Source organism: Sorangiineae bacterium MSr11367, assembly GCA_037157805.1.
Taxonomy (GTDB): domain Bacteria; phylum Myxococcota_A; class Polyangia; order Polyangiales; family Polyangiaceae; genus Pendulispora; species Pendulispora rubella.
In genome coordinates this window covers 1,902,241-1,959,911 of sequence record CP089983.1, presented here as the reverse complement: position 1 = coordinate 1,959,911, position 57,671 = coordinate 1,902,241, and the positions used below count along the sequence as shown (strand labels likewise).

At 63.5% G+C, this 57,671-nt stretch carries 45 protein-coding genes (2 of these 45 only partly in view); 18 read left to right on the top strand and 27 right to left on the bottom strand.

Translation table 11 applies throughout. The features are described from left to right. Together LVJ94_07655 and LVJ94_07650 are read left to right on the top strand one after the other, a co-directional pair. On the top strand, nucleotides 1-993 hold the final stretch of the coding sequence (locus LVJ94_07655; protein ID WXB07108.1) for a beta-galactosidase trimerization domain-containing protein. 1,203 nt of this gene lie to the left of the window's left edge; the window shows 993 of its 2,196 coding nt (coding positions 1,204-2,196); its start codon lies beyond the left edge, outside the window; it ends in the stop codon at nucleotides 991-993. Nucleotides 994-1,006: 13 nt separating this feature from the next. Further along, the gene (locus LVJ94_07650) at nucleotides 1,007-2,314 is read left to right on the top strand and encodes a hypothetical protein (GenBank protein ID WXB07107.1); all 1,308 of its coding nucleotides are present in this window, start codon (nucleotides 1,007-1,009) and stop codon (nucleotides 2,312-2,314) included. Between the two features lie 13 nt (nucleotides 2,315-2,327). Here LVJ94_07650 and LVJ94_07645 read toward each other — a convergent pair whose 3' ends face one another. The 10 genes from LVJ94_07645 to LVJ94_07600 all read right to left on the bottom strand — a co-directional run bounded on the left by LVJ94_07645 (nucleotide 2,328) and on the right by LVJ94_07600 (nucleotide 13,936). Then, nucleotides 2,328-3,737 carry a hypothetical protein gene (locus LVJ94_07645; protein ID WXB07106.1) on the bottom strand — a complete coding sequence of 470 codons (1,410 nt, stop codon included), beginning with the start codon at nucleotides 3,735-3,737 and terminating at the stop codon, nucleotides 2,328-2,330. 61 nt (nucleotides 3,738-3,798) lie between these two features. Next, on the bottom strand, nucleotides 3,799-5,160 hold the full coding sequence (locus tag LVJ94_07640; GenBank protein WXB07105.1) for a hypothetical protein: 1,362 nt from the start codon (nucleotides 5,158-5,160) through the stop codon (nucleotides 3,799-3,801). A 4-nt stretch (nucleotides 5,161-5,164) separates the two neighbouring features. Further along, a complete protein-coding gene (locus LVJ94_07635; protein ID WXB07104.1) occupies nucleotides 5,165-5,872 on the bottom strand; it encodes a hypothetical protein in 708 nt (235 codons plus the stop codon). Nucleotides 5,873-5,889: 17 nt separating this feature from the next. Next, the gene (locus LVJ94_07630) at nucleotides 5,890-7,818 is read right to left on the bottom strand and encodes a hypothetical protein (protein WXB07103.1); all 1,929 of its coding nucleotides are present in this window, start codon (nucleotides 7,816-7,818) and stop codon (nucleotides 5,890-5,892) included. Nucleotides 7,819-7,851: 33 nt separating this feature from the next. After that, nucleotides 7,852-9,384, bottom strand: coding sequence for a DUF1501 domain-containing protein (locus tag LVJ94_07625; GenBank protein WXB07102.1), 1,533 nt, complete (start codon nucleotides 9,382-9,384; stop codon nucleotides 7,852-7,854). Nucleotides 9,385-9,556: 172 nt separating this feature from the next. Beyond that, entirely contained in the window at nucleotides 9,557-10,315 is a 759-nt protein-coding gene (locus LVJ94_07620; GenBank protein WXB07101.1) for a MerR family transcriptional regulator, read from the bottom strand. Further along, a complete protein-coding gene (locus LVJ94_07615; protein ID WXB07100.1) occupies nucleotides 10,269-11,432 on the bottom strand; it encodes an acyl-CoA desaturase in 1,164 nt (387 codons plus the stop codon). The genes LVJ94_07620 and LVJ94_07615 overlap by 47 nt, the downstream gene beginning before the upstream one ends. Then, nucleotides 11,429-12,496 carry a ferredoxin reductase gene (locus LVJ94_07610; protein WXB07099.1) on the bottom strand — a complete coding sequence of 356 codons (1,068 nt, stop codon included), beginning with the start codon at nucleotides 12,494-12,496 and terminating at the stop codon, nucleotides 11,429-11,431. The genes LVJ94_07615 and LVJ94_07610 overlap by 4 nt, the downstream gene beginning before the upstream one ends. 84 nt (nucleotides 12,497-12,580) lie before the next feature. Then, on the bottom strand, nucleotides 12,581-13,063 hold the full coding sequence (gene smpB / locus LVJ94_07605) for an SsrA-binding protein SmpB (GenBank protein ID WXB07098.1): 483 nt from the start codon (nucleotides 13,061-13,063) through the stop codon (nucleotides 12,581-12,583). A 9-nt stretch (nucleotides 13,064-13,072) separates the two neighbouring features. After that, a complete protein-coding gene (locus tag LVJ94_07600) occupies nucleotides 13,073-13,936 on the bottom strand; it encodes a DMT family transporter (protein WXB07097.1) in 864 nt (287 codons plus the stop codon). Between the two features lie 71 nt (nucleotides 13,937-14,007). Between LVJ94_07600 and LVJ94_07595 the strand changes: the two genes are divergently transcribed. Both LVJ94_07595 and LVJ94_07590 read left to right on the top strand, forming a co-directional pair. Then, nucleotides 14,008-15,417: a PLP-dependent aminotransferase family protein gene (locus tag LVJ94_07595; protein WXB07096.1), complete on the top strand. Its 1,410-nt coding sequence runs from the start codon at nucleotides 14,008-14,010 to the stop codon at nucleotides 15,415-15,417. A 279-nt stretch (nucleotides 15,418-15,696) separates the two neighbouring features. Next, complete coding sequence (locus LVJ94_07590; GenBank protein ID WXB10691.1) at nucleotides 15,697-17,703, top strand: hypothetical protein; 2,007 nt, start codon at nucleotides 15,697-15,699, stop codon at nucleotides 17,701-17,703. A gap of 3 nt (nucleotides 17,704-17,706) precedes the next feature. Here LVJ94_07590 and LVJ94_07585 read toward each other — a convergent pair whose 3' ends face one another. The 4 genes from LVJ94_07585 to LVJ94_07570 are packed head-to-tail and all read right to left on the bottom strand — an operon-like array spanning nucleotide 17,707 to nucleotide 23,774. Further along, nucleotides 17,707-19,329, bottom strand: a complete 1,623-nt coding sequence (locus LVJ94_07585) for a DUF1565 domain-containing protein (GenBank protein ID WXB07095.1) — start codon at nucleotides 19,327-19,329, stop codon at nucleotides 17,707-17,709. A 36-nt stretch (nucleotides 19,330-19,365) separates the two neighbouring features. Next, nucleotides 19,366-20,376 (bottom strand): hypothetical protein, encoded by a 1,011-nt coding sequence (locus LVJ94_07580; GenBank protein ID WXB07094.1) that lies wholly within the window; start codon nucleotides 20,374-20,376, stop codon nucleotides 19,366-19,368. Continuing rightward, the gene (locus LVJ94_07575) at nucleotides 20,373-21,755 is read right to left on the bottom strand and encodes a serine/threonine protein kinase (GenBank protein ID WXB07093.1); all 1,383 of its coding nucleotides are present in this window, start codon (nucleotides 21,753-21,755) and stop codon (nucleotides 20,373-20,375) included. Before LVJ94_07575 ends, LVJ94_07580 begins: the two co-directional genes overlap by 4 nt. 48 nt (nucleotides 21,756-21,803) lie before the next feature. Then, nucleotides 21,804-23,774 carry a M48 family metallopeptidase gene (locus LVJ94_07570; protein ID WXB07092.1) on the bottom strand — a complete coding sequence of 657 codons (1,971 nt, stop codon included), beginning with the start codon at nucleotides 23,772-23,774 and terminating at the stop codon, nucleotides 21,804-21,806. A 296-nt stretch (nucleotides 23,775-24,070) separates the two neighbouring features. Here LVJ94_07570 and LVJ94_07565 point away from each other — a divergent pair, with 296 nt between their 5' ends. The 4 genes from LVJ94_07565 (at nucleotide 24,071) to LVJ94_07550 (ending at nucleotide 27,536) form a co-directional block, all read left to right on the top strand. Next, the gene (locus tag LVJ94_07565) at nucleotides 24,071-24,232 is read left to right on the top strand and encodes a Flp family type IVb pilin (protein WXB07091.1); all 162 of its coding nucleotides are present in this window, start codon (nucleotides 24,071-24,073) and stop codon (nucleotides 24,230-24,232) included. A 333-nt stretch (nucleotides 24,233-24,565) separates the two neighbouring features. Next, entirely contained in the window at nucleotides 24,566-25,048 is a 483-nt protein-coding gene (locus LVJ94_07560; protein ID WXB07090.1) for an RlpA-like double-psi beta-barrel domain-containing protein, read from the top strand. Nucleotides 25,049-25,059: 11 nt separating this feature from the next. Next, on the top strand, nucleotides 25,060-26,949 hold the full coding sequence (locus LVJ94_07555) for a thioredoxin domain-containing protein (protein WXB07089.1): 1,890 nt from the start codon (nucleotides 25,060-25,062) through the stop codon (nucleotides 26,947-26,949). Next, nucleotides 26,946-27,536 (top strand): hypothetical protein, encoded by a 591-nt coding sequence (locus LVJ94_07550; GenBank protein WXB07088.1) that lies wholly within the window; start codon nucleotides 26,946-26,948, stop codon nucleotides 27,534-27,536. The genes LVJ94_07555 and LVJ94_07550 overlap by 4 nt, the downstream gene beginning before the upstream one ends. 2 nt (nucleotides 27,537-27,538) lie before the next feature. On the opposite strand, the gene LVJ94_07545 is transcribed toward LVJ94_07550, so the two are convergent. Then, complete coding sequence (locus LVJ94_07545; GenBank protein ID WXB07087.1) at nucleotides 27,539-28,387, bottom strand: LysR family transcriptional regulator ArgP; 849 nt, start codon at nucleotides 28,385-28,387, stop codon at nucleotides 27,539-27,541. Nucleotides 28,388-28,459: 72 nt separating this feature from the next. Here LVJ94_07545 and LVJ94_07540 point away from each other — a divergent pair, with 72 nt between their 5' ends. Then, nucleotides 28,460-29,056, top strand: coding sequence for a LysE/ArgO family amino acid transporter (locus LVJ94_07540; protein WXB07086.1), 597 nt, complete (start codon nucleotides 28,460-28,462; stop codon nucleotides 29,054-29,056). Between the two features lie 8 nt (nucleotides 29,057-29,064). On the opposite strand, the gene LVJ94_07535 is transcribed toward LVJ94_07540, so the two are convergent. Beyond that, nucleotides 29,065-29,346: a hypothetical protein gene (locus LVJ94_07535; GenBank protein WXB07085.1), complete on the bottom strand. Its 282-nt coding sequence runs from the start codon at nucleotides 29,344-29,346 to the stop codon at nucleotides 29,065-29,067. Between the two features lie 166 nt (nucleotides 29,347-29,512). Beyond that, nucleotides 29,513-32,047: a serine/threonine-protein kinase gene (locus LVJ94_07530; protein WXB07084.1), complete on the bottom strand. Its 2,535-nt coding sequence runs from the start codon at nucleotides 32,045-32,047 to the stop codon at nucleotides 29,513-29,515. Between the two features lie 263 nt (nucleotides 32,048-32,310). On the opposite strand from LVJ94_07530, the gene LVJ94_07525 reads away from it, so the two are divergent. Beyond that, nucleotides 32,311-33,159, top strand: a complete 849-nt coding sequence (locus LVJ94_07525; protein WXB07083.1) for a hypothetical protein — start codon at nucleotides 32,311-32,313, stop codon at nucleotides 33,157-33,159. Between the two features lie 329 nt (nucleotides 33,160-33,488). Then, nucleotides 33,489-33,650 (top strand): Flp family type IVb pilin, encoded by a 162-nt coding sequence (locus LVJ94_07520; GenBank protein WXB07082.1) that lies wholly within the window; start codon nucleotides 33,489-33,491, stop codon nucleotides 33,648-33,650. 76 nt (nucleotides 33,651-33,726) lie between these two features. Here the strand turns inward: LVJ94_07520 and LVJ94_07515 are convergent, their stop codons facing one another. The 9 genes from LVJ94_07515 to LVJ94_07475 all read right to left on the bottom strand — a co-directional run bounded on the left by LVJ94_07515 (nucleotide 33,727) and on the right by LVJ94_07475 (nucleotide 48,161). Next, nucleotides 33,727-34,911 (bottom strand): aminotransferase class I/II-fold pyridoxal phosphate-dependent enzyme, encoded by a 1,185-nt coding sequence (locus LVJ94_07515; protein ID WXB07081.1) that lies wholly within the window; start codon nucleotides 34,909-34,911, stop codon nucleotides 33,727-33,729. Between the two features lie 181 nt (nucleotides 34,912-35,092). Next, nucleotides 35,093-36,463 (bottom strand): exopolysaccharide Pel transporter PelG, encoded by a 1,371-nt coding sequence (gene pelG / locus LVJ94_07510; GenBank protein WXB07080.1) that lies wholly within the window; start codon nucleotides 36,461-36,463, stop codon nucleotides 35,093-35,095. A 4-nt stretch (nucleotides 36,464-36,467) separates the two neighbouring features. Continuing rightward, on the bottom strand, nucleotides 36,468-38,165 hold the full coding sequence (gene pelF / locus LVJ94_07505) for a GT4 family glycosyltransferase PelF (protein ID WXB07079.1): 1,698 nt from the start codon (nucleotides 38,163-38,165) through the stop codon (nucleotides 36,468-36,470). Next, entirely contained in the window at nucleotides 38,162-39,181 is a 1,020-nt protein-coding gene (locus tag LVJ94_07500; protein WXB07078.1) for a hypothetical protein, read from the bottom strand. Before LVJ94_07500 ends, pelF begins: the two co-directional genes overlap by 4 nt. Next, on the bottom strand, nucleotides 39,150-40,745 hold the full coding sequence (locus tag LVJ94_07495; GenBank protein ID WXB07077.1) for a PelD GGDEF domain-containing protein: 1,596 nt from the start codon (nucleotides 40,743-40,745) through the stop codon (nucleotides 39,150-39,152). Before LVJ94_07495 ends, LVJ94_07500 begins: the two co-directional genes overlap by 32 nt. Next, nucleotides 40,742-41,344, bottom strand: coding sequence for a hypothetical protein (locus LVJ94_07490; GenBank protein ID WXB07076.1), 603 nt, complete (start codon nucleotides 41,342-41,344; stop codon nucleotides 40,742-40,744). Before LVJ94_07490 ends, LVJ94_07495 begins: the two co-directional genes overlap by 4 nt. A 64-nt stretch (nucleotides 41,345-41,408) precedes the next feature. Next, entirely contained in the window at nucleotides 41,409-44,174 is a 2,766-nt protein-coding gene (locus LVJ94_07485) for a tetratricopeptide repeat protein (GenBank protein ID WXB07075.1), read from the bottom strand. Beyond that, on the bottom strand, nucleotides 44,174-45,292 hold the full coding sequence (locus LVJ94_07480; GenBank protein ID WXB07074.1) for a hypothetical protein: 1,119 nt from the start codon (nucleotides 45,290-45,292) through the stop codon (nucleotides 44,174-44,176). Before LVJ94_07480 ends, LVJ94_07485 begins: the two co-directional genes overlap by 1 nt. Continuing rightward, nucleotides 45,279-48,161, bottom strand: a complete 2,883-nt coding sequence (locus LVJ94_07475; protein ID WXB07073.1) for an endo alpha-1,4 polygalactosaminidase — start codon at nucleotides 48,159-48,161, stop codon at nucleotides 45,279-45,281. Before LVJ94_07475 ends, LVJ94_07480 begins: the two co-directional genes overlap by 14 nt. 226 nt (nucleotides 48,162-48,387) lie before the next feature. On the opposite strand from LVJ94_07475, the gene LVJ94_07470 reads away from it, so the two are divergent. The 7 genes from LVJ94_07470 to LVJ94_07440 all read left to right on the top strand — a co-directional run bounded on the left by LVJ94_07470 (nucleotide 48,388) and on the right by LVJ94_07440 (nucleotide 57,394). After that, nucleotides 48,388-49,467, top strand: coding sequence for an endo alpha-1,4 polygalactosaminidase (locus tag LVJ94_07470; GenBank protein ID WXB07072.1), 1,080 nt, complete (start codon nucleotides 48,388-48,390; stop codon nucleotides 49,465-49,467). A 216-nt stretch (nucleotides 49,468-49,683) separates the two neighbouring features. Beyond that, nucleotides 49,684-50,364 carry a GntR family transcriptional regulator gene (locus LVJ94_07465; GenBank protein WXB07071.1) on the top strand — a complete coding sequence of 227 codons (681 nt, stop codon included), beginning with the start codon at nucleotides 49,684-49,686 and terminating at the stop codon, nucleotides 50,362-50,364. Next, nucleotides 50,361-51,386, top strand: coding sequence for a 1-aminocyclopropane-1-carboxylate deaminase (locus LVJ94_07460; protein WXB07070.1), 1,026 nt, complete (start codon nucleotides 50,361-50,363; stop codon nucleotides 51,384-51,386). The genes LVJ94_07465 and LVJ94_07460 overlap by 4 nt, the downstream gene beginning before the upstream one ends. A gap of 16 nt (nucleotides 51,387-51,402) precedes the next feature. Continuing rightward, a complete protein-coding gene (locus LVJ94_07455) occupies nucleotides 51,403-52,665 on the top strand; it encodes a diaminopimelate decarboxylase (protein WXB07069.1) in 1,263 nt (420 codons plus the stop codon). A gap of 54 nt (nucleotides 52,666-52,719) precedes the next feature. Beyond that, nucleotides 52,720-54,510 carry an FAD-dependent oxidoreductase gene (locus LVJ94_07450; GenBank protein WXB07068.1) on the top strand — a complete coding sequence of 597 codons (1,791 nt, stop codon included), beginning with the start codon at nucleotides 52,720-52,722 and terminating at the stop codon, nucleotides 54,508-54,510. Beyond that, nucleotides 54,492-56,339, top strand: a complete 1,848-nt coding sequence (locus LVJ94_07445) for a 2-oxoacid:acceptor oxidoreductase subunit alpha (protein ID WXB07067.1) — start codon at nucleotides 54,492-54,494, stop codon at nucleotides 56,337-56,339. The genes LVJ94_07450 and LVJ94_07445 overlap by 19 nt, the downstream gene beginning before the upstream one ends. After that, complete coding sequence (locus LVJ94_07440; protein WXB07066.1) at nucleotides 56,336-57,394, top strand: 2-oxoacid:ferredoxin oxidoreductase subunit beta; 1,059 nt, start codon at nucleotides 56,336-56,338, stop codon at nucleotides 57,392-57,394. Before LVJ94_07445 ends, LVJ94_07440 begins: the two co-directional genes overlap by 4 nt. A 228-nt stretch (nucleotides 57,395-57,622) precedes the next feature. Here LVJ94_07440 and LVJ94_07435 read toward each other — a convergent pair whose 3' ends face one another. Then, nucleotides 57,623-57,671 carry the end of a hypothetical protein gene (locus LVJ94_07435; protein ID WXB07065.1) on the bottom strand. Its footprint extends 632 nt past the window's final position, so 49 of the gene's 681 nt are visible here — the last part of the coding sequence; the start codon falls outside the window, past its right edge; its stop codon occupies nucleotides 57,623-57,625.

Here is a 57,671-nt window from a genome sequence, read left to right as displayed (position 1 = left end):
AACCCGTACGAGACGAAGATCCCGCTGATGTGCACCACCGTCGGCAACGGCTTTCGCCAGCGCATGTACGACTGGATGGCGCGGCAGCAAGATCTCTACGTGCTGCCGGGCGCCAACCGCGCCGCGGTGCTCTTTTCCTCGGCCAGCCGCGACTTTCTCGATCGCAACTCGGGCGTCGGCCTCTACACGTCGCTCAACTCCGTCGATAGCCTATGGTGGTCCAGCGAAGATCAGGACTCCTCGCTCTCCACGCAGTATTTGGCCGACTACCGCGGCACGTGCAAAGCGCTCATCCATGCCCACGTGCCGTTCGACGTCCTGCCGGTGGTTGGCGTGTCCGCGCAAGCACTTGCAGGATACAAGCTTTTGGCCGTCCCCAGCGCCGTGGCGCTCTCGAACGACGTGCTTCAAGCGATCAAAGCCTTCGTGACCCAAGGCGGCACCGTGCTCGTGACGGGCAACGACGGCGGCTCCTACGACGAGAACGGCGCCCTTCGCAGCGAGCCCGCCCTGAGCTCGACCCTCGGGCTCCCTGCGGGCGAGGCTTCCTGGGTTTCCAATGCCATCGCGCAAGGCAAAGTGGTTTACGTCTCCTCGCGCGCGGGGCGTGATTATTTCCAATCGACGAATCCGGCGATCCTCACGCAATTCGGGAATGTCGCGGCGGCGGCGGGCGTGCAGGTGGCCACGACGGGTCCAAAGGAGCTGCTCATCGATCTGCGGCGGGCCCCCGATGGCCTCGTGCTGTTGTGCGCCAACATGTTCGGACTGGGGGCCACCAGCGGAACGAACGGCGGCGGGCCCTATACCGAGCAGAATGCCAACTTCCGCGTGTCGATTCCGGACGAGGGAAAGGTGCCCAACAAGGTTCGCTTTTCCGAGCCCACGGAGGGCGCGATCGATCGGGAGCTCGCGTTCGAGCACAAAGACGGCGCCGTCTCGTTCGACGTGTCGGTGCACGCCCTGGGTTTGGTGCGGGTGAGTTTCACATAGGATTTCGCACGGGATGAGGAGAGCGATCGTCGCAGCCGCCGTGGTCATCTCGGCGTGCTCGGGCCATCGGCCCCGGATTCCGCAGGCCGCCGTCGCCGACACGGTACCGATTCGGCCCGTGCCCCTCGCGGACGCGGGTCTGGGCTCGGCCGAGCAGATCCATGTATTCCGCAGCTATTTCACCCTCGAGCAGGTCGGCGTTCCCGCCCACCATTTCACGGTCTGGTACAACGAGGTCGAGGCCGGCCATTGCCGCGTCGTCGTTCTCGATGCGAACACCGCCAAGGCCACCGGGTGCATGTGGGGCGGCATGTCCGAGAGGCCCGCGTCGATTCCGGCGATCCCGCCGAACGTGCGCGCCTTGGCCGAGGCCGCGGAGGGCGCCGTGCGCGCGGAGCAGCCCGGCGCCAAAGACTTCGGCATTCGCTACGACGGGCTCTTTCGCGAGATCGTCGTCGGTGAGGCCATTCCCATGGTGGCGCGTCCCGATGGCCCGTCGGGCTGGTATGGCCGACTGCATTTGCGGGCCGACCCGGGCCTCACGCGGTTCATCGCCAAAGTTCGAGACGGCGAAACCGGATTTGGCGCCATCACCATTCCCGCATCGGCTGCGCGCCTCGACATCAAGCCTCCGGCCAACGAAGATGGCAAGTCCCTCATCACGCATGCCATGTTGGAGGCCGATCCCCAGTCCATCGTGACCGGCAGCGCGGGCACCCGGCGCGCCTACCTCGAGCGCGCGCTTTCCGTCGCCCGCGACATCGTCGGGGGCAAACCCGTGCCGACCATGGGGCCGCTGCTCGCGACGGGCATCGATTCCTCGCTGCCCGAAGGGTACACCACGCCCATCCACGTCAAACTCAGCGTCCTCGCGTGGATGCGAAAACCGGGGGCCAATCCGCGCCTCGAGCTCGATATCCCACTCCAGTGGCGCGATGCCGTCGAACCGGGCGGCCAAACGCGCGGCACGACCGAGGGCGACGTCGCCGGGCTGCACATTCGCGCGTCGGCCAGCCTCGGATCCATGGTGCCGGCCGCCCCCCTGCCCTACGCGCCCGCACCGCCATGGCGCAGCGTGGAAATGAACCTCACGGTGCGCGTCGAAGACGGCCGAGGCCACGTCTTCGAACGAAGCTACCCCGCGAGCGGCAACATCCTCGCCGAAGGCCGCTCCGCCGCCACCATCGGATTCGTCTTACCCGACTACGGCTCGTCCAATCACGACCGAGAGACCCTGAAGGTCACCTGGCCCGGCAACCCCCAAGCCGGCGCCTTCGACGTACAACTCGAGCGCCAACTCACCTTCGATCCGCGCCGCTGAAAGAAAGGCGAGTCTAGGGCCTCCCGCACGGCCTCGGTTGTGTCCCCGGAAGGCGACCCGGCGTTCGTGCACCGTCGAGGGTCTCTTTGAAGATCGCCCCCAGGTCCATTCCGCTTGGTGAGGTCACCCACGTGTAGTCTGCGGGGAAGGCGGCGCGAACGCGGCGGCGGGTGTTGTCGGGATACTGCGCTTCGTCGGCCAGGAGCCCCTGGACCGACAACTTGGTTCCTCCGTGCGCATGGCACCCCACGCAGTTCGTCGCGCCGTTTCGCGCATCTCGCTCGATGTACGGATTGCTGGCCCAAGTTCGAACGGAGCTCCCTTCGACAGGAGGCGTAGGCCGCGCGCTGCGGAGCGCATCCGCGAGTGTCGGAGCGGACTCGGTGTAGCTGCGACCCGGATCCGGATCGTCCTCGTCGTATGCGGTGGTCACCACCAGCTTGTAGTGGGACCACGGCGCGCCGAGTGCGCGTATCGACTCGGGCCGATCGGCACCAAAGTCGAGATCGGGTTTCTCGGACCAAAAGAGAGATATCCATACCCAATCGCGAAGCTCTTTGGTGAGAATATGCAGTGCAGCGAGACGCTTCGTTTCGGGGCGAGGCTGCCCCGTGGACGAGGTGAGCGCACGCATGGTGTAAATCGCATCGGGCCCCGGCGGCGTGATCGATCGCGGTGCGGGCCACGTTCCGGTCGCCAACAGCGATTGGATATCGGCGGCGGACGTGTCATAGGCCGGAAACGCCGGCCCATCGGGCTCCCAGCCGGCTTTGATCACGGCGGCATCCGCGGGAAATTCGGACGTCATGCAGAGCGTGTGATTGTCTGCGGAGAGAGGCGGTTGCGTGAGCGGCATGGTCTTGTTCACGCAACCGGCAAGGGTTCGATAGTTGCGAAGGAGATGGCCCACGAAGCCCGGGCTCATGAGCACCCGAGTGTTTCTCCCCAGTGAGTGGGCCCCTTCGATGTCGCGCAGTTCCGCGCGGCGGGCGTTGTACACGTCGCGGTTCCACGTGCTCAGGTTCCTCGGGCGTTCTTCGGCGTTCCAGCGAAAGACCGATTCCACTTCGCATGCTCGAAAATCACGAACCTGGCCCGGAGCTTCCGCCTTCATGCCGACCCAGAGTTGGTCGAACGCGGCGACGACGTCGGTCTTGCCGTACCATGTTTGAAAGCGAGGCAGGACGGCCGAGACGTCCGGATCGTCTGGATCGAGCTTGGGCGCCGCGATGGGCGCGGGGCTCAGGATCTTCGCCACCACGCGCCAGGCGAACTCCCGCCGCGCCTTCATGGATCCCGCAAATTCACTCGTTCGGGCCGATGCTTCGGGATCGCTCGGATACCGCTCGGCAACGCCGATCAACATGCGATCTTCCGGCGTCACGCTCTGCGCTCGATGGCCGATCTCTTCGTCAGTGCTCATTACCCCGCACGCAGCGGCGAGTATCGCGCCAAACGGGACGAGACGCCGGAGGATCACGCGGTCACCCGCCGCGCACGATGCGAGCGGCCAGGTCGCTCGCGAGGATCGACTCCGTGTCCGTGTTCGCGTCACGCACGAGGAAGTAGAGCCACCCGTCGTTGCGGAAGTGGGGATAGAGTGCCCGAACCTTTTGGGGCATCTTCGTCATTTGATAATGTGCCCCCGTCTTCAAATCGACGATGACGATGTCCGAGGCGTCGGCGTTGATCGAAAGATGTGGATCTGCCTGCTTTGCATAAGAGTGCACGGCGATGAAGCGCTCGTCGAACGAGAAGGCGGGCTTGCCGCCGAGCAGGTCGATCGTCGCCACTTTCCGCGTATTGAAGGCATAATTTGGTGACGTGGACGTGGGCCGCACGGTCTCGATGACACGGATCCGATAGCCAATTTGCTTCGTCCCGTTCGTCAGCTGGCTGGCGCACAGTCCACCGGTCGGAGAGAGCATGACGTCGCCTTCGAACGGATGCGCAACGGTGACCTTTGGCTTCGCATCGTAACTGCCCGTGCTGGAGAGCACCATCGGCACGAAGTCCGACCGTGCCGTTGCGCCGAACCGAGCTTCGAGGTCGCCGCTTCCCGGATCATTGGTGTGAGCGCTGGGACTATTGGCTACGACGTATTCCGAACCACCTTCGAGCGCTTGCCCGATGCTCTGGTACACGCCGATCGATACTTTTTTGCATCCCGCTTCGGCGAAGGTCACCTCACCAAACTCGTCCTCCGACATACCCACCAGAATGCTCTGCTTGCACGCGACGATGTCGCTGGTCGGGCCCGCCCCCGCATAACTGAAACCGTCGTTGCCTGGAAAGAAGTACGGATCGTACGGCGCACTGACCGGGATATCCGGATGGATGTACCCTTTCTCGACGGCGAACAAATCCGTGATGTGGCGGCTGGCACCGACATAGCGGCCATCGCTCGAGCTGCGAACCCAGAACATCGTCGGGTATGGAAGCTGTCGCACCAGCTTGAGGCTTTGAAGCGCCGGAAGGTTGTTCCGCGCATCGGTGATGGCCTCGTACCGTGGGGCCGAGAAACAGTCCGTGCCGTCCTGAGTTCCCTGGCAAGCAAACATGCTAATCCCCGAGTTGATGTTCGCCTTCTTCCAAGAAGGGCGCGGGGCACCGCCGTCGCGAGGCACCCCGGCGAGATCGCCGACGTAGTCGCGGAGCTCTCGGTCGTAGGTGTCGTTGGGACGGGGAAGCGAACCGCCGTCCGCCGTCTCTGCGTCTCGCAGGAATAGTGCGTTCGACCGTGACGCGGCGGGCTCCTCGCCCGGCGCGCTGCAGGCCGGGAAAAGGGCCATCGCGCTGGCCGAAACGAGAAGATGAATCCAAGCGCGACGAAGCGAAGCACGCATGGCGCTACCTCGTTAGAAGGAAATGGGGATGGAGGAGCATGGCGACGAACATCGCCTCCACGCGCTTTTTTCCGGGCGCCTGTGCATACTCGGGGCCGGCGAAGAAGTCGGCGAACGCCGCGTCTTCGTCCGGGAGCTCGTCGTCGACCACCGCATGGAACAGCGCCCGAGCCGCCTCCTTTTTGGCAGCGTCATCGCCCTGGAACGTGCACACCTTCGCAATCTTCGGCGCCACGTTGCGGTGGAGTTTGGCCGTGGTGGCCACAGGGGGCGAAGCATCGGCGGTCGAGACGCCCGGGAACGTCACATCGAGCGTCCCCGGCGTGTCGCAGACGCCCCCCATTCCCCTGGCGAAGGCGGCGATCGCCTGGTGCCAGAGCACGAGCCCGAACGGATTGGGCTCACCGCCCTGGAACTTGCTCTGTGTTCCCGCGGTCACCCACTGCCCGAGGAACGCACGAAGCTGCTCGACATCTCTCCCCGCGAGTTTCTCGATGGCGAAGCTCTGCGTGGTAGGGGCTTGCGGGTCGAAGAGGCGTCTTTGCAACGACTTGTTCACGAGCTCCGTCCCGCGAATGTCACCCACCGGAATGCCGGCCGCCGACTCCGAGGTTCCGAGGCTCTCGTCTGCGCCCTTCTGGCACCCGGCTACCGCCATACCGCTGCAGACGAAAACCGATAACCATACGCATTTCAGTTCAAGACGCGACATGATCGTGGCCCCTCGCATCACTCGGTGCTGTTTCGCTCGAGCCATTTGTAGAGAATGCTCTTCTCGCCCGAGTCCATTCCCCCGGGCGGCATCGTCCTCGTTCCTGGTGCGTCGGGATCTCCTTTCGTGATGAATTGCATGATCCTGCGGAAGCTTTGATTGCGCGTGAGCTTGTTCCCGTCGGGGCCCTCGTGGTCGAAACCGTACGTCCCGTCGGCGAGCCGCACCAACTTGGTCAACGTCACCCGCATATATCCCGGTCGATTCTCGGAATGGCAACTTCCGCAATGGGTTTGGACGATGTAATTGACCTCGCAAGGAAGCTTGTCGGGGCCCTCGGTGCACGTGCCGCCCAGGCAGTCGTAACATTTGCCGTGCTCGGGGTTGGACGTGGAGAACGTGCGGCTGGTCACGAGCTTTCGGATGATCCCCTTCACCTTCGCGCTCGAACCAGCACCGGGCTTCAAGTCGGCCTTCACCTCGGCGAGCCACGCGCCGTCGTAAACCTGGTTCGCACCGAGAAAGTACTCGGCCATGCGCCTCACGAGGCACGAACGAACCTCGGGCGCCCGCTTCATGAACCCCCACATGTCCGAGAGCTTGTTCTCGGTGGGTCTCCAGCTATCGTGCAATATGTTGGGCGCCTTGTGGACGCCGGCGATCCATTGGCCATCCTTGCGCCAGTTGTCGAGATATCCCTGGTACGCCGGGCCCGAGAGCGACGTGTCATCGTCGAAGACGAACCTCGTCCTCTCCTCGTAACTTCGCCCGCGCTTGCCATGGTAGCGAAAGAGGGCCGCCACCGGATCGAGCTTGTAATGGCACGCTGCACATTCGGGCGCGGAGCCGTGCTTCCCTTCGGAATGGCCACCATCCGGGGAAGGGATTGCGAGCGGCGTGAGATCGTCACAGAGGTACGTCTTCCAAATGTACGAGGCGCGCCGGCGGTTGAAGTTCGTCGACGAATTCTGCGCGCTGTCCCAGAAGCCGGGTTGCGTAAAGGGCGTCGAGGACGACAGCGGCGCGAGGCCGGGCACGTTGACGGACAAGGTTGCGATCTCGCCGACGTTGTTGGCCGTGGTCGGAAGCACCGCGGCCTGGGCCATGAGCACCTCCAACCCATTGCGGAGCAGGTCCAGCTTGCCCACGAGCTGCACAGCAGTGACATTCGGATCCGGGCAATCGTTGTCTTCCAGGGCGCCAAACCAGCTCTCGCGAACGGAGCGCCCAACGAGGGGGTCGAACCCTGCTCGGTCGAGGTATTCGCTGATGAGATATCCGTAACGGCTCTCGGCTTCAATATACATACAGGCCGACTTCTTCGCATCCGGCTCCGACGAAGCCGCCATCGCGCGCAGTTGCGCGATCCCCTCGCGTACCTTGTCGAAGTTTGCGGTCCGGGGATCGACGCTCGCGGAATCCGGTGCCGTGGCAGCACGCATTGGGGAAAGGAAGAACGGCTGCACGGCCGAATACATGTCGAAATAGTCGCCACCGGACACCATGGCCCGCGCACCGCGGATGGCCTGGGGCATGGTATGGACGGCGGCCGTGTACACGGTGCGCGTCGGATCCGTGGACGAGGATTCCTTCAGTTGGCTGACCGGACGACTCAGATAATAGAGATTGAACGCGAGCATCGTATCGCCGAAACGAGCATCGGCCATGAACCGATCGACGATGGCGTCCTCGCTCAGGGCCATCAGCTCGTCCATGTTGTCGTCAGGCCCGATTCCCTCGCCGTTGCGGAGAACCTCTGCGGCCTTCTTGATCCATGCACGCTTCGAGAGCTGGCCCTCGGCGACCACTTGGCTCGTCTGCGCCCCATTCGCCGGTGACGTCGCGTCCGACGGGGCGGTACACGCCTGCGCCCAAACGGCAACGCCGAGACACAAAGTCAATCCCAGGGATGCGCGCAGGGCGCGCGAAGCCAATCTAGCAATCATGATCTTCGTCTCTCTGGTTCCAGCGCGAGTCGTTTAGATCCGTTTTCGAAGCGGCTCGAGAATGGGCGCCGGATTACCGCCCACTCGGAACTTCTTCTGCGGGTCGATTCCGAAGAGATCCATCACCGTGTTCGCGACCGAGGAGAAGTTCAGATAGTCCGTTGCCTGGAAGGTCGCCGGACGATCGCTGCGTGCCTTCATCGTCGCAAAATCGAACGGTTTGCCCATGATCTTGCGGAGCTGCTTGTTGTCCGTCGTCCCCTCACGGGCGAAGTGGGCGCCGGAGACGTTCAGAATATTCCCGTTGTCGTCCACATCGGTGCAGTCACTCTCACCCAAGATGAGACCACCGCGGATCCCGTAGCCCGCCAGAATGACCGTATTCGACAGCGGATTGTGATCCGTTCCGGTGTATCCCACGTCGCCGGAGAACGAGAGGGACACCATCGTTCGGGTGAACTCGGTGTGAATGCACACCGTGGTCACATCGAAGAACGATGGGCTTCGTGGATCGTTGCGATCGAGCGGCGTAGCTTTGAGAATCTCGAATACGCGGGCAAGATTTTGCGTCACCCCGGGCGCGGTCGCACCGCTCCCCGTTCCGAGGCGGCCACCGAGCAGCGCCATTTGCGTCCCCGCAGCGTCACCTGCGCCGTGAACGTCGAGATCGGCCCCCCGATCGTGAACGACCGTCGCCGCCGAGGTAACCCCGGAGCGAAAGTACTCGAGCGCAATCGCGAGGCCCGCGAGGAAGTCGACCGTCGACGCGGGTTCCGTCCCGACGGCCCTTTGCAGCGCCGACGATAGCAAAGGGGCATTCTCGAGCGCCGAAAGGAGCTTTTTCGAGCCTTGGGAAAACATCCCCGCGCCCTGGGCATTGGCCGACTGGCGTTGCCGAATGTGACGAAAGAGTGCCGAGTCTTTCTCGATTTTGGGACCATGGGCGAGCGCACGACCGATTCCGTTCGCCTCGGTCCCCTGAAACTGGATGCTCTTGCTGAAGTTCGCTCCGGGCGACATCCCAGGCGGGAGGGCCCCGAAGAGGATCGATTCGATTGGCAATCCGGACGGCGCGCCCAGCATGGGGATGAACGAATCGAATCCCTCGTTCGACTGATTGGTCATCGCGTACCGCGCGCTGTTTTCGTGGCCTTCGCCGTCTTTGCTCATCAAGACGCCGTTCACGATCGAGAAGTCGGCCGCGTGCGCCATGAGAGGATTGACCAGCGAGGTGCGGAGCGTCTTCGTGCCGTTCGAGCCCACCATCTCGATGCGGGCAGCATCGACGCCCGCGGGAATGCCTTGCACGCTGTTCTTGTAGAGATAGTTCGCGTGACGTCCTTTGTCGGTCATCCGCAGCGGGCGCGCGTCGAATAGATAGCTTCCGTCGATTCCGCCCGAGATCAGGATGTGCAGGAAGAAATGCCGAGGTACGTCATTTTGCGCAATGGCCAATTTCGTGAAGGGCATCGCCAAAACGGAAAACGCCCCGAGCCGCACGACGCCTCGACGGGACATCTTGCGCAACGATGGTGCGGGCGGCCCTTTGGCGCCAATGTCGTTCATTTAGCCTCCTTGCGCTTACCGGTCGACCGGCGACGACACGGGGACGTCGCTCCGTTCCGATCATGGCCGGTCAGATTCGAGTGTTCATCGAAATGCGCAACGGGCTTCGCGTACACTGCAAGCAGTTACTGACACCAATACGCCGATCATGCCCACGGATGACCTCGTGGCGTTAGCCCTTCTTCCGCTTCTTGGCGCGAACCGAAAGCGTGGTGATCTTGCCCGACGCGAGCAACTTGCGCAGGGCCTGCTCCATTTCGCGCCCGAAGAGCAAACGCACCGACTCGATGCCGGTGACGCGGAATACCTCGAAGAGCTGCTCCGGGTTGGACGCATCGACGTGGCCGTCTTTGGCGCGCGATACGAAGTAGTCCACCAAGTCGGTGACGGCGCGGCCCAAGTGCTTGCGCAGGATGGCCGATGCGCCGCCGGCCGTGTCCAGATCGATGCCCACGGCCTCGAGGCGCATGGCCACGGAAAGGAGCGCGGGGCTGGCGACGAGGTACACGTCGCCTCGGCGCTCGACGATGCCCACGCGAATGAGATCGGCAATGAGGCCGGCGCGCTGCGAGCCCGTGAGCTCGTAAAGCTCCGACTCGGTCACGGTGCGCGGTTGGTCGTGGGCCCACGGCGCCTGCATCTGCCGCTCGATGCCGAGCCACTCGGCCAGATCGAGCTCGCCGCGCTCGATGGTCTTCACGAAGTCGCGAATGGCATCGACGCGCAATCCGCGGTCTTGAAGCTGCGCGATGAGCTTGAGTCTCTCGATGTGCGCGGCGCCGTAATAGGCCACGCGCCCGCGAATTTCCGGGGCCATGAGGGCGCCGCGCGATTGATAAAAGCGTATCGTACGACTCGGAACGCGGGTGAGCGCCGCAAGCTCGTCAATGGTGTACGCCGGCGGCTCGGTAGTCGGATTCGGATCGGTCATGGCTTCCAGGGAACGAGAGTCGCAGAATTTTGGCGGTGGTCGTACCGAATTGGCGCGTGAGCGAGCCCGTGTTGTACGGAATTCCGTACCGCGCGCAAAGGGCACGCACACGCGGCGCGGCCTCCGGGTAGCGATGGCTGGGCATGTCCGGGAAGAGATGGTGCTCGATCTGGTGGCTGAGATTGCCGCTCAGCACGTGGAACATCTTGCCACCCTCGATGTTGCACGAACCGAGAAGCTGCCGCACGTACCATCGGCCGCGGGTCTCATTCTCGATCTGCGCCTCGTGGAAGACGTGCACCCCTTCGGGAAAGTGCCCGCAAAAGATGATCATGTACGCCCACACGTTGCGCATCAAATTGGCCACGGCATTGGCGCCGAGCACGTAAAGGAAGAAGGGCCCCGCGAGCAGCGGCCACAACACGTAATCCTTCATGACCTGTCGTGCGACCTTCTTGCCAATGCCGGCGAGGGTCCGGCGGTCTTCCTCCACGAGGCCGCGACGGCGCCGCATGGCGTGGATATCCAAATCGTGAAGGGCCACGCCCCACTCGAAGAGAAGCGCGAGCAGCAGATTGAAAATCGGTTGAAGCAGGAACACGGGGTGCCACGGCTGCTCCGGCGTGACCCGCAAAATCTCGTAACCGACGTCGCGATCTTTGCCGAGGACGTTCGTCCACGTGTGATGAACCACGTTGTGCGAATGCTTCCACTGGTCCGCCGGGCAAACGTTGTCCCATTCCCACGTGCTCGAATGCACTTCGGGATCGTGCATCCAATCCCATTGGCCGTGGATCACGTTGTGGCCAATTTCCATGTTCTCGAGGATCTTCGCCAGGCCAAGTCCGAACGTGCCGATGGCCATGACGATGGCGAACGGCAGCCACCCGGACAGGGCATGCCCCCAACGCGGTAGGAACGCGAGGCTCGCGAAGATGACCAGGCGCGAGAGCAGCGCCAAGCTCCGTTGAAGCTTGATCAGGCGCAAAATGTAGCGTCGATCGCTTTCTCCGAGGCTCGATTTGATGTCGTGTTGAATGGCGTCGAGTTCGCGGCCCACCGCGTCGATGTCCGCATCGTCGAGGTTGACGGGGAGGCGCTTCGCGGCATCCTTCATAGCTCGATCTCCACGTTTCCAGCGGCTGCGCACACGCACAATTGGATGCGCGAGCCAGGTTCATCGACTTCCAAGCCCGTTCGCAGGTCGCGCACGCAGCCGGAGACCATCGTTGCATCGCACGTGTGGCAGACGCCCATCCGGCAGCCGTGCGGTGCAGGGATCGCGGCGTCTTCGGCGACGCGCAACAATGCCTTTTTCCCATCGGCGCGCACCTCGACGCCGCTTCGGCGAAAGTGCACCATTCCGCCGGTGAGGTTCGCGGGGAGCCGTGCGAGCGGCGCGGTGAATCGCTCGATATGGAGATAGCGCGCCCGCCCCGCGCGCTCGAAGCACGCGGTGACGTCGTCGAGCAAGCTTTGCGGGCCGCAGGCCCACACGTCGCGCTCGCGCCAATCGGGGCAGAGCTCCTCGAGCTGGGCCTCGGAGAAATGGCGCGGAGGCTGCGCACGCGTGTAAATTGGATGGAAGCGGTAATTCGGAAGCTTCGCGGCGATGCCCTCGAGCTCGCGGCCGAAGATGACGTCGAGCACATTCGGTGCATAGTGCACGTGGGAGGTGTCGGGCATGTGCCAGCGAAGGACGAAGGTGCGCAGCATGCTCATGACCGGGGTGATGCCGCTGCCGCCGGTGATGAACAGCGGCCGAACCGGCGCGGCATCGGGAAGGTGAAAATCGCCCTGCGGGAGACCGATGGAGAGCAGATCTCCCGGACGAACGTCACGCACGAGGAAGCCCGAAACGCGGCCTGCGTGTTTCGCGGTGATGGTGAAGCAGCCATCGCTGCGATCGGGCGACGACGAAATGGAGTACGTGCGCGTCATCTGCCTGCCGCCGATGGACACGCCCACGCGCACGTGCTGCCCCGCGCGATGACGGCGAAAGCCATGCCCCGGACGCAACGTGAGGGTGCGCGTGTCGCTCGTCTCGTCCCACACGCTCTCGACGCGCGCCTGCAGGCGATGCGTGCTCCAAAGCGGCTGAACGAGCTCCAGGTAATGAGAGGGGCGCAAGGGCGTGGCCATGAGCCCCACCACGTCGGAGATTCGCTGCAACACCGTCATGTGGAACAACGATAACTGTGACACCAAACAGTGTCAAGTTAACCCTGAGCGGATGGCGAGCCCATGAGCCGCCCCGAATCTCTCTTATTTCCGGGTGCCGTCGCGGCGTGCGCGGAGCTCTTCGAGGGCCTCGCGGGCCTCGGTCTTTTCGACGAGGACGGCCCGCTTGTCGTGCGCCTTCTTTCCGCGGCCGAGCCCCAAGGTGACCTTCACCCAGCCCTCTTTGAAATACAGATTGAGCGGCACGAGCGTGTAGCCTTCGCGCGAGACGGCGCGCTCCAGGTGGCGGATCTCCCGGGCGTGCAGGAGCAGTTTGCGGGCTCCCTTCTCCGCGTGGGGAAAGGCGCGGGCGGCAAAAAAAGATGCAACATGCATCTGCCGCAGCCACACTTCGCCATGTTCCACCGCGGCGTAGGCCTCGGTCAGGTTGGCGCGGCCTTCGCGGAGCGACTTCACCTCGCTACCGCGAAGAACGATGCCGGCCTCGAACCGCTCCGAGATGTCGTAATGGAACGTCGCCGCGCGATTCTGTGCGATGTACTTTTGCGCATCGTTGCGGCGGCCCATCGCTCTGTTTTATCCCGCGCCAATCCCGTAGACGACCCCTATCGCCACCAAGGCGGTGCCTGCAATCTCGGCAAGGCCGGGCCGGCCCGTCCCCAGCATCGCGGATGTGGCGGCCGCAGCCACGGGGGCGAGCCCGCAGAAAAGGCCCGTGCGTGCGGCACCGAGGCGTTCCAGGGCCGAGTACCAAATGAGGAATCCGAGCGCGCTGAGGATGAGCGTGAGGTACGCCAAGGCGAATAGCTCGGCACTCGTGGGCATGCGCAGCACGTTCGAACCATCCACGACGAACCCGAGGGTGGCAAACATGGGAACGGCCAGCACACACAGATAGGTCGAGAGGCGCAGGACCCCCAACTTGGGGAGCAGGCTCACCGCAAGAAGCGAGAAAAGCACCTCGCCCGCGAGCGCACCGGCGGAGAAGAGAAACCCGAGCGGGTGCCCACCGCCAAAGCCCTGCGCAATGCCAGCACCCAGCGACACCACGGCCCCGGCCCCGAGCAGACGCAGGCTCGGAGGCTTTCGCGCGAGCAGCGGTGTGAGCAACGCAAGAACCACCGGCGTGCATCCGATGATGGTCCCGAGCGTCGTCGGCGCCGTGTACCGAAGCGCGAGCTGGATGCAAACATTGAATCCAACGAGCCCCGTGCACGCCAAGAGCACGAGCCGCACGAGATCGAATCCGCGGAGCGGCACGAAGGAGAGCCCGCGCAGCCGGCAAAGGACCAACAAGATGATCGCCGCAAAGGTGTAGCGAATCGCCTGTCCTCCGAAGACCGGATAGGCCACGAGCAGCGCCGACACGGCCGCCGAGCTGCCCAAGATCCATTGCGCCGCCGATGCGGCCGCTACTCCCCGTGCGATGCCTCGATCCATGCCGCGAAGCTAGGTTCGGCGTGGTATGGAAATAAGGTCCAATTCCGGACAAAAATCGAGGACCACTTTCCATGGACCTTCCCATCATCCTCGACGAGCGCACGGGCCGTCTCGCGCTGCAAGTCACGGCTTCGTTGCGCGATGCCATTCGTCAGCGGCGGCTCGCGGTGGGCGCGCGCCTTCCCTCGACGCGCGCGCTCGCGACCGATCTCGGCGTGTCGCGCGGCGTGATCGTGGAAGCGTACGAACAGCTCACCGCGGAGGGCTACCTCGAAACGCGTCGAGGTTCGGGTACGAGGGTCGCGTGCAAGTCGTCGACCGAGTCGGTCGCGCCGCGTCGCAAGTTGGTACCCGACGTGGGCGGAGGTTGGGAGCCGGATCGTGCGATTCCTTTTCGTTACGATTTCCGATTCAGCACACCCGACTTGAGCACGTTTCCGCGCGGCCGATGGCTATGGGCCATTCGTCACGCGCTGGCGACCGTGGCGCATGCGGACCTCGGATACGTCAATCCCTGCGGCGTGGTTGCCCTGCGGGACGAGATCACAGCGTACCTCCGGCGGGTGAACGCGGCCGTGTGCAACGTCGAGGAGGTGGCCGTGGTGGCGGGCGTGGCGCAATCGTTCGTGGTGGCACTGCGCCTGTTGTCACGTCGAGGCTGCAAGCGACTCGCCGTGGAGGATCCGAGCGGCCATCGCTCGCGCGGCCTATTGGAGAATTGCGCCTATTCGCTCATTGGGGTGCCGGTCGACGAAGAGGGCATTCGGGTCGATATGCTGGAGCGTACCGACGCCGACGCGGTGCTCGTCACGCCCGCACACCAGTTTCCCACGGGTGTGGTGCTATCGCCGCGCCGTCGTGCGGAGCTCGTTCAATGGGCGCGCCGCCGCAACACGTTCATCCTCGAAGACAATTACGATGCGGAGTTCCGCTACGACCGCGAACCCGTCGGCTGCATCCAGGGGCTCGCCCCCGACCGCGTGTTTCTCGCGGGCTCGGTGAGCAAATCCCTAGCACCCGCCCTACGCCTCGGTTGGCTGGTCGTTCCAACGGGCCCCTTCTCCGACGAATGCTGCGCCGAGCGAAGCTTCCTCGATCTGGGCTCGCCGGTGCTCGATCAATACGCGCTCGCGCACTTGCTCGCCACGGGCACGTACGATCGCCATTTGCGCGCCGTGCGCCGTCGCTACCGGGCTCGGCGCGATGCCTTGGTCGGAGCCCTGCAGCAATACCTGCCATCGTGGCGCATTCACGGTGTTGCAGCTGGATTGCATTTGTATGTCGAGTTACCAAAAGGAACGGACGCACGCGCCATCGTCGATTGCGCCGCACACGCCAGCATTGGCCTCGAGTCCATTGACTCGATGCGTCTTGCACATCCAAGTCCGCCAGCGTTGGTCTTGGGATATGCGCGGCTGTCGGAGGAAGAACTCTCCACTGCGATAAAACTGTTGGCGCGCCACGTCGCAAAGACGAAATAGTCAGAAATGCGGTGAGCATTTCGCACAATCACGTTACAGAGAATGCAAATGCGATCGAACCGCTGGCGCAGTGGGTGGGCCGCTTTTGGCCTCGTTGCAGTTCCCTTCCTTGGCACCATGGCGTGCAGCTCGGAGGCTCCGGAAACATCGGATAAAGAATCGGATTCCCTTGGCGCAACGGGCCAAAAGGTGCAAGCCGCACCCCTGGCAGCCGCGCCGGATCCGACGGAAACAGGGCCTAATGCGGTGACCAGTGGCGAATACAAGTTCCCGGCGGCCATGGATCCCGATGTGGAGACGACCCAGGCTACCGAACTTTGGGCGCAGGTCTACCGACCGGAAAACCTGGGAGATAGCCCGCACCCGGTGCTTGTGTTTCTTCACGGAAACCATGGCACCTGCGGGACTGGGTCAAATCCGCGCCAGGACTACAATTGCGACTACACGCGTACGGGCACGTGTCCCAGTGGCTATGTGGTCACACCGAATCACTTGGGTTACGCGTACGTCGCGGAGCGACTCGCCTCCCATGGATACGTGGTTGTCTCCGTCAACGCGAATCGTGGAATCACTTGCCGCAACGACGGCCCCTCAAGCGACCCCTATCTAAATCTATCGCGCGGTCGACTCGTGTTGAAACATCTGCAGCGACTCAGCGAGTGGAACGCGAACGGAGGCACGCCTGCGTCGCTCGGCGTGGAGCTGCAGGGGAAGTTGGATTTTTCGCAGGTCGGCCTGATGGGCCACTCGCGTGGCGGCGAGGGTGTACGTGCAGCCTACAACTTCTACCGAGAGGCCAATAGCCCTTGGCCCGCCAAGATCCTGAGCCCGGTGTCCTTCCGTGCCCTCTTCGAAATCGGCCCGGTCGATGGGCAGTTGCCAAGCACGACCCCGCCCTTCCCGCGGCTCAATGCCGATGGCACCGCGTGGTCGGTGCTTCTACCTATGTGCGACGGCGATGTTTCTACGTTGGCCGGCATTTGGCCGTACGATCGCATGCTCCGTATTCCCACGGAGACACCAGGCAAGCAAAAGTCGACCTTCACCGTGTGGGGAGCGAATCACAACTTCTACAATACGGAGTGGCAGGAGACCGATTCCGGGGGGTGCGCTGGGCATGCGAAACTTTGGGAGAATGATGAGTCGGTCGGCTCCGAGAAGCAGCGCACGACGGGGCTCGCGAGCATGATGGGATTCTTCCGCGCCAACGTTGGCCCCAACGCGGAAGCCAAATACAATCAAATCTTCAATCCGATGTTCGAACTACCGGCCGTTCTGACGAACGTCACGCGGGTGGACCGGGGGTACACCGACTCGTCGAGTTCGAGCATCACCAATGTCATCGAGGACTTCAATCAACCGGTGGGCACCAACTCACATGGCACGCCGAACGATGCTGCTGGCATCACCATCACCCACAATACGGTACCAACTCATTATAACAAGGCAAATAACCCCGATCAAAAAGCCGGGCTAATTTCATGGCAGACCGCATCTACGGAAACGCTCTTCCAAACGAATTGGACCGTTGCCGGTGAGGGTCAAGATATCAGCAGCTACAAGACGCTCGACATTCGGCTCTCGCGTCAGAACAGTTCTCTCAACCCGGCTGAGGATACGGATCTATCGATACAGCTCGCGCTGGCCGACGGATCCCTTTCGAGCGCCGTATCGCTCAAGAACTACGCGAGCGTGCGGGGCCCCGTCGGGGGCGTGAACAACCTGCATCCCATTCTTCAATCCGCGCGCATACCGCTCTCGGATTTCGGGACCGTCGCCCTTACGAAAGTTCGCGGCGTCCGGTTCGTCTTCGACAAGACGGCGTCGGGAGCCATTTACCTGGGCAACGTTCGCCTTTCCAATGTGGTCACCTTGCCAGCCTCTTTCACACCAGCGCTTGCAACGACGACCTATCCCGTCAGCAGCGCGAACGGAGCGCCCGTGAACCAGATTCATACGAAGGGCAATGCCATCAAGGCCATCCGGAGAGCTGCGCCTCCAACGTCGGATGCTCGCGCCGCGGACGCTCCGCGCAGCATCGAAATCGAGCTCGAGACGGCAGTGAACTTCCCCGTCCGCGATGCCTTTCCCGTCCTACGCATTGGTGAGCGCGACTTCGGTATCAGTCACCATCCGAACGGAGATACACGTCGCATCGTTTTCACGGTGCCTGAAACCGACTTCGCATCGGCGCGGAACGGCGAGAAGGTCACGGTATACTACGAGGAATACGAGACCAGCGATCGTTGGGAATTCAGCAACCTCGACAAGCCGACCCTCCGGTAATCGTCAGTTAATCATTACGTTACCTTTGATTGGGGTACACGTACCTGGTGCGGCAATATGCCAGGTACGTGGTGGAGCAGTCTGGCCTCTTGGCTCGTCCGTCTCCCAGCAGCCAAAGGGTAGCGGAGTGTTGTGATCAGGGCCCTGATTCCACGTATTACCGCGCACAGTGATGGGATTCACGCCTTGGGCGGGGCGCAGATTGCTGATTACATCACAGTTATCGCATCGCGTGAACCGATTGCCACCTGGACTCTCTGGCGTTCCAAGGTCGAGATCAGCCGTCGAGTCAATGGCAATTATGTCGCCTTGATGATAACCAAATGACGAGTCACGAATCGTCGTCTTCCCGGGAGTACGGAGATAGATCGAGTTCGGCGAATTCGCAGCAAAGGTCCCTCTTGTGATGAGTAGTGGTCCCATCAGCTCGGCGTCCATCGTTATTCCAGCACATTGATTGTCGTGAATATTGACGTTCGTAAGTATGGCCGGGCCCTTCACGATAATGCCTCCGTCGATCCTGCTCATGCTTCCAGGACAATTATGATCGACTTCCGTTTCAGTCACGATGAGAGTCGCGTCTGAAACCTGCGCGTCAATGCCAGAGCGATTGCCATGGATGCGACTCTTGCTTACCGTAATCGTCCCCTCGGAGCCCAGGACATCAACAGCTATGATCGCGCCGGAAATGTCTACCGAATCCAGTACGATATTCGGGGGGGCGATAGCCTGGAAACTTCCGACGCTGATCCCCAAACCGACCCCCTCTACAGCAACCCTAACATTCTTGATCGTGACAATGCCGGTCTCCGCGCTGATCCCCGCATACCCGATGATCCCCAGGGATTCAATGCGGCCGTTTCCCGCCAGCACGAAACCTCCTGCGTTTGAGCTGTCGTCCCACTGGAGCAATGTGCCCTCCCTGCTTTCGCCTTGAACTGTAACGTCCACAGGGACTTTGGTTGCGACCTTGCCGATCTCTCCGTGCTTGACGTCGTAGGTCCCATCCTTGAGAAACACCGTATCGCCGGCCTGGGCAAACGTGATGGCCTTGGCCATGGATCGCAGGGGCTCCACATCCGTCCCTGCCGTCGCCGAGCCCCGCTCGAGAGAGTCGCTGCCGCTGGGGGAGGCCGTGACACGCGAAATGACGAAGACGGGGTCCGACGCCGCCGAGCCGGACGGGGTGACAATATTCACGGCTTGCGGCCCGAAAGGTGCCCCATGGACAACCTTCACCTTGAACGAGAGCGCTCTTGGTGTTTGCTCGGTAATGTCACCTTTCAAGGTATTCGCACCATTGCCGATCTTCACTTCGGTAACCTCGTCCAAGCGCTCGCCGGTTAGGTGCACCACCGTGATGCCGTTGGTCGGGTCGCCGCCAAAGCCTTGGCGTACCGTCCGCGACGGATTGCCCTCCACCACCACGCCGTCAATCTTCGGCAGATTGGGCGTGGAAGGAACATCGGGCCGCACGTCATCGCCGACTTCACTGCCGCCGTCATCCAGGCCGCACTCGTAGCCACGGCAAGGTTCGAAAAAGGTCGGGGGGCATCCTGCCAGCACGAGACAGACGACGGCGGAAGCCCCAAATCCAATCAGCGAAGAAGCGGTGACGGCACGCATGGGATTGCCCTCATGGGCGAGAGCTACCGTAGCACATTAGAAACTCCCTCGAAAATGTAGCCCCGCCGTCCCCGGTGAAACAAGGGGCGAGATGGTCGCGTCGCGACTCGCGGGGCTCTTCTTCGGTGCGAAATACCAAATGAGGCCGCCGGCTACTACTGCAGCGCCAGCCGTGCCGTATGCGATCCAAGCGACGGTGGAAGCGCGACTCCCAGAATCCCGAAGGTCCTCGATGCGAGCGCATTCCGGGCTATTGGGATTGGCGCATGCTTTTGGCGACTGATCGATTTCGTCCCGGTTCGATTTCGCGCTCAGTGAGAACGCGATCCCAGTTCCCAGCGCGGCTACGGCGACGCTGCCCATAATCCATGTTCCCAATGGCGGTGACGCGACCCCGCGCGATCGCTCATGAATCGGTGCAGGAACCGGCTTTGCCTGCGGCGGAGAAACGGGAGCGATCGGCGCCGGAGTCTCCACCGGCTCGTCCTGGCGCGGCACCTCGAATGCCACGAGGGTCGGATCGCCCGGAGCGACGTCCACCTCGCGACGCTGTACTTCATCCCCTATCGTCGCTTCGATGACGTGTTTTCCGGGAGCGACATCGACGCCGACGGTGCGCTGCTCGCTCGTCAACACGAGGCCGTCCACCCGCACCGCCACATTTTGGGGTGCGACGATGCTCAAATGGCCAACGAGCGACGAGAGCTCGGTGAGTAGACGCTGCGCTCGGTCATTCTTTTTCGGGTCGGCCGCGGGATCGGCCAAGTACGCGCGCAGATGCTTCATCGCATCGAGCGGGTGATTCGAATCGGCCTCGGCCACCAAAAGGTTCCACAGGGCCTTGGGCGATGGAACGAGCGCGTACGCCTGCAGGAACTCGACCCTCGCCGTTTCGGCGTCGGCGCGGCGCACGGCCTCGAAGGCTCGCTTGGTGTGGTCCGCAGCATCTTTCTGGGCGCGCGTCGGAGGCTCCGCGCCTGCAGCGAGCGAGCCGAGCAAGCTCACCGCGACCACGGCGCATGCGAGGGGGGAGCGAAACGGCTTCATTCCTCGTACAAGTCTCCGTAGCGCAGGCTCGACGCCGATGCTGCCGGCGCGGGCCGGTGCTTCTTGGTTCTAGTTCGAGCCGAAGATACACCGGCGTCGTCCGGCTCCGCCGACGGTGCACCGGTCGGCACGGGTGCCAACTCCGACGACGGCGACGGTGGCGGCGCCGAAAGCGACACCGCGACACTCGGCGCAGGTGCACCGGCGTCCTCCCGGTGTTGCTGCCGCTGCAGGAACGAGGTTCCCGCGACCATCGCCACGACGGCGACGGCGACCGCGAGCGCCGTCCGCACGAAGCGGGACGGCTTCGTCCGCGTCGACGACGCCGTGGGCAACGACGTCGATGCGTGCGGCAAGGTTCCGAGCAGCGCACGCGCGCGCGCTTCGCGGATCGAATTGCGCGCGGGCTTCTCGGTCGCGGCAAGCTCGTGGAGCTCCCGGCTCTCGGGGCTCGACTCCTCCACGAATTCCGCGCGCATCCGCTTGGCGAGCGCCGCGAATGGTTCGCCCAGCGAAGCCTCCACCGCCTGCAAAAGGTGCTCGCGCATCTCGCCCGCGTCGCGAAATCGCGCCTTCGGCTCGAAGGCCAGCGCCTTGTCCACCACCTCGACCATCGCGCGCGGCAGCTCCTTGGCCAGCTCGGCGATGGATCGCGCCTGCTTCGTCGCAGCGGCCATCAGCTGCGCATGCGCATTGTCGGCGCTGTGCACGAATTCACCGGTCAGCAAGGCAAACATGGTGGCGCCGACGGCCCAGCAATCGCTATGCGAACCAATGGCCTCGCGTTCGCCGCGGGCCTGCTCGGGCGGCATGAACCCAGGGGTCCCGAAGGCGCGACCCGTTGCCGTAACGCTGACATCGAGCTCGATGGCGCGCGCGATCCCGAAATCGAGCACGTGCACCTCGCCCTCCGTCGTCAAAAACAGATTGTCCGGCTTGATGTCGCGGTGGACGATACCTCGCGCGTGCGCGCTGGCCAGCACGTCGAGGGCATCGGCCATGAACACCGCGACCTCGGCCAAGGGCAAGCACCGCTTGGCGCGCTCCCAGCGTTTGCGCAGGGTTTCGCCCTCGAGCAGCGGCATGACGAGGAAGGGACAGCCCGCCTCGTCCACGTCGTTGTCGAGCACCGGAATGGCCCCCGGATGCTCCACCTTGTTCGCGACGTAGGCCTCGCGCCGGAAAAGATGCTGCATGTCGGCATCCCCGACATGACGCTCGAGGAGGAACTTCATCGCCACGCGGTGGCCGTTGAGGTGCGTGGCCTCGTACACGGCAGCCATGCCCCCCACCCCGATCAGGCGCCGGATGCGGTACTTTTGGACCGCGGTGCCCACTCGGACCAACGCGCGCTCCGATTCCCACGCCTGCGACGCCATTTACGTCACCGCATCATGCGGCGAGCCCTTTGGCGCCGTCAACCGCACCTAAGCGCGCTCAGGCACGGGTGGGAGCAGGATACCCTGGGCCGCGAGGCGCTCGCGGATGACACCGGTCATGCGCTCCTCGATGGCCGTGCGATCGCGGAACACGGCCCATGCGTCGCCTTGCTCTTCCTCGGGCTGCGCGGGCTCGCCGGCGGCAACCAAGGCGTTCACCCATGCGATCCGCTGGTGCGGTGGCGGGTGGCTGTCGTAGGGCGACGCGGGGCGCATGAAGGCTTCTTCCAGGTCGTCGGCCAGATCCATCTCCGAGACTGCGGCCTCCAGGGCGTAGGTGTAGAAATTCGCAAGGGGAACCTGCTTCTCGAGCACCTCCTTCAGCGCAAGGTCCGCGTAAACCTCGAAGCGCATCGAGCGCTCGATCATGTGGCGCAGTCCGCGCTCGAACGACGCGGAGCCATAGATCACGGCGGCCCAGCGGTCGGCGAGAATCTCCTGCAGGCGCGATGCGCCGTGCGAGATGCGCAAGAAGACGGAGTGGAAGCTGCGAACGAACCACCATGCGGGATTCACCGCTCTCGCCGCCCCGCCTTGCGCCAAGGCCGTGCCCATCGCGATCAACGAGCGCTGCATCGCCAAGGCAAAGCCGCCACCGGCCGTATCCTCATTTTTGAAGTGCCCATACTCGTGCGCAAGGGCTGCCTTGAAGGCGCGAAGGGGCATTCCTTCGAGCAACCCTGCGCCCAAAACAAGGCACCGCTCGGTCTTGCCTCCAAACCAACGGCCACCACGCTCGGTCACCGCCAAGTCGGTCCCGGTGGTCAGAAATAGGCGATCGACCATGCGTGTGCCCATCTTGTCGGCGACCTCTCGCAACAGTGCCCGCAACTTGGGCTCGCTCGCCAGATCGAGCGGCTCGCCAGGATCTTCGGGGTTGCGCGACGCCACCAAAGCCCACAATCCCTTCAGCACCGCAGCGAAGCTCACGAGGGCAATCGCCCCAATGATGATCGGAAAGTATCCAAACCCCAAGGCTGCATAGCAAAGCCCGCCGGCCATCACGAAGACGCCCACGAGCACGATGGGGAGCGAAACATAGAAGTACAAGCATGTAAGCCAAATCACTGCGCGATAGATGCGCCGGAGCCCGGAAGGCGCCTGGCCAGACCTATTCTCTGCGGCACGCAATACCGATTGGCTCAGAAATGAACCGATGCCCAAGAGGAGCCCGAATCCCACGGTCCAAAAACCGAACACCCAGGCCATGAGCACGAGGTAATAGGCCAGGCCGGAGTGCTCGTGTTCGTCGAGCATGCGACGCAGCTTCTCGTATCGAGCTTCCGGAAGGCCAAGAGCCCTGGCCTTTTCCAACTGAGCGCGCGCCCCCTCCATGTCCCGGTGCATCGCGCGTACTCCTACGATGGTCACACGGACCTCCGGATCCTCTGGGGCGACCTTCTCGAGCTGCCCGACGTAATACTCGACCTGCGCATCGTTCTCGGCGACGGTCTGCACTTCGAGCATGACCGCAATCGCGTCGGTATCGTCGGGGCGCCCCTTCAATCCGCGCGCGGCATGGTCGACGGCGCTGTCGATATCGCCCTTGGTGAGCGGGCCCGATTCGACGATGGCCCGTGCCAGCGCGGTGTGATTCTCCGGCGCATCGCGTAGATCCAGAGCGATACGGCAGTGGGCGAGCCCTGACGCGCGCTGCTCCGCCGCGAGTTCGACATCACAGAGTCGCCGGCGGGCGTGATCACTCTTGGGCGCCAGTTGCAGGTCGCGCTCGAACCCCGCGATGGCGGCGGTGAGCTCGTTCCGCTCGGCCGCCGCCATGGCCTCGGTGAACACGGGGACCGCGTCCGGATTTTCCGCCCGGAGATCGTTCAGCACCTTCTTCTCGAACGCCGCATCGCTCGCGGCACCGGCATGAGCGGGGGATACGACGCCCACGAGGGCCAACGTCAGTGCCGATGCCGCGACGGTCCACGACCCATGTCTGCGTTGCCCCTTCATGCGACTCCCCTCGCCTTTCCCAACCCCTATCGACCGCACAATCGCTACGGTTTCTTGCTTTCTTCGAACTGGACCGAGGTTCTCTCAATGAACGGCTCACGGTCCAGTCGCACCATGTAGCTTCCGCTCACGGCAGAATGCCCGCCGCGCGCGGATTCAGCGGTATTTCGCTAAGAACCGCGCGAACACACACCGAGGCACTCGTCCGCAAACGTGCGCATTTCGGGTGGCACGGAGCGTGTACTAGGGGCAAACGCAGCACCCCCCAAACAACGACGACAACCAGGAGAATTCCTATGAACAAAGACATCATGAAGCTCGTGAAGGATGAAAAAGGCGCGACCGCCATCGAATACGGTCTGCTCCTCGTTGCCATCCTCCTCATCGTTGCCGGCGCGTACAAGAAGCTCGGCAAGGCCGTCAAGGGCGCCGCGAACGACGCCAAGGGCGAGTTCTGATCGTCTACTGAATCTCGCCGGTGAGATACCGGCGTTCCCTTGCATCTAGGGCCGGAGGTAAGACCTCTGGCCCTTTTTGCATTTTTTGCATTTTTGCAGCTCATGGTCCGCACCTTGCTGATTCACACGTAGGCGATGGTTCACGTGACCGTCGTTTCGTATTCGAAGTAGCGAATACGCGATTGGGCCGCTGCGATCCGACTTACTTCGGTGCCGACCGAGAACCAAGCGATCCCCGTAGGTGGATCGTCGCTTAAACAATCCGCGATCCAACGGCCCCCAATCCTTATCGAATTTCACGCTGATTTCGAGTGTGTGAGAGGAGGCGATAGGATGAATACGTACGGCAAGGTGGCTTTTGCAACGATGCTTTGGGCACTGCTCGCAGGGTGTGCCGCCAACGATGGCAACACCGATATGGAGGAGGAGAGCCAAGCGAACGAAGGTGAGAATCAAGCCCCCCTCGCGGTCGCGGCCGCTCTAAAGAAAACCCTCTATTACGAAGGCGCATGCTGGTGGCTCAAATGCGCCAATGGCAACGATGCGAAAGGCGCGTGTGGATATGGCTGCTCCGACTCCAAAGCGCGTTTCGCACGCGACTATGAGTCACGGGCGAGCTGCGGAAAAGTGGTCAAAGTCACCGCTAACGGCAAAAGCGTGAATGCCAAAGTGTGGGATCAATCGTGCTGCGGTCGGATGGAGGGAACCGACAAAATGCTCGATGCATTGGCCATTCCTCACGGCGACGGCACCTGCAGGGGCAAAGGCGATTTCACCTACGGCCACGGTCAAGACTCCGCCAAATTCTACTTCTGAGGCAATAGCCCATGCTCGTCGCGCGATCTTGGTCCTCCGTAGCGAGGCTGCTCTTCGGCTGTTTCATCACTTGCACACTCGTCAATGCGAGCTGCAAAGCCAGGGCGCCGAGCCCCGCGGCAGGCGCGGTCGCGTCGGGTGAGCCACGCACCTGGGTTCCGCTCGACGAAACACCACTGCGTGGGCCCGCCACGGCGGCACTCACGTTGGTGGTGTTTTGCGACTACGAGTCCCCGTACTGCACCCGTGCTTTCGAGCATCTGCGTGGATTGCGGCGTGAGTACGGGGACGCACTTCGAATTCAATATCGGCACAACCCACTACCCATTTACGAGAATTCGCAATCGGCGGCCGAAGCCGTGGCGGCGGCGGCCGAACAGGGGAAGTTCTGGGCGTACCACGATCGCCTCACCGAGCATCGAAGCGCCCTGGACCGTGCATCGCTCGAGCGGTACGCCACAGAGCTCGGACTTGATATGGGCCGCTTTCGAGAGGCCATCGAGTCCGAACGGGCCCGGAAGAAGGTGGACGGCGACTCCATCTTGGCCGCGCAACTCGACGTGCGCGGCGCGCCGGTATTCTTCGTGAATGGCCGCGCCATTCGTGGACTTCGAGACGATGCGACCTACAAGCGCATCTTCGACGAGGAACGGGCCGCCGCCGATGCGCTGCTGAAAGCAGGTACGGAGCCGGCGGCGCTTTATCGCCGAATCGCGCGCGACGGAAAGGTCGAACGTGCGCCGGCTCCGGCGGTGCACGACCCGCCGCCGCCGGCGGATCCGAACGCCGTCTACAAGGTCGAGGTGGGGAGCTCGCCGACGAAAGGTTCGGCAAACGCGAAGGTCACCATCGTATTATGGTCGGACTTCGAGTGCGCGCGGTGTGGGGCATTCGAAAAGGAGCTCGACGCAGCGCTGGCACCGTACAAGCGCGACGTTCGTATGGTGTGGAAGTTCCGGCCGATTCCGGATCATCCGGCAGCGATGTTGGCCTCCGAGGCGGCGCTGGCCGCCGGCAAGGAGGGGAAGTTCTGGGAAATGCACGATTTGCTCTTTACGGGGCCGGTGGACGGGCGCGATCGCCTCGAGGGGTATGCGAAGAAGCTGAACCTCGACATGGCACAGTTTCGGGAGGCCATGGACGAGCGCCCGTATTCCAACTTGGTGGCGAACGACCTCACCCTCTCGGAAGCCTTGGTGATTCGAAATTTGCCGACGCTTTTCATCAATGGCAAACGCCTTGCCGATGCGACGGTGGATGCGGTTCGCTCGCGCGTGAAGGAGGAGGTCAAGGGAGCCGCCCGCCGCTACGAGGACATCATCGCAGAGGGTCGGAGTGGGCCCGGGTTACGCATGGAGGAGCGCCCACCGCTCCCCAAAGGGGATTACCCGGTGGAGGTGGGTACGTCGCCCTTACGCGGGCCACGCGATGCGCCGGTGACGATCGTCACGTTTTCCGATTTTCAATGCCCCTATTGTGCAAAACTGGAAAAGACGCTCGACCAGGTGCGGGCGCATTATGGCGACAAGGTTCGCATCGTGTGGAAGGACGCGCCGGGGACGGATATCCATCCGGACGCGATGGGGGCGCACGTTGCCGCGAGGGCGGCCGCCGAGCAGGGGCGTTTTTGGGAGATGCACGATGCCATCTTCAGCACGCCTTACGTGCTAGGCCCTGCCATGCTGGAGCGGCATGCCGAGCGACTCGGGCTGGAGATGGATCGATTCCGCCGCGATCGGGACAGCGGGACGTTCGAGGCGGCGATTCGCGAGGAGACGGAATACGGCGTGAGCCTGGCGGGGCCGAGCGGCACGCCGACGGTGTTCGTGAATGGGCGGTTGATGCCGGGGGCGTTTCCGTTCGAGACGTTTCGGCAGGTCATCGACGAGGCGTTGCGATGAGCGAACGTCGACCGCGCTTCCTCGGGTTGCTCGCGCTGCTCGTGCCAGTGATTGCGCTCGACGTGTGGCTTCATGTTGGCGAGAAACCCGACGTCCCCGCTGCTCCGCAGAAGGAAGCCGTGAAGGAGGAGCCTCCACAGGCCGCGCCTCCGGAGGCGGTCGCGATCGCGATCCCTCCGCCGGGTCCTCCGTCCGCACTGGCGCCGGTGCCCGTGCAAGCGCAGCACGCCCCGCCGCCCGTGGTGCTCGAGGAGCGCGGCGCGAATGGCGACGAGCCACCCGTCGTCACCTTGGCACAAGTGGGCGACATCGCGCTGGGCGTGCGGCAAGATCCGCAACTCCTGGAGATACGTGACGAGGCAAAGTTGAAACAGGTCTTGGAGCGCGTGGGCCATGCGCTCCAGGAACGCGTGCGGCAGCATCCCGAGGAAGGCAGCACGGAGCTCGTGGAGCGGCTGGCCGATTACCGCGAGGAGCTCGATCGCACCATGAGCGGCGACGTCCAGATCCGCGGCCCGGGCTGGACCATCGAAACCGAAACAGGCCCGGCCCTCCCGCAGGAGAAATGGTGGACCCCCAAACCGTAAACCTACGTCGATTGTGTACGAAGATAGGCCACGGCGGCGCTTTTGACGGCACGGGTGAGTGTTTGCAGCATGGGGGACTGCAAGCGCCAATATTGCCAATACAGCGGTACATCGAGGTGGTGCGACGGAGCGATACGCTTCCATCGCCCCGCCTGGATTTCCGTGTTGGCTTGGTGCTCGGGTGCCATGCCCCAACCAAGTCCGAGCCGCATCGCCTCGGTGAAGGCAATCACCGATGGGATGCAATGCGCGGGCGGATCGATGCGCCGTTTGGAGACGCTTCGCATGAAACGGTGCTGCAACTGGTCTTTGCGATTGAATACGACGACCGGTGTCGTTTCGAAGTCGAAGCTTCTGGCCAGTGCGGGTGCAGCCACCGCGAAGTACCGCATGTAGCCCAGGCGCTCGACCCGGCATCCTTGCACCGCAGTGTTTTGCGCGGTCACCGCGGCCATCGCCGAGCCGTCACGCAGCAGGTCGGCCGAATGGTCCTGATCGGCTTCCCGAATGTCGAACAAATACGGCAAACCTTTTAACGCGGGAAGGAACCACGTCGCCAGCGAATCCGAATTCACCACGATGGTGGCGCTCATCGCGGCCGCCGTGTGCTCCATGGCTTCCTGTTCGAGCAGGGCAATCTGACCGGCCAGGCGCAGCAAGGGTTTGCCGGCCTCGGTGGCCCGGCAAGGCTTGGCCCTCTTGACGAGAATCTGACCCGCCGTTTCTTCCAGCGCTTTGATCCGTTGACTGACCGCACTCGGCGTGATGCGCAGTGCACGTGCCGCCGCATCGAAGCTGCCTTCGTGGATCACCGCGGCAAAGGTCGCCAGTTGGTCCGAGTCGAATCTCATGTGAAGCAATTCTAATGGTACGTAAGAAACATTAGTTGGACTGTTTTCGTGGGCCTTCCTAGGTTGGTCCCCATGATCGCTTCGGCCGTCGCCGGTTTCAGTTCATCGTTCGGGCTCATCGTGGCCATTGGCGCCCAGAATGCGTTCGTCCTCAAGCAAGGGCTACGGCGAGAACACGTGCTGCCCATCGTCATGGTCTGCGCGTTCTCCGACGCCTTGCTGATCGCGGCGGGCATCGCCGGACTTGGTGCCCTGGTGCAGGCACACCCCGATGTGGTCACCGGAATCCGATGGGTAGGCGCGGCATTCCTCGGCGGATACGCATTCTTGGCGGCCAAGCGCGCCTGGCGCCCGGGCACCCTCACCGCGACGCAGGCTGGCCCTTCCCGTCTTGGCGCCACGTTGCTGACGTGTCTCGCGTTCACCTACCTCAATCCGCATGTGTACATCGACACCGTGCTGTTGCTCGGGGCCATCGCGAACCAGCAGACGCATCGATGGGTTTTCGGCGCCGGCGCAGCCACGGCCAGCGTGGTTTGGTTCACGATGCTCGGTCTGGGCGCTCACAAACTCGCCCCTGTCCTCGCACGCCCCGTGGCCTGGCGCGTGATCGACGCCGCCATCGCGACGATGATGTTGGGGATCGCCGTCGCCCTGGTGCGCGCCTAGGCCAGCCCTTATTGCGGCTCCTGCCCATCCCCGCAGCTCTCATCTGCGCTCGAGCGCGCGATGAGATGCCCCACCTCGGCGAGGCGCCCTTCTCCGTGGATCACTTCCGCCGGTGTCGTCGCCGTGAAGGTGCGAATGAACCAGGTCTCGAGCTGTATGGTATTGCTGCAGCCGCGAATCTGCCTGCGCACGTGGACAGGAATCGAAAAGCCACGCAATTCGAGTGCGAGAATGATGTCATGCTGCCTGGCCTCGATCCAGCCGCGTGCCCATCCATCTTGCCAAATCATCTTCGTCCTCCATTCGTGATGCGCACGGAACTGTCCCTTGGTCGGCCTACTGGTTGGCAAGCTCGCAAAGGGGTTTCGGCACGGCACGAAGCACTGACACTCCGGCGTCCGCGGCATCCCACGGCCGCCGCGATTTATTTTCTTTTTATAGCTGGGCTCGCGTCGTTCATCTCGTGGACAACCAGCCATCGATACGCGCCGTAAGCTCGGGATCGCGCGACGAGGCCACCGCGCGGGCGGCGTGTGCGAGATCTCCGGCCCGCTCTTGCGCCGCCGCGGGAAGGGCCCGAGCAAGGGTAAACTGGGCGAGGGCCGTGTCCAAAGGATCGAATTGAGATCCCTCGCGTGCCGCAAGAGCGGCTTCGGCCAAGGGGATGGCTTCGGGGGCACGCCCCAAGGCCATCAAGGCTTCGGCGTGCACCCGAAGCGGTTCGGCGCTCCGGTACGAAACGCCATAGACCGCGTTGGCGATCGTGGCGGCTTCCTCCGCCACCTCGGCGGCCTCGGAAAAGTGCCCGGTCTTCAAGTGGGCCTGGGCCAACAAGTTCAGCGGCAAGATCCGCCTCCACGCGTCGCCACTTCCGAGGCGTGCGAGAACGAATCTCGCGTCCGCCATCGACTCGGTGGTCTTTCCTTCGCGAAGGTGAAGCCATCCCTCCAAAGAGCGCGCGCGCGTTTCGTCCGACGCACCCGTGCCCCACTGGCGAGCCACCGCGAGCTCCGCCCTCGCCTCGTCGAACCGGCCGAGCATGATGAACGAATCGGCCAGATTGCGATGCGACATGGCGAGGTGGTTCGGATGGCCCGGGATCTGCGCGAACATCACGAGCGCGCGCTGTTGGATGGCGACGGAGCGCTCCTCGTCGCCCAGATCGCCATGGAGGGCGGCCAGGTGAACGAGGCACCGCGCGAAGACGGGATGCGGGGACCCAAACTCCTTCTCGACGATCGCGCACGCCTTTTCTTGCGGTTCCAAGGCATCGCGGTTCCTACCTTTTCCCGAGAGCACGCTGGCAAGCCCGTCGAGCGCTTCGCCATAGCGATGGTGCGAACGCCCCAGGCGAAGCTCCACGAGCGCGAGCTCCTCTTTCGAGACCGCAATCGCCTCGTCGTACCGCTTTTGGGCGAGCAGGAGCTGGCGTGTCCACGTCAGGCGCTCGGCATCGAGCTCGAAGGCCGAAGGCATCGATTCCAGCGCAGCCTTCGCGTACTGCGCGTAGCGATACCCGTCGTCGTAGCGACGGCCTTCGTAGCCGACGAACTGAACGAGGGCGACCCACGCGCGAATGGCCACCAGCGGTGCGCGACCTGCACTCGCGGATGACGCGGCATGCTCGAGCGCCTGGGCGGATTCCTCGACGTGCCCCAAGCGACCGTGGGCCGCGCCGAGGTGGAAATAGGCTTCGGCCACGAGGGGGAGATACTCCGTCGCGTTGGCCACCTTCCACGCGTCCTCGGACAAGGACAGGGCTTCCTCGTATCGCCCCGCCGTGAGCGTCGTCGAGGCTTGTGCGATCTTCGCCTTCGCCTGATCGACCGAGGCCGCCTTTTCCTTGGGAGGGGGCGGCACCATTTCGGAAGCCTTCACCGCATCTTTGCACGCCCCCACGGGCGGCAGGAGGCGGAGCATGGCGGGTACCTCCTCCAGCATGGGCGCGTCGGCACGTTCGAGCTTGCCCGCGAGGGCGCGAAAGGTCTCGAGCCCCTCGGAGGCGCAGGCCATCCTCTGCTCCACCAAGGCCGGAGCCTCGCTCGCAGCTGCCTCGCACATCTGGTGGGTGACGTCTCGATACGAGTTCGCATAGCGCTCGAGTGCGTCGTGCGTCTTGCGCCAGGCCCCCTCCCAGAGAGCGCTGTTGGTCGCGCGGAACGCCTGCTCGATGCGGGCCTGAACTTCGGGGCTCCACGTCGCCGCCACCAGGGCGTCACCGCGTTCGCAGAGCTCCGGTGCCTTTCCATGCTTGCCGAGTCGAAAGGCGAATGCCATGAGCCCCAAAGCCAAAATTCCGCCGAACGCCAACGCGAATCTTCGAGGCCGTGCCTGCAATCGATGCTGCGCGATGCGGATGGCCGCGATGAGGGCGGCCATCGAGGGGAAGCGGCTGTCCGCATCGGGTTCGGTCCCCCGCGCGAGCATGGGCGACAACCAACGGGGAATCGTGCCGGTGGCTTGGTGCAGCGTCTCGCCGAGTGCGACGCAGAAGCTGTATTGATCGGAGCGCGCGTCGACCCTTTTTCCAGCGCGCTGTTCGGGGGCCATGTACGCGGGCGACCCCGCCACCGGGTGGGCTTCCGAAAGAGAGGATACGGCCAAACCGAAATCGCCAAGCATGACCCTACCGCGGGTCGAAACGAAAACATTGTCGGGCTTGAAATCCCGATGAACCAACCCCGCGTCGTGCGCCGCACGAAGCCCCTCCGCGGCCTGGAGAAAGACACTCAAGACGTCGTCTTCCGAGCGCGACTCGGCGCCCCCCCAGCAGCGCAAGGAGCTACCCTCGACGTACTCCATCGCAATGAATGCGCATTCGGCCGAACGGCCAAACTCGTAAATGGTGACGACGTTGGGGTGCGCGAGCTTGGCCATGGCCTCCGCCTCGGCGAGCAGGCGCACTTGCGCAACACCCGGATCGGCTCGCAACACCTTCAGGGCGACGACCCGATGGATCTCGGGATCGACGGCCTCGTACACGACCCCCATTCCGCCTCTTCCGAGGACCCGTCGCAGGATGTATCGGCCTACTTTCCCGCTGGAGCCGGACGCCTCTAGAGCTACCGGTTGGACCGCAGCCACCACGGCACGGCAGTCCGGGCAACCGTCGAGATGGTTCGATAGTGCCGCAATGTCCGCCAGCGAGAGCTCGCCATCCACGAACGCTTGCAATCTTGATTCGGAAGGACAGAGCAATTCGACACAAGTATACTTTCAAGTGGATGACTGGGGAGGAGCTCGCCCGAGGATTCGTGGATAACGTCACTGGCGACTTCACGATTGGTCGGGATGCGACCGAACTCCCGGTGAAGCTTGCAGCCCTGCTCGACGAGGGGCGACGTACGTGGCCGAAGGTAACGCTCGCCCCCGATATCTTCGTTGCTCATTTGGCGCGTCACGCGGCAACTTCGGATTGCCCGATTGCGTTTCTGGACACGGTTCGTGCGGCGGACCTCTACCTTGCGTGCGGAGTGGGCCGGGGCGATCGGGCGGCCATCGCCTATTTCGAAGAGCATTTCATGGGGCACGTCCCCGAATACATTCTTCGCATCGAGACCGGGCGGGATGCCGTCGAGGAGATCCGGCAGCGGCTGCGTGAACGTCTTTATCTCGGTAGGCCGGATTCGACACCGGCTCCCAAAATCGCCGACTACTCTGGAAAGGGCGCACTGGGCGGGTGGCTGCGCGTGGTGGCAACGCGCGCCGCGCTGAACCATGTGCGCGAGAAGGCGCCCAAGTCGGGCCGGCTTCGCGACGAGCTCGCGGCTGGGAGCGATCCCGAGCTCGCCTACGTGCATGCGTGCGCGCAGGACCTTTTCTGCGATGCATTCAAGCGAGCCTTGATGGATCTCGCTTCGAACGAGCGCGCCATGCTTCGACTTCACTACATCGACGGGCTCACGATGGACCAGTTGTCGCACTTGTACAAAACGCCGCGCTCGACCATCGCGCGACGGGTGGCCGAGGTTCGCCGTCGCATCCTCGAGACGACGGAAAGGCTCCTTCGGGACGAGCGCCGGATGTCGCCGTCGGCGGCGGCCAGTGTGATCCGGCAGGCGCAAAGCCAGTTCGAAATCACGATGACGAAGATGCTGGCGTGACGCGAGCACGTCGGGCCGCTGGATCGTGGATGACCAGTCGATGAACGAGGCAACGTCCGGCCCTGGCCCTGTTCTTCGCCCCTGAACATACCCAATAATTACGAACACTTAGTCGCCGCACACCACGTTCTGCCTCCCTGCAAAACGCTGGCACGGAGCGTGTACTAGTGTCCTCCCGAAGCCGGCGACGCTCGGTGACAGACGAGAATCGCGCAGGCGCAACGTTTCGGTAAGGTCCAACAGAACGTCTCGTTGCACGTAGCACCCGCAGTACGCAGTACGCAGTACCCAATCCCCCCAAACTACGAAATCAATCCAGGAGAATTCCTATGAACAAAGACATCATGAAGCTCGTCAAGGATGAAAAAGGCGCGACCGCGATCGAGTACGGCTTGCTCCTCGTTGCCATCCTCCTGATCGTTGCCGGCGCGTACAAGAAGCTCGGCAAGGCCGTCAAGGGCGCCGCGAACGACGCCAAGGGCGAGTTCTGATCGTCGTCTAGGGTTTGCGTTAGCTTCAAAGGGTCGGAGGTTCGTCGCCTCCGGCCCTTTCTTCATTTCGCCCTTCTCACTTGCCCGAAAGTCGAGCCAGCAGCTTCTCGCGCGCGGAAAGCAGCGTCTCGTCGCGCTTGCAGAAGGCGAAGCGGGCGAGGTGGCTTCCGTGGATGCGATGGTGCTCCGCGTAGAAGGCGGTCGGCGGGATCGCGGCCACGCCGATGTCGCGCGTGAGGTAGCGGCAGAACTCGAAGTCGTCGGGAAAGCCCAAATGGCCGATCCGGGCCATGACGAAGTACGCGCCATCGGGTGCGATGGGCCGCAGACCGACCGCATCGAGAGCGTCCACCAAGAGATCGCGCTTCGTGCGGTAGCTTCGAGCAAGCTCGACGAAGTAGGCGTCGGGCAGCCGCAACGCCGCCGCAATCGCGTGCTGCAGTGGACCTGCGACGGCGAAGGTCACGAACTGGTGCGTCTTCTGAACGGCGCCGCACAGGGCGGGGCTGCCGATGACCCAGCCCACCTTCCACCCCGTGAAGCTGAACGACTTTCCGCCGCTGCTGATGGTGAGCGTGCGCTCGGCCATGCCGGGAATGGTCGCAAGGCGAAGGTGGCGCGCCGGCTCGAAGGTAATGTGCTCGTACACTTCGTCGGCGATGGCCAGCACGTCGTGGCGAATGCACAGCGAGGCAATGTGCTCGAGTTCCGCGCGGTCGAAGACTTTGCCCGTGGGGTTGTGCGGCGTGTTGAGCAAGATGAACTTCGTCCGGCTCGTGAACTGCGCCTCGAGCTCGGCGGAGTCGTACCACCAGCGCGTATGCTGGGCATCCGGCGGGCGCAAAAGGACGTAGCGAGGGACGCCGCCCGCCATGGTGACGTTGGCCACGTACGAGTCGTAGTACGGCTCGAACACGATGACCTCGTCGCCCGGATTCACGAAGGCCAAGGTCGCATCGAACAACGCCTCGGTGGCGCCGTTCGTCACGATGACCTCCGTCGCAGGGTCCACCTTCTGGCCGTAGAAGCGCAGGGCGTGCTCGGCGACGGCCTCCTTCAGCACCACCGCCCCCGACGAGACCGCATACTGGTTCACCCCGCCGCGAACCGCGCGCACGGCCGCCTCACGAATCTCCTCGGGCCCGTCGAAGTCCGGAAACCCCTGCCCAAGGTTCACCGCCTGGTGCTTCTGCGCCAGCGCACTGAACTCCGTGAAAACCGTCGTCGGAAAATCGCGAATCCGCGCAGCGATAGGGTCCATGGCTGCGCCCCACACTAACCCAACCCGGAGAAATTCACAGGAAGACGGGAAGACGGGAAGGTTTTGAGGTTTCCAATCAGCCCAGTTGGCCAACCGGAAACCCTCAAAAAAGCCTTCTGCGCCGTGCGCGCCGTCAGCCCTTCCCGTCTTCCCGTCTTCCTGTGAATTCTCTTCAGCCGTTTCAACGCATGAAGGTTTCGTAGTCGAGGCGATCGAGCTTGCGCGACAACAGGCCCAGGGTGAGTACGCTGGTGAGGGCCACGGCGACGGCGAATCCGAAGCCGTAAAAGCGCGGGCCGAGTTGTAGGCTCACCAGGGAGAGCACGACGTTGGCCACCAGGAAGAAAGCACACATGTACAAGACGAGCTTTCGATAATCGAGGTAGAACAAAATCGTGAACAGGCCGAGGAGCACCACCTGAAAGCCTACGCCCACCACGTCGATGCGAAACAGGTACAGATAGAACGGCGGAATGCGAAACAGGTTCAGCACCTTCGAACCGATGAGCAGGAGCACCGCCACCGCCAGACCCTGGATGCGGAAAATGTCGTAGATGCCTGCACGCGCGGCCTCCACCAGCCCATTGCGAAGGCGGCGAAGCTCGTTCAGCGTCTCGCCTTGGCGCACGGCCGTGTAATACAAGTCGTAGCTCTCGGCGAAGTCCGTCTCGATGCGCACGAAGAAGACGGCCATCCCCGGAATGATGGATAGGTAGGCGACGAAAATCGGTATGTCGTAAACGACGGAATACCGAATGGGGCCGATGAGCGACTCCGAGGTCACCGGGTTCCACCAGAAGATGAACTTGTCGGCCCAGACCGCGGCGTTGAACAAGCAGCCGGTAATGGCCAGCTCGGGGAAGACGCGCTTCTTGTCGAGGAAGTCGAACGCGATGAAGCGCTGGCTCGGATATTGGCGCAGCACCATCACGAGCATGCAGAAGAACATGAGGCCGTGGCCCAGGCAGAAGCCCGCGAGGTAGCCGCCCGCCCCATAGGCCGCCAAGGCCAGCGAGGCGGCCACGGTCACCGCGTAGCCGCCGAGAAAGATGACGACGACGGTACGGTAGGCCTTCATGCCGCTAAAGAGCACGGTGAGGACCCACGTGTTGCAAAGCAGCACGAAGCCCGTCACCAAGAGCGCGCGGAACGCGAGATGGCCTCCCTCGGGAAAGAGGAGGAGCGACACCATCGAGCCCAAGGTGCCCGTGCCGATGACCGTGAGGAGCAGCACCCCGAACAAGTTCGGGACGATGGCGTCGGCGTTCTTCTGAAAAATGCGGTCGGCGACGTACCTCGTAAAAAGCAGCTGCACGAGGCCCGAAACGACGAGCGACGTGGCCATGAGATGGGTAACCGTCGCCGAGAACTGCGTGATCGCCTCGGGGTCACGCGAGTGGGAATGCCCCCAGAAATTGATGAGCAACAGCGAGCAGATCGAGATGAGCCACGGCCCGGAGCCGACGACACCTGCGACCAGGTACGCGCGAAAGAGGTCGGTGTACGACTCCTTCTGCAGGTGCTGCCGAAGCTCGAAGCCAATGCCTGCCATCGCTCTATCCGTTGCTCCCCAACGCGCCCTGATAGACCGCGCGGTAGCGGTCGATCATTTGGGCCTGCGTGTAATAGCGTTCGACGCGGGTGATGCCGGCCTTCTGCGCGGCGTACCAAGCGCGTTCGTCCTTCAAGAGCTCCACGGCGGCGCGGCCCGTGGCCTCGGGATCGGCGATTTTGACGATGCTCCCCGCGGTGCCGATGGCGCGGTCTTGTTCGGAGGCGCCCTCGATGAGCTCACGGCAGCAGCCCACGTCGGAGGAGACGCAAGGCACACCGGCCGCGAAGGCCTCGAGCACGACCAGTGGCTGCGCCTCGCTGATGGAGGTGAGCACGTTGAGCCCGAGCTTGGGGAGGATGTCCTCCACCTTCTGGAAGCCGAGGAATTTCACCACGCCGGTGAGGCCCAGGCCTTTGACCAAGTCGTGGCACTCGGCCGCATAGTTCGGATCCTCTTCCTCCGGCCCCACGATCCAGCCTTCGGTGCCGGGGAGCTCCTGCGCGACGACGCGCATGGTGCGGATGAAGGTCTTGATGTCCTTGATGGGCACCACGCGGCCGATCAAACCGAGCACGCGGGGCACGCCTTGCGTACGCTTCGCACGCAGCGGCGCGAAGCGGGCGATGTCGATGCCGTTGACCAACACGCGCGTGCGCGAGCGGTCGGCGCCATCTTGAACCTGCCGCGCGCGATTGCCTTCGTAGAGCGAAATAATGGGATTCGCCGCGGCGTACGTCATGGTGCCGAGCGCCTCGAAGAAGCGGATCCACATCTGGCGAAAGTGGCCGATGCCGCTCATGCCGCCGAAGCTTTCGCCGGGCAGATCTTCGTCTTTGATCCACGAGGCCTGAAGGAGCTCGATGCGGCGTTCCTTCGTGTAGATGCCGTGCTCCGTCAGAATGAGCGGAACGTTGCGCGCGCGGTTGAGGAGCATGCCCAAGAAGCCGGCAAAACCCGTGGAGATGACGTGGAACGCGCGGGATGGAGGAATGCTCTCCGCGGCGCGCGCCATGACGAAAAGGGGCGTGTGCATCGAGCGCACGCACCAGAAATATTCGAGGAAGGAGTGCTCACGCGCGCCGGATTCGTAGCGCTCGGTGATCATCTCCCAGGAGCGCTCGCTGAAGAGGAAGTCGCGCTCGCAGCCGTGCGGGTTCTTGGTCATGGCCGAGACGACCGGCGTCAAGGCTTCCGCCAGCGCGCCCCCTCTCGCAGGGCCCTGGGGCAGAACTTCGCGCGAGGCTTGCGCAAGGCTCTCGAAGGTCGAGCCGCTGGCGACGAAGCCGCTCACCCGGCGCGGGGCGCGTTGCTGCCCCATCGATGGCCAACCTCCGCTCCACGAGGCAGGAGGCGTGGCCACGGTTCCGACGGAGGCGAGCATGTCGTGCAGCGCGCGCGCATGCTGGTGGAACGCCTCGTCACCGCGGCGGGCGACGACGCGTTGCTCTTTGGGCACGTCGGAGAGGTAATGCTCTTCGAGGTGCACCACGTTCGGCGGCAACTCGTAGCGCAGCTTCTCCGTCTTGTCGGGCGAGCCGCCGATGAACACCAGGGAAAAGCGAATTTCCGGCAGCCCGCGGATGATCTGATGCACCCAGCTCGAGACGCCGCCGCTCACGAAAGGGTACGTCCCTTCGAGCAGCAAGGTCACGTCCGCGACTTCGCCGGGACGGAGTTTGGGACCTCGACCGGTCTTCATCGCCAGAACTCCACCACCGATTGGAATTGAGCTGCCTCGCGCCCCGACGATTCCACCTCGTGGAGCATCGTGCGAACGTCATCGTATCGCTGCTGATGAAACGCGCATTCGGCCATGTAAGGCAGCGCCTTCAACCGCGTGTATCCTGCATGCACCGCGCGTTCGAACGCTCCGAAAGCATCGCCGTAATCTTTTTGCAAAAGCGCAATGCGCCCCGAGAGAAACTCGGCGGGCGCGCTGCCCGGCCGCAGTTTGCACGCGGTGGTGGCGTGGTCTTGCGCGTTCTTCAGCGCGTGCGCGAGCACCGCGCCCTCGGCCAGCCCGAGGTAAGCAATTTCCCAATATGCCTCGGCCAGGCGCAGATGCAAAAGCGGCTTTCCCGGCCCGTCGGTGATGGTGAGCTTTTCCGTCAGCTCACGCGATTGCATTTCCAAATCGTTCCGAAAGCGCTCGAGGCGCGAAAAGGCAAAGAGGCGCACCTCGTCCGAGGAGTCCTTGAGCGCGAGCTTCAAGAGGGAGATCCCCTGCTTCTGCGGCAGGTGGCGAATCTGAAGTACGGTTTGAAATCGCTTTTCCGCCGTGGTCCGCTGCGAGCGGAGAAGGTCTTCGAGCGCGGCCGGGGTGATGCTGCGCTGCTTCAGCGAGCCGCGCTTGGGCAAAACCTCGCCCTCGAAGCTGAACGACGTCCACGAGGGGGCCTCCTCCACGCGCTGTGCGCCGAGCCCGAGGCGTAGCACCGCCGACATGCCGACGAAGCCCACCACCGGGATGAAGAAGTGCATCAAGGTGGCGAAGAGCAGGAACGGCACCTTCGCCGCCGAGACCTGGTGGGGAGCGCCCAACAGATGCACCACGCTCCCCAACGCCGACAAGGCGCCCCTCACAGCGAGGAGCGCCACGAACATGAAGGTGAGAAACGGATAGGCAAGCGCAGCGCCGATCAGCGCCAGGTCGAGCACCGAGAACGCCGCGAGCGTCGCGACGCTAACCCACCGCAGTATGTTCGAACGGGACATGTCGACCCGGCTGCGCCTTGTGCAAGAGAAGGGTCATCACGTCGTCCACGGACTGCTCTTTGCGAAGTACGTGAACGAAGGGATCGGCGCCGGCCATAAGCAACGTGGTGTGCAGCTCGTTCTCGACGAGGTGGGCGAAGTGCGCAACCAGCGATTGGGCATTCGCTTCGTCGGTCATCGGCAATAGATTGAAGACGGCGTAGTTGCCATCGGGCGTACGCTCGACGAGCGGGAAGTCGAGCACGCGAAGAGCGTCGCCGAGGATCGTGTTCACCAGCTCTTTCACCTGGCTCTTTCGTTGCACGATGAGGCCGAACACGCTGCACGGAATGTCGTAGTCCTTCAGGTCCTTCAGCGCGCGCTGCATGCGCACTTCGAACTCGTAACGGCGGCCGAGCTCCAGATGGCTCGTCGAGCCTTGCGCGGCCAAGATGTCGCCGAAGTGCCCGCCCAAGATGAACAGCGTCTCGAGGTGCTTCCGGTCGAACGCGACGAAGGGCATCGCCTCGATGCAGAGCACACCGTGCACGTTGCCCGCCGTGTCGACGAAGGGCACGGCCGCGAGCAGGCTCGTTTGCATCTTGGCCTTGGCGGAGTCGCGCCCCGCCTCGGTCAACGTGGTGAGCTTCTTGTTGCGCAGGGCCTCGACGACGAGCAAGTCCTTGTCGATGACCAGGCCCTGGGTGCCGCCCATGCACACGGCGGGACGGGCCGCGATGACACCGTCGTGCACGGCGTAGACGGAGCAAGTTTCGATCAGGCAGTACTGGGCCATCACCTCGAGAATCGGTTTGGCCAAGACATCCATGGAGGCGTCCTGTCCCTCGGTGGTGAGCTTGCGCACGGCGGCGATGGCATCACGCAAATTCGGGGAAAGGCGCTGGGCCTGGGCGTCGAGCGTCTTGTCGTAGGAGACCTCGAGCAGGAAGTGCTCGCGCGAGAGCTCGTTCAGCTGGCGGCGTGCCACGTTGAAGGCGCCGTCGAGGCGGACGATTTCGCGCTTCCACACGTCGGAGAATTGGCCCGTGATCATCGCGAAGACGAAAAGGCCAATGAGGCTTGCGCCGGGAAGCGCGGAAACGCCGAACGAGTGCGTCCGCCAGGCGCCGAGCATGAGACCATCGAGAATGAGCGCACTGGCCACCGCCGGCGCGAAGCCGTGGCGGAGACCCAAGAGCACCGGCGCGAGCAGGAGCCACGAGCAATCCGACTTGAGGAAGAAGGGATCGTCCGGATTGGTGAAGTAGCCAATCAACGGAAGGGCGGCGGTGAGGAGCACCATTTCGAACACCGCGCGCGGTGACCGAAGCTTGATGGCGGCGCTGCCCGCATGGCGGTCGTGCGTCGCCGTCTGCTGCGCGATGTAACCAGCGGATTCCTCGATCGCCGAACCAATGTGCCGCGCGCGCCCGTGCGACTTTTGGTACTTGTCCAGCGACGCGAGGAAGATGCGCGAGAACGAGTTCGGCGGGCCCGAGACTTCGGACGTACCGCTGACGGCGCGCAGGCGAGATTCTTCTGGAGGCCCTGCGTTGCGCGGGCGAAAAGTAGAATTCCTGTTCATGGCACCACGTCCAATTCTTTAACCATCGAGTCCATCAGGGAAAGGGCGGCGCCACTGGCGTTTTCGCCACTGGTGCCGCTTCGCGTTCCGGAGGCCGACCAGAGAACGCGCTTCGTCGCGACGTCGAACACACGCACGCTGACTCCGACGGCCGGCTCGCCATCGAGGCCGCTCTTGTAACGCCACTCCTCGACGCTACCCGCGACGGCGTAGTCGACGCGCTGCTGCTGCGCCCACATCAGCGCTTCTTCGTAGCGCTGGCGATCGCTCGCCGTCAGATGCGTCTCATCGTCCTTCGGTGCCGGGTACATCTCCAAGCCAGTGACCCCACGCGTGCGCAGCAGCGTGGAGAGCATCGCTTCCACCCGTTCCCCCGCCTGCGGGGCCTCCGAGTGATTCGCGAACGGAAGCAACGCCCAACGCGCTTTGAGGCGCGTAGCCTGCCCGTGCTGCACGCGCGTTTGTGTGTTGCCGCATCCGATGGTGGTCGATGCAACGAATGCACAAACGAGGCTTCCCAGGAGCAGGTGAGATACCCGGTGCCTACCCCAGGTCCCGTCTGCGGGGCCGTTCTTGGATGATGGCGTGTTCGTTTTCATCTTGCTTTCAAATGGCCGTGGTTGAGGGATCCCGCTCGGTAGGGCGGAGGAAACAGGGAGGGGTTCAATTGAAGAACTGCGAATACGCAAGACTCGTGCGAAACATGGTGGAGTCCTCGATGCCGAAGAGGCCGAGGGTGTAGGAGCCCAGGAGACTCACGTATCCATGGGAGGAGACTCGAACGCTGCCGGAGCAACGAAGTCCGCCCGCTGGCGCGTTTTGCGGAAAGAGATATCCAAATTCCGCGGCGCAGTCGTAACGCGGAAGTGGCAACCGTTCGGCTCGCTGCCGCTCGAAGAAGTCACCACGTGTCAACTGCACAACACCGCTCAGCATGCGGTAGGACGGAGCGAGGTAGGCTTCCACGTCCTTCGCGGTGCCGACGGGAATGACTTCCTGGAGGTCTCCCGGAATCGTCGACACGTTGACCCGGTGGTAGACGCTGGCGCGGAAGGCGATATTCAGTTCTGGGGTGCGGCGCAGGATGTGAACGCCGAGATCGGCCGAGCCGCCAACTTCCGATCCCAGGTGTTCGAAGGTCCGCGAGGTATTCTCGCGCGCGAGCACGTCTCCGACCATGTAAAGGTGCTGCGTAATTCCCAAATGGCCGATGACGTTCACTTCGTCCCGCACGGCCGCGAGACGCATGAAGGGTGTGTCGTCAATTTGAGTGTTCAGCTTCGCGCTGAACACGGCGCTCACCCGGTCGCGAAGGAAGTCGCGCGCATGGTAGAGCTCGAGGTGCGGGACCGCAGTGGCTTTGCTGCCGCCGTTGTTTGGTTGGTAGTTGGCGCCGGCGCCGAGTTCGAAGATGCTGTCGCGTTGCTGGAAACGCAAGGTCACCCCCAGGTCGGCCTCGTAACGGCGTCCGTCACCTGGAATGGTGACCGACTGATTGGGCGAGGTCATCTCGCGAGCAAAACCGTCGTAAAGTAGACGCCAGTCTCTTCCGACGTCATGCCCTGCAAGGATGTCCGGTCCCGCAACGTGCAAGCCATCGACGTATTCGTAGGTGCCGCCGACGCGCCCGATAGGAGCGTGTCGTTCGAAGATGTCGCGTTGGGCCGTTCGCAGTTCGATTTCGTCGACGATCGGCTCTTCGCGAACAAGCTGCTCTTGGATGGTGGCCTGCGCGAGATCGTCGCGCCCGATTTCGAGTTCCGCCTTGTATTTTTCAGCGTACCCCAGCGTTTGCGAACGACCGAGAATCCTTGCCATTTCCGTCCGGTCGTCCTCGGTAGAGGCCAGGCTGAGACGGTAAGAATCCCAGATGGGGCGCTCGTAGCGGAGCGATTCCGGCGAGGCCAGCCGCTTTTTGACGTAGTCGGGCTTGTCGTTGCCTAGATACCAACCGAGCGCAAAGTCCTCGCGGTACTCCGACGGCTTGGAGTGGTTCATCGCATAGGAAAACCAGCGCTCGCCTTCCTGGACGCCGACGAGGTTCCGCGTGAGCTCCGCGTGGGTCTCCAGCTGGTGGAACTCGTCCGGCGGGAGGCGCTTCGGGTCCTGCAGGCGCACCACGAGCCCCTCGCGCAATTTGGCAAAGGCGTGGTGCCGCAAACGCTGGGCCATGTCGCCGCGGTGAATCAGGTCGAGCGCGTCGGCGTAGCCCAGCATGGTCACGTATTCGCCAGGCTGCGCGCGGATGCGGCGCTGGAAGAAGGGAATCGCCTCTCGCACCCGCCCCAACCGCACCAGCGCGATGGCATAAGGACTCCACATCTCCGGCTCACCGTTGACGTCGTCCTTCCAGGCATTGATGTAATCGCTCAGGGTCTGCGTCTCTTTGCGATCGATGGCGTCCCAGAGCAGCGCCAAGCGAATGGGCACGGAGCCGGGATTCAGGCGCAGGGCCGCGCGGTAGGCATCGCGGGCCGCGTTCTTGTTGCCCAGATGGTCGTACGCCTCGGCGCGCAGAAGCCAGAATTGCTCCCGACCCTCGAAAAGCGCCTGCTCGGACATGGGCACGTTCAAGATACGCGCGACGCAGATCCAATCTTCGACGCGCTCGCACTGTTCGGCGATGAAAAGGAGGTACCGCGGGTTCTTCTCCGCTTTGTAACCTTCGAGGGCGACGGCCGTCGCTTCCTCGCGCGCGCCCACCTCGGCGGCCAGGGTCATCAGGCGAAACGAGGCGTCCGGGGCGCGGTGGTCGGCTGCCCAGACGCGCCGGTAGGCGTCCAGGGCCTCCGCCGAGTCATCGAACTGCCATGCGAGCGTGGCAATGTCGCGCCAATAGGCTTGAGCGGGGGGAATCCACGGTTCGTGGGAAGCGGGATTGGGCGGCGGCGGGGTTGGCGGCGGCTCCTTCGGATTGGGCCGATGCTTTTTCAGCACCGCCAGCGACTCCTCGAGGCGCCCGAGGCGCGACAGCACGCGCGCGTATTGAACCGTCTGCTCGGTGGTGAGGCCGAATTTCTCGTCGAGGGCCTGCCACACGGGAATCGCGTTTTCCGATTTGCCCATGCGCTCGAAGAGCAAGGCCAACTGGACCCGCGGCATCGTTTCCTCGGGGAAACGCGCGGAGCGTCTTCGCAGGATGTCGACCGCACCCTCGGGATCGCCCAGGGCCTCGTAGGAGCGCATCGCATCGAGCAGCGTTTTTTCGGAGGCGCGGGGATTGAGCGCGCCCTCACGCTTCAATTCGGCCAGGGTACGCTCGTCGTCGAGCATGGTCGCGAGCCGCACGACGTTGTCGCGCGCGGATCGCGGCCCATGCGGCGGGCGAGCCGGGCGAGACCCGACCCCGGGCTTCGCCCCCGACGCGGGCGAGCTTCCAAGGAGCGCCATCGACAGGGCGCACAAGAGACCGTAGCCGCGCAACCGCATTAGAGGCGTATTCCTCCGCGCGGTCGGCCGGCCCCTTCATGCTTCATCACGAAAAGCCAATCACGGTAGGCGAGGCGTCGATCGCCGGCCCATTCGGCCACGATGGCCTCGGTCTCGCGCAAGTCGACATCGTTCGGATGGCGCGCGACCAGCCGTTTGATCGAGCGCAACGCGGCGTGGGGGTCGTTCACGCTGAGATCGCGCTTGGCTTGTGCGCGCAGGAAGGCGTCCGAGTTCTCGCCCTCCGATTGAAGGTCGATTGCCCGTTGCCCCAGATCGCGTGCCACCGCATGACGGGAGCACGCCGTGGCCAGGGAGGCTGCGCGCATCACGATTTCCACGTCCTTCGGGAATTTGGCCGCGTACATCGCCGCGCGATCGGCGGCGTCCGTCACCGCGTTTTCCGCTTCCAGCGCCGCAATGCTCGCGAGCGCGTACGCGCGACCGACGGTGGGATCGGTGCTCAAGGCCGCCGCCTTGTCGTAGTTCACGGATGCACGTTTACCGTCACTCGAGGCTCGCTGCCAATGGGCGGCTTCCGCCAAAATGGCTGCACGCGACCCATCGTCCGATTGCTCCGCAAGGCGCAAAAGGAACTCCGACGCCATGGCAGGCCGTTCGAGCTCCAAGGACACTTTGGCGAGCTCACGCAATCGGGCAGCGTCATGCTGAAGAGGGCGCAATGCCTCCAAGTCGACGAGCGCCAGATCAAATGTCTGTTGCCGAAGAGGATCCCCCTCGGGAATGGACCGCGCCTGCGCCAGGCGAAGGTCGAAGCGCATGTTTTTGGCCATGGCCTCGTAACGCGGCGCCAAAGACACCGGCTCGAGCAAGGCGAGTGCCTTGGAAAAGCGGCCCAGCGTGCCGAGTTGCTTTACGTAAACGACGCGCAGCTCGAGTTCTTCGGGATTGGCGCGGGTGAGAACGTCCAGGTAGGCAATGGAATAGCGATCCGGCGTCTTCACGCTGGTAAAATCGGCATATTCCTTCCCCGTCGGGAAGACGAGGGCCAGCATGCCCGTCAGCACCACGGCGAAGCCCACGAGCCCCGGATACCCGGCGAGGCGCGCGTGCTCTACCGGGATGGCCGGTGGCCGGCCGAGGTTACTGACATTCAAGACTCCCCTCCCCGGTGTCTGTCTCTTTCAGCGTAAACATGATGGAAACCGCCGCGCTCGCGTTCTTCACCGTCGCCAGCACTCCTCTTGCGATCTTCTGGTCCGTCTTCTGACCACCCGGCGATGCACTTCCCGCGCCGCCATACCGCAACACGCAGTTCGCACCGCGCTGCACTCCCCCCACCGTGATGGACAACGGCACATGCCCCCGAATACGCAAGCGCGCCCCCTTCGCTTTCTCGCGAGTCCAGTACTCGATTCGCCCGTTCGCGTGCTCTAAGTACACCCCCCGAGGTGGCGACGCGCTCGGCGCAAGCACCACCTTCTCCCCCGACACGAGGTGAACGTAACGCCCTTGCGGCACGTCGCGCAAGCCCGCAACTCCCGAAGATCGTTCGAAATCGGGGAAACCCCACTGTTCGTCCACGCGAACCGTCCGCAATGGTCCGTTTTGCCCGATCTCCCACGCCCCGTCCTCGATTCGACGCGCCAGCGTCACTTTCTGAAACGCCAGGACTTTGGCTGCGTATTCGCTGAGGTAGAGCGGTGTGGTCTCCTGACGGAGCGCCCATGCGTAGACTTCCTTAACTGCCGAAAGCGCAGCCGTCTTCGTAGCCGAATAGAAATGAAAGTAAATCGGAATGTGGCTTAGTCGGCGGGGGCTCTCATTCAGCTCGAACGTTTCGATGGCACGGCGATATCCGTAATACGGGCCGAGGAAGTCGTTCGTATAAACGTTCTCGTTCTCGACGGGGGCAAAGACTTGAAACGATCCATTGTCCTCTGGCACGCCCATCGCCGAGCCACGGGTGAGAGACGGCGTTTCCCGGCTCCGGGTGGCCCCGCCCCCGTTCACATTGAACACGCCGATGTCCTGGGTCATCCCCACGGCCCGACCGCTCGGGGAACAATCCCCCGGCCACAAAACGACTTTCACTTTCTTGTCCGGCGGGGCAAGTCGCTTGTTGATGTAGTCGACCGAACCAGCGATATCCCGCTGAAGCGAGAACTTGTAACCGGGAATCGGGAGATGCACCGGCTCGAGGCCATGCGGCTCGGTTTTTCCTGCTTCGGCGTCGGCCCAGAAGAACGGGTGGCTGTACGTATGGCTCGCCAGCTCGACGTTCGGTAGTCGGAAGATCTCGCGGGCGATGCGCTCGAGCGCCGGCGACTTCTCCGGATACCTCCCGGCAGGACCAACTTCGCCCTCCACGACCGAAACGGTATGCGGGAGTTGCGGATACGCCCTCAAGAGTTCGTCCAGGACGACTTGTCCAGCGTACGGGTAGCCATGGCGCTCGGCGAGGCTGGGGAAGGCGTCGCCGTCGATATGAACGGTAAGCTGACGCCGGCCGCTCTCGGTGGTCACATCAGGAACCGGGATGCTCGGAAGATCCAGGGCATCGTGAAGAAAACGGAATGGATCCAGGATCCACCGGCGCTCACCCTCGAGGCCTTCTTGAAGGACGTACGGGAAAAATGCGGCGCCACCCCACGAGCCAATCACGACGCCGTCCCACGTTTGCTTGGCGGAGTCCTGCACGCGGAGGAAGCTTTTCGTCTTGCTGGCCTCGGCGTTCGGGCCCAACGTCACCGGCGTGAGCTCGCGCACGTGGGCGCGGGGCTTGGCCTCGAAACCGACGTACGGGGAGAGTGCCGTCGGGTTGAAGACCATGGGGGGTTTCACCTCCACGCTGGCAGCGGCCAGGCCAATGCGACGGAGGAAGCGCTCGTTGGGGCTGAATCCGAAGCCCTCCATGAAAGCGATCTTCATCCCGGCATCGAGCTGCCGAATGAGAAAGCGTTCCAGTGGCGCCTCGTTCGGGGCGCCCTCGGGCAGAAAGACGACGATGCCGGCGTACTGGCCCGCGAGGTTGTTCGCGGGGAGCGTGCGGCGCACATCCATGTAGTCGATTCGATATCCCATCCACTCGAGCACGGGTGCGATGAGGACGTTGGCGTCTTGGACGCCGAGGTAGCCTTGGTCGTCGCCCTTGTGCAAAAGCAAGATGCGGCGGGAGATGCTTTCGACCTCGCCCAGGCCGACTTCGTCCACGTTGAATCCGGTGATGTACGGGGCAAATCCGACGGCGAGGATCTTCTTCGCCGCAGCCTTGCGTGCATCGGCACCTGCCGAGGCAGGTACGTAATCGATGACCGTGATCGGCAGGTGATAGCGCGTGGTGACGTCGCGCAGCTTGGCGAGAAGCGCGTCGCTTTGCTCCTTGGTCACGGGGACGGCGCGCTGGGTGGGCGCTTGTCCTTCGCGGCCAGGCACGGGTTCCCACGTATTGAAAAGGGATTCCGCGACGACCCCGGCAACTGAAGTTGCCACCTGCGGGAGAAACTCGAAACCGCGATTGAGCAGGATCTTTGCGTCAGGGTGTCGCTGGGCGAAGCCAGTGACGATGGACGCCAGGCTGCTCGCGTGGCGAGGCCAAGCGGACGCAGGGGCAAAGCGCTTGTAGCTTTCGAGCGTGTCGAAGAAGAAGCCGCGATAACCCTTTTGGTAAAGCGGCTCGAGGATGCGATCGAGCACGAAGGGGCGCCACTCGGGGCGGGCGGCGTCGATGATGTCGGCACCGTATTCGCCATTCTTGCCGAGGACCCACGCCGTCGGTACCTGCTTACTGTACGCGCGTGTTGGATGCACTTCGCCCAGGCTTACGTAGGCGAAAAGTTCGGCGCGTGAAGCGGCGCGGGGGGGAAGCGCGGTGGCGTATTCCGGTTCGACGACGACGCGATCGTAGTGGTTTAGAAGCTCGGGCGGCACGTTTGCCGCGTAATAGAAGGCGGTGCGCAAACGCGGAGGGGACGTCGCAACCTCGGCACGGGCGTCGCCACCCGAGAGGAGTACGATGACGCTCACGAGCGATGCGAGGACCGTCCAAAGACTGGGTACACTCACTTTCGGACTAATGGCCGCGCGGGGGTGCTTCCTTGGAAACAAACGCCATTCTTGTAACGACCGAATCACGACGTTGCCCCCTTGTGGAAAGGCCGGCCGCGGCGCGCGGCGCAGTCCGGAAATACCGCAACGCGGCGGAGCGTATGGTATGTTCTGCAGCCTGAATAGATTTTTTTACATTGCATTGGTGATCCCCACAGCCGCCGGGCTGGTCGCTGGAGCGACCATTTACGCGTGTGGCGGTGCACAATCCGGCGGGGGTAGGTCCGCGGCCAGTTCCTCTGGCGGCGCGACGGGAGCAAGCACTGTACCGGGCTCACCCAATGAGGGCGACAACGAGTCGCGGGGCGAGGACGTGGCGCCCGTGGGTCCGGTGGATGGCACCTCTCTAACAGGGGTGGGGCCGGGATTTCCAGAGAGCGGGCCGTGGGTTTCGTTCTATGGGCCGGCGGCGAAGATGAAGGACATCGCGCGGGTGGCCCGGACGTACCGGATCATCAACATCGATGCGGATCCGGATGTCGACGGCGAGGCCAATTTTTCCGATGCGCAGCTCGCGGTGCTGCGGGCGGGCGGGAAAAATAGGGTTCTTAGTTATTTGAACTTGGGATCGTGCGAGCGAACGCGCTCGTATTGGACGCGAGCTCCGGCGCCGTTCGTTCCGTGCGGGAAGAACAAGAAGGCGCAATTGGGTGCCTACTCGGGCTACTCCGAGGAGACGTGGATGGACCCGAGCGACCCGGACTACCAGGCGCTCATGGTCGACTTCGTGGCCGCGCGGCTGGCAGCCCGCAAGGTCGATGGATTCTATTTGGACAACCTGGAGATCGTGGAGCACCCGAAGTCGAGCGCCAACGGTCCGTGCAGTGCACGCTGCAAGCAGGGCGGGCTGGATTTGGTGCGGCGGCTGAGGGAGAAGTTCCCGGACTTGCTGCTGGTGATGCAGAACGCTACCGGCAGAGTCACGCGCCTCGGGATCACGGGCGGCGTACGGTTCGCCACGTTGCTCGACGGGATTTCGCACGAAGAGGTGTACGCACCTCGGGCCGATGCAAACGCCGAAGCCGAGCTCCTTGCCTGGAAGCAATTGAACATTCGGAGCAAGTCGGGTCGGCCCCTGTGGATCGCGACGGAGGACTACGTCGGCAGCTGCGGAAACCAGCGGGCCGCGCGCGACGCCTGGACGAAGAGCGAGAAGAACGGCTTCTCGCCGTACATCTCCGACGAGAGCGGCGGCCAAAACGTCGTCTGCTACTGGTCGTTCTGAGAGGAGAAGAGAATTCACAGGAAGACGGGAAGACGGGAAGGACTTACGGCGCGCACAGCGCGGAACGCCTTTTTTTGGGGTTTCCAGTAGGCCAACTGGGCCGATTGGAAATCTCAAAACCTTCCCGTCTTCCCGTCTTCCTGTGAATTTTCTCTAGCCGTTCCCTCGGGAGCGTTGTTTGACCGGGGGTTTGGAATGTGGCATGCAATATATTGCATGCAAAAGACGAAGGTGTTGGAGGCGGTACCGCGGCGGTTGCTTCGGGATGAGGCGTACGGGCGCATTCGGGATGCGATCCTCGATGGGACGCTGGAGGCAGGGGAGACCATTCGGGATGGGGACCTTGCGGAACGGCTGCAGTTGTCGCGGACCCCGGTGCGGGAGGCGTTGGCGCGGCTGATCGATGAGGGGCTCGTCGAGTCGAAGCCGGGGGCGTTCACGCGGGTGACCCCCGTGTTGCGGCGCGAGGTGATGGATGCCCATGCGGTCGTGCAGGCCATGCACGAGCTCGCGGTGAAGAAGGCCGTACCGCGGATGACCCGCGCGGACATCGACATGCTCACGCAGGCCAACCAGCGATTCGCCGATGCGCTCGATGCCTCCGACGTCGAAGCTGCACTCGCCGCGGACGACGAGTTTCACGACATCTTCGTCCGCGCGTCGGGAAATGGGGCCATCGCGGCGACGATCGAGCGGTATACGCCATCGATTCGCCGGCTCGAGCGTTTACGATTTGGGAGCCTGCCCGGGCGCGCCTCGGTGAAGGTGCACGCACGCATCGTTCGCGCGGCGGCCAACCAAGACATCGACACGGCAGCGGAGCTCACCGTCGCGAACTGGGCAACGCTCGGCCAACTGATCGATCGCGCGCTCTTCGAACAAAGGAACAAACCATGAAACTCGATGCATTCTCTCGTTATCCCCTGCTCTTCGGCCCCTCCCCCATTCATCCGCTGCGGCGCCTGAGCGCGCACCTCGGCGGCAAGGTCGAGATTTGGGCCAAGCGCGAAGACTGCAACTCGGGGCTCGCCTTCGGCGGCAACAAAACGCGCAAGCTCGAATACCTGCTTGCCGATGCCATCGCCAAAGGGTGTGACACGTTGGTGTCCATCGGCGGCGTGCAATCGAACCACACGCGGCAAGTCGCGGCGGCCGCGGCGGTGGCTGGGCTCGGGTGCCGGCTGGTGCAAGAGAGCTGGGTCGATTGGCCCGACTCCGTCTACGATCGCGTGGGCAACATTCAATTGAGCCGCATCCTCGGGGCCCGCATCGAGCTCGTGCAGTCGGGATTCGGTATCGGCTTCAAGGAAAGCTGGGAGCGCACGCTCGCCGACGTGATCGCCTCGGGCGGGAAGCCGTATGCCATTCCTGCGGGCGCCTCGGATCATCCGCTCGGCGGCCTCGGCTTCGTCGGGTGGGCCATGGAGGTGGCCGAGCAAGAGCGCGCGCAGGACCTGTACTTCGACACCGTGATCACGTGCTCGGTCACCGGCAGCACGCACGCGGGCATGCTCGTGGGCTTCTTGGCGCAACCGAGCGCGCGAAGTCCGCGCAAGGTGCTGGGCATCGACGCCTCCGCGAAGCCGGCAGAAACGCGGGAGCAGGTCACGCGCATCGCACGCAACACGGCGAAGCTCATCGAGCTCGGGCGCGACGTCGAAGACGACGACGTGGTCCTGCTCGATGGCTACCACGCGGGCACGTACGGCATCCCCGATGCGCAGACCCTCGATGCGATCCGGCTCGTCGGGCGCCTCGAAGGGATGATCGTCGATCCCGTCTACGAAGGAAAATCGATGGCCGGACTCATCGATCTGGTGCAGAAGGGAATCATTCCGCCGGGTTCACGCGTACTCTACGCGCACTTGGGCGGGCAGCTCGCCCTCAACGCCTACAGCGCGCTCTTTCGAGGCGCCTGAACGAGAGGTCAACCGGATGGAGACGAGCAAGATCGAACGGGTCCTGGCAAGCGCATTGCGCGAAGGTGCCCTCTCCGGCGTGGACGACGACGGGCCGGCGCTCTGCGTGTTCTACGATCTGGACGACTTGCGAGCGGGCTTTCGCGAAGTGCAGCGTGTGTTCCCCAGCGGCACGCTGCACACGACGGCCGTGAAAGCCAACCGGCTGGCGGCGATCTTGAAGGAGGCGAAGCGGGCCGGATTTGGCGCCGAGTGCGCATCGCTCGGAGAGCTGGCCCATGTCCTGGAGCTAGGTTTCGACCCTTCGGACATTCTCTTCGACTCGCCGGCGAAGACGCGCTCCGAGATCGAGCTCGCCCTCTCCCGCGGGGTCATCCTCAACGTGGACAACTTCCAAGAGCTCGAGCGGGTCGCGCAAGCGATGGCCAAAAGGAAGAGCGACTCCATCGTCGGCATGCGCGTGAACCCGCAGGTGGGCGCCGGAACCATCGCGTCCACCAGCACAGCCACGTCGACCTCGAAGTTCGGCATCACGCTCGACGAACATCGGGACGCCATCTTCGACGCCTTCGCGAAGCACCCGTGGCTTCGCGGCCTGCACGTACACGTTGGCTCGCAAGGGTGCGGGCTGGATCTTTTGGTCCGGGGGGCGCGGCGCGCCATGGACCTGGCCTTGGCGCTTCGCGGCCGGGGACACTCCATCGACATGTTGGATATCGGCGGCGGATTGTCCGTCGATTACGACGGTGGCGATGCACCGCCCGCGTTCGCGGACTACGCAACGATGTTGCGCGAACATGTCCCGGAGATCTTCGACGGCCGCTTCCGCATCGCGACCGAATTCGGTCGCGCGCTGCACGCCAAGACCGGTTGGGTTGCCAGCCGTGTCGAATACACGAAGTCAGCGGGAGGCCGGCGCATTGCCGTGACGCATGCTGGCGCAGATCTCTTCGTCCGAACCGCCTATCAGCCCGACAAATGGGCGCACCGCATCACAGTGCATGACGCAACGGGAGCGCTCAAACGCGGCCCCGTGGCACCGTGGGACGTAGCTGGTCCGCTCTGCTTCTCGGGGGATCTCATCGCGATAGGCCGCGAACTCCCGCCCATCGAACCGGGTGACTTCGTCGTCATTCACGACGCAGGCGCTTACACGCTCAGTATGTGGTCCAGGTACAACAGCCGACTCGTCCCCGCCGTGTACGGTTACGAGGGCAGTGCACTTCATTCGATGAAGGCGCCCGAGACCACCGAAGACCTGATTCGTTTTTGGAGCTGATCCGGCGCATTGGGCCATCCCGCGGATGCGGAGCACGTGCTACGCCTTTGATTCGTGCGCCCCACGAATATTCGCAGCCCCGACTACTTTCACAAGGTGGTCGACTGCCAGTGGGCCTGTCCGGCCCACACCAATGTGCCCGAATACATCCGTCTGATTGCCCAAGGTCGGTATACGGATGCGTACATGGTCAATCGCCAATCGAATGTCTTTCCGGCCATCCTCGGAAGGACGTGCGATCGGCCATGCGAGCCGGCTTGCCGTCGCGCGCGCGTCGACCAGAAGCCCGTGGCCATCTGCAGGCTGAAGCGCGTCGCCGCCGATTTGCGCAGTGACGTTTCGGATCGTTTGCCGCGCGCCCCCGCGACGAAGAACGGGAAACGCATCGCCTGCGTGGGCGCGGGCCCGGCATCGCTCGCCGTCGCCAACGATCTCGCACCGCTCGGCTACGAGATCACCATCTTCGAAAAGCTGCACGTCCCCGGCGGGTTGATGCGCTCGAACATCCCCGCCTTCCGCCTGCCCGAGGCGGTGCTGACCGAAGAGATCGACATGATCCTCGGCATCGGGAACATCGACGTTCGCTACGACGCGCCCATCGGGAGCATGAAGGAGCTGCTCGACATGGGCTACGACGCCATCTTCGTGGGAAGCGGCGCGCCGCGCGGTAAAAACCTGGATATCCCGGGGCGCTACGACACGGACCGCATCCACATCGGCATCGATTGGCTCGAATCGGTGGCCTTCGGGCACATCGACACGATTGGCGAAAAGGTCCTCATCATCGGCGTCGGCAACACGGCGATGGATTGCTGCCGTTCGTCGCGCAGGCTCGGCGGCAAGGACATCAAGGTGATGGCCCGAAAGCCGCGCGGCTATTTCAAAGCCTCGCCCTGGGAGCTCGAGGACGCCGAGGAGGAGCAGGTCGAAATCCTCATCAACCACGCGCCAAAGTCGTTCGTCATCGAGAATGGCAAGCTCAAAGGCATGATGTTCGACCGCGTGGAGTGGGAAATCCCCGAAAAGGGTGAGCCCACCAAGTCGAAGGTCGTCGAGACCGTCTTTCTCCCCGCCGACGACGTGATCCTGGCCATCGGCCAAGAGGCCGCGTTTCCCTGGATCGAGCGCGACATTGGCATCGAATTCGACAAATGGGATATGCCCATCGTCGACAAGACGACCCACCAATACACCAGGCCGGGCATCTTTTCCGGCGGCGATGCGGCGTGGGGACCGCTGAACATCATTTGGGCCGTGGAGCATGCGCACCAGGCGGCCATCTCGATTCACAACTACTGCCAGGGAAAGCCGGCCACCGAACGGCTGCCGCAAGGGATGAACCTCGTCAGCGCCAAGATGGGTCTGCACGAGTGGAGCTACAAGAACGACTACAACCCCGTGGGGCGCCAGAAGATGACCCACGTGGACCTGACCGAGCGCTTCAAACAGATGAACATCGAGGTGGAGCTCGGCTTCACCCCCGAGCAGGTCGCGCACGAAGTCGAGCGCTGCCTGAATTGCGACATCCAGACGGTGTTCACCGACAAGGCGTGCATCGAGTGCGATGCCTGCGTCGACGTCTGCCCGGTGCTGTGCTTGACCATCGCTCCGAACGGAGAGGAGGCGGAGCTGCGCCGACACCTCAGCGCGCCCGCGGAAAATCCGAAGCAGGACCTCTTTGCCTCGGGCCCGCTGCCGCAAACGGCGCGGGTCATGCTCAAAGACGAAGACCTTTGCGTGCACTGCGGCCTGTGCGCCGAACGATGCCCCACCGGTGCGTGGGACATGCAGAAGTTCAATCTGCTCATCCCCTATGCCGGAACGCCATGCAACACGAAGCCGTAGCCTCCTCCCAAGAGCACATTCAACCTTCGGGCGAAGAAGTACGCGATCGCACGAACGACTTTGCGTTCAAGCTGGCCAATGTCAACGGCACCGGCTCGGCCAGTGCCAATGGCCTCATCATGCAGGCCATTTTTCGCATGGGTATTCCGGTGTCGGGGAAAAACCTATTTCCCTCGAACATCCAGGGATTGCCCACGTGGTACGAAGTCCGCGTCAATGCAAAAGGGCACACGGCCCGCACCAGTGTGTACGACCTCATCGTGGCCATGAATGCCGAGACGTATGCACGCGACATCCGCGAGGTGCGCCCCGGCGGCTACGTGCTCTACGACGCGACATGGCCGCTTTCGCCTGCCCTGGCTCGCGATGACGTGACGTTCCTCGGGGTGCCCTACGCGCAATTGTGCAACGAGAACTTCACCGAAGTGCGCGAGCGCACCTTGATGAAGAACATTGCCTACGTCGGCACCTTGGTCGCGTTGTTCGACATCGACATGGACATCGTGACGGGGATGCTCAAGGAGAAATTCTCGCGCAAACCCGCGCTGATGGAATCGAACGCGAAGGCCATCAAGCTGGGCTACGACTACGCGCGCGAGCACTTCGAGTGCCCGCTGCCGATGAAGCTCGAGAAGATGGACGCCACCAAGGGATCCATCCTCATCGATGGGAACACGGCGACGGCGCTGGGATGCGTGTACGCCGGAGCGACCGTCGCCGCGTGGTATCCGATCACGCCGTCGACCAGCGTACTCGATGGCTTCAAAGCCTTTTGCGAGACGTACCGCACCGACAAAGCCACCGGCGAGCGGCGCTATTGCATTTTGCAAGCGGAGGACGAACTCGCGGCCATGGGCATGGTGATCGGTGCCGCATGGAACGGGGCGCGGGCCTTCACCTCGACGTCGGGGCCGGGAATTTCCCTGATGAGCGAGCTCATTGGGCTGGCGTATTATGCCGAGGTTCCTGCGGTCATCGTCGACGTGCAACGCGTGGGCCCTTCCACCGGAATGCCCACGCGCACGCAACAGGGCGATATTCTCATGTGCGCGTATGCCTCGCACGGCGATACCAAGCATGTGGTGCTCTTTCCGGCGAATCCCAACGAGTGCTTCTCTCTCGCGGTCAAAGCGTTCGACTTGGCGGAGAAGCTGCAAACGCCGGTATTCCTCTTGTCGGATTTGGACATCGGGATGAACGACTGGGTCGTGCCCCGCCTGGAGTGGGACGACAGTTACAAACCGGATCGCGGGCGCGTGCTCTCCAAAGAGGAATTGCTCGCGCTTCCCACCCCCAAGTATTACCGCTATTCGCCCGAAGACGAACACGGGGTGGCCGCCCGCACGTTGCCCGGCGTGCATGAAAAGGGGTCCTTCTTCACACGCGGATCGGGGCACAACAAACTGGGCGGCTATACGGAAATACCGGACGAGTACCAAGAGGTGATGGACCGGCTCGCGCGAAAGCACCGTGCGGCCCGCCACCTGGTGCCACCGGCGATCATCGAGAAGCGGCCCGAGGCGACGTTCGGGGTGGTGACCGTCGGCGGGTGCGATCCGGCGGTGCGCGAGGCCTTGGAGACGTTGGAGGAGCGCGGGGTGCACGGCGATTTCTTGCGCGTGCGCGCCTTTCCGTTCGGCGACGAGGTGGAGGCCTTCCTCGCCGAGCACGAGATCGTCTACGTCGTGGAGCAGAATCGCGATGCGCAGTTGCGGTCGCTGCTCATCTTGGAAACCTCCGTACCCAAGGAAAAGCTGCGCTCGATCACCGCGTACGGCGGGTTCCCATTGCAGGCGCACCAAGTGATCGAAGGGATCGCGTTGCCATGAGTTACATCAAGAAGCCGCTGGTCCGGCATCCCTCGCTGAAGACGAACCAATTGGGCCTCACGGTGCGCGACTACGAAGGCACCATGTCGACCCTGTGCGCCGGGTGCGGGCACGACTCCATCACCGCCGCCATCGTGCGCGCGTTCTTCGAGCTGGATACGCCGCCGCACATGGTGGCGAAGCTCTCTGGCATCGGCTGCTCGTCGAAGACGCCCGCGTACTTTCTCTCGGGCGCGCACGGCTTCAACAGTGCGCATGGACGCATGGCCGCCATTGCCACGGGCGCCGCCGCCGCCAATCGGAAGCTCGCGTACATCGGAGTGAGCGGCGATGGCGATTCGCTATCCATCGGGCTCGGGCACATGAGCCACGCCATCCGCCGCAATGTAAAAATGCTGTACATCATCGAGAACAACGGGGTGTACGGGCTCACCAAAGGGCAATTTTCGGCCTCCGCCGACATGGGCTCGAAGTCCAAGCGCGGCGAGGCCAATGCGCAGTCGCCCATCGATCCCGTGATGCTGGCCCTGAGCTTGGGGGCGACCTTCGTCGCGCGAAGCTTCTCGGGCGACAAGACGCAACTCGTGCCCATCTTGAAGGCGGGGCTGCTTCACGAGGGCTTCGCACTGATCGACGTCATCTCGCCGTGCGTCACCTTCAACGACCACGAGGGCTCGACCAAGAGCTACGTGCACACCCGCAAGAAGCAAGTGCCCATCGTGCAGACCGACTTCGTGCCGGCCGCCGCCGAGATCACCGCCGAATACCCCGAGGGCAGCGTGACCAAGGTCACCACGCACGACGGGGCGACGATCCATCTGCGCAAGATGGCCGCCGACTACGACCCCACGGATCGAACGCGGGCGATGGCCATGCTGCGCGAGCGGCAGGCCGCGGGCGAGATCCCTACGGGGCTCCTTTTCCTCGACCCAACCGGCGCCACCGAAATGCACCGCGGGGCAAAAACCGTCTCCACGCCCCTGGTGGACGTGCCCTTCGACGACCTTTGCCCCGGCCACGACGCATTGGAGAGGCTCCAAGCGGCGTATCGCTAGTGGGGGAGGGTTTGAGGGTTTAGGGTTTAGGGTTTAGGGGAGAGGAGAGGGATTTGTCGTCGGGTCGGCGGCTCTTGCGTGGAGAGGCGCCTGGACGGCGGCGCTCTCTCCCGCGAGTATCAACCTCATGGAAAAGGGCTCAAGAGGGAGGCGTAGGGTTTAAGGCAGGTCATCGAGCGAACCCCCCAGGCTCTCTGCCCTAAACCCTAAACCCTAAACCCTAAACCCTCACTCTTCGTCTTCTTCTTCCTCTTCGTCGTCGCCGTCTTCGTCCTCG

Bases quoted from the DNA above. Each gene is read 5' to 3' on its own strand.
- LVJ94_07555 (WXB07089.1), top strand. From the start codon at position 25,060: ATGCTCGTCGCGCGATCTTGGTCCTCCGTAGCGAGGCTGCTCTTCGGC.
- LVJ94_07490 (WXB07076.1), bottom strand. From the start codon at position 41,344: ATGAAAACGAACACGCCATCATCCAAGAACGGCCCCGCAGACGGGACC.
- LVJ94_07520 (WXB07082.1), top strand. From the start codon at position 33,489: ATGAACAAAGACATCATGAAGCTCGTCAAGGATGAAAAAGGCGCGACC.
- LVJ94_07620 (WXB07101.1), bottom strand. From the start codon at position 10,315: ATGACCGATCCGAATCCGACTACCGAGCCGCCGGCGTACACCATTGAC.
- LVJ94_07610 (WXB07099.1), bottom strand. From the start codon at position 12,496: ATGACGGTGTTGCAGCGAATCTCCGACGTGGTGGGGCTCATGGCCACG.
- LVJ94_07465 (WXB07071.1), top strand. From the start codon at position 49,684: ATGCAAAAGACGAAGGTGTTGGAGGCGGTACCGCGGCGGTTGCTTCGG.
- LVJ94_07625 (WXB07102.1), bottom strand. From the start codon at position 9,384: ATGAACGACATTGGCGCCAAAGGGCCGCCCGCACCATCGTTGCGCAAG.
- LVJ94_07640 (WXB07105.1), bottom strand. From the start codon at position 5,160: ATGCGTGCTTCGCTTCGTCGCGCTTGGATTCATCTTCTCGTTTCGGCC.
- LVJ94_07590 (WXB10691.1), top strand. From the start codon at position 15,697: ATGGATCCCGATGTGGAGACGACCCAGGCTACCGAACTTTGGGCGCAG.
- LVJ94_07460 (WXB07070.1), top strand. From the start codon at position 50,361: ATGAAACTCGATGCATTCTCTCGTTATCCCCTGCTCTTCGGCCCCTCC.
- LVJ94_07650 (WXB07107.1), top strand. From the start codon at position 1,007: ATGAGGAGAGCGATCGTCGCAGCCGCCGTGGTCATCTCGGCGTGCTCG.
- LVJ94_07635 (WXB07104.1), bottom strand. From the start codon at position 5,872: ATGTCGCGTCTTGAACTGAAATGCGTATGGTTATCGGTTTTCGTCTGC.
- LVJ94_07485 (WXB07075.1), bottom strand. From the start codon at position 44,174: ATGCGGTTGCGCGGCTACGGTCTCTTGTGCGCCCTGTCGATGGCGCTC.
- LVJ94_07595 (WXB07096.1), top strand. From the start codon at position 14,008: ATGGACCTTCCCATCATCCTCGACGAGCGCACGGGCCGTCTCGCGCTG.
- LVJ94_07530 (WXB07084.1), bottom strand. From the start codon at position 32,047: ATGGGGGTCGTGTACGAGGCCGTCGATCCCGAGATCCATCGGGTCGTC.
- LVJ94_07535 (WXB07085.1), bottom strand. From the start codon at position 29,346: ATGATTTGGCAAGATGGATGGGCACGCGGCTGGATCGAGGCCAGGCAG.
- pelG (WXB07080.1), bottom strand. From the start codon at position 36,463: ATGGCAGGCATTGGCTTCGAGCTTCGGCAGCACCTGCAGAAGGAGTCG.
- LVJ94_07550 (WXB07088.1), top strand. From the start codon at position 26,946: ATGAGCGAACGTCGACCGCGCTTCCTCGGGTTGCTCGCGCTGCTCGTG.
- LVJ94_07585 (WXB07095.1), bottom strand. From the start codon at position 19,329: ATGCGTGCCGTCACCGCTTCTTCGCTGATTGGATTTGGGGCTTCCGCC.
- LVJ94_07500 (WXB07078.1), bottom strand. From the start codon at position 39,181: ATGTCCCGTTCGAACATACTGCGGTGGGTTAGCGTCGCGACGCTCGCG.
- LVJ94_07440 (WXB07066.1), top strand. From the start codon at position 56,336: ATGAGTTACATCAAGAAGCCGCTGGTCCGGCATCCCTCGCTGAAGACG.
- smpB (WXB07098.1), bottom strand. From the start codon at position 13,063: ATGGGCCGCCGCAACGATGCGCAAAAGTACATCGCACAGAATCGCGCG.
- LVJ94_07645 (WXB07106.1), bottom strand. From the start codon at position 3,737: ATGAGCACTGACGAAGAGATCGGCCATCGAGCGCAGAGCGTGACGCCG.
- LVJ94_07445 (WXB07067.1), top strand. From the start codon at position 54,492: ATGCAACACGAAGCCGTAGCCTCCTCCCAAGAGCACATTCAACCTTCG.
- pelF (WXB07079.1), bottom strand. From the start codon at position 38,165: ATGAAGACCGGTCGAGGTCCCAAACTCCGTCCCGGCGAAGTCGCGGAC.
- LVJ94_07600 (WXB07097.1), bottom strand. From the start codon at position 13,936: ATGGATCGAGGCATCGCACGGGGAGTAGCGGCCGCATCGGCGGCGCAA.
- LVJ94_07575 (WXB07093.1), bottom strand. From the start codon at position 21,755: ATGGCGTCGCAGGCGTGGGAATCGGAGCGCGCGTTGGTCCGAGTGGGC.
- LVJ94_07545 (WXB07087.1), bottom strand. From the start codon at position 28,387: ATGAGATTCGACTCGGACCAACTGGCGACCTTTGCCGCGGTGATCCAC.
- LVJ94_07455 (WXB07069.1), top strand. From the start codon at position 51,403: ATGGAGACGAGCAAGATCGAACGGGTCCTGGCAAGCGCATTGCGCGAA.
- LVJ94_07630 (WXB07103.1), bottom strand. From the start codon at position 7,818: ATGATTGCTAGATTGGCTTCGCGCGCCCTGCGCGCATCCCTGGGATTG.
- LVJ94_07495 (WXB07077.1), bottom strand. From the start codon at position 40,745: ATGAACAGGAATTCTACTTTTCGCCCGCGCAACGCAGGGCCTCCAGAA.
- LVJ94_07560 (WXB07090.1), top strand. From the start codon at position 24,566: ATGAATACGTACGGCAAGGTGGCTTTTGCAACGATGCTTTGGGCACTG.
- LVJ94_07565 (WXB07091.1), top strand. From the start codon at position 24,071: ATGAACAAAGACATCATGAAGCTCGTGAAGGATGAAAAAGGCGCGACC.
- LVJ94_07580 (WXB07094.1), bottom strand. From the start codon at position 20,376: ATGAAGCCGTTTCGCTCCCCCCTCGCATGCGCCGTGGTCGCGGTGAGC.
- LVJ94_07570 (WXB07092.1), bottom strand. From the start codon at position 23,774: ATGAAGGGGCAACGCAGACATGGGTCGTGGACCGTCGCGGCATCGGCA.
- LVJ94_07515 (WXB07081.1), bottom strand. From the start codon at position 34,911: ATGGACCCTATCGCTGCGCGGATTCGCGATTTTCCGACGACGGTTTTC.
- LVJ94_07615 (WXB07100.1), bottom strand. From the start codon at position 11,432: ATGAAGGATGCCGCGAAGCGCCTCCCCGTCAACCTCGACGATGCGGAC.
- LVJ94_07540 (WXB07086.1), top strand. From the start codon at position 28,460: ATGATCGCTTCGGCCGTCGCCGGTTTCAGTTCATCGTTCGGGCTCATC.